The following is a 51,165-nucleotide window of genomic DNA, read 5'->3' on the forward strand; positions in this document are numbered from 1 at the left end:
CCGCTGCCGGCCCGGCCGGCACGCCGCCTTCTTCCTCCGATCCCGCCCGCGCGCAAGCGCCGTCCGCGCCTGGCGCGCAGCCCACCCCCGGCGTGCAGGTGAGTGCGTTTGCGGCACAGGTCGCGGCCGCGCAGGAGGCCGCCGACGCGGGGCCGCCGCCGGTCACGCCGGCGGCCGAACAGGGCGCACAGGGGGCATCGGGCGGCGCGGCGCCGGGAACCGGCAAGCCGGGCGCTCCGCCGCCCGGCTTCGGCGCGCAGCCCGATTTCGACACGCCGCGGCCGCCGCCCGCGCCCGCGCACGCGCCGGCGCCCGCGTATCTGAAGCAGAGCGACACGCCCTGGTCGGTATTCGGCCGGATCATCGCGGCGCGCGCGCGCCGCCTGTTCGACCGGGCCGGGCAGCGCATCACGCAGCGCACGCTGCGCATCGGCGTGTCGGCGCGCATCTTCCATCCAGAACCGGGCGCGCCGGGGCTGCGCGGCAAGACGCTGCAATATCTGGAGGAGTCGATCGCGCACTGGGTGATGTCGCGCGACGTGCTGGTGTTCATGATTCCGACGGTCGGCCATCAGGGCATGCTGCACCCGAGCAACATTCGCTTGCGCGACTACGCGAAGCATCTCGACGGCCTGCTGCTGCAAGGCGGCGCGGACGTGTCGCCGCAGACCTACGCGGCGTCGGACGCGCGGCCGGAATGGCCGGGCGACCGCGTGCGCGACATGTACGAGCTGGAGCTGCTGCACGAGTTCGTCGAATCCGGCAAGCCGGTGCTCGGCGTGTGCCGGGGCTGCCAGCTGATCAACGTCGCGTTCGGCGGCTCGCTGTATCAGGATATCGCGACCGACGTGCCGACCGCGCACGCGCACGTGAGCGAGCATTACGACCAGCATCGCCACGCGGTCCGCTTCCCCGAAGGCTCGACACTCGCAGGCATGTTCCCCGGGCGGCACGAGGCGATCGTCAACTCGATCCACCATCAGGCGATCCGCGACCTCGGCCGCGACCTGAGCATCGAGGCCGTGTCTTCCGCGGACGGGATCATCGAGGGGATTCGCTACCGGCGCGCGCCTTTTGTCGTGGGCGTGCAATGGCACCCGGAGTTCCACCGCGCCGGCGGTCCGGAACTGCTCGACTGCACGCCGCTGCTCGACACGTTTCTGCGCGCGGCGCGAGAGACGCGGCTATAGCGCGGGCGCGCGCCGTCAGGTGTCGCCGCATCGCGATTGAAATCAAGATGCGGCGAAAGCGTTTTCGACGATAATCGTTTGTTACCGATTCGATCGCCGGAGTCAGACGTTGGCCTTCCGAACCCTATCCCTCTCGGCCCGCCGCGCAATGTGCGCGGTCGCCGTCGCGGCATGTACGCATGCCGGCGCCGTGTGGTGCGCCGATGAGACCGCCCCTGTAGCCGGCACGCGTCCGGCCGTGACCAGTTTGAGCGGCGACGCCGCGCCCGCCCCGAATGACCCGAACGGCGACACGCAAGGCAATGTCGCCGAGCTGACGCAGATGCTGCGCGACGGCAAGATCGTCGAAATGCGGACGACCTACAACGGCAGCTACGGTTCGAGCCTGATGTTCTATCCGCAGGAAATGACGTACTACGTCACGCTGTTCCAGGACAGGCACCTGTGGCGCGTGATCAAGTCGCAGGACAAGGCCCGAGCGGAAATGGTATATGCGAACTTCGCACAGCAGACCGTTCAGCTGTCCGACATCGAGATCCGCCGCACCGAGCTGCAAGCGCAAAAGGCGTTTCTCGAGCGCGTGATTGCGCTGTCGGCCGAACGCGCGCAGCGGCTGCAGGCGGACCTGAACATCGCCCGCACGCAGCGGGCCGAGGTCGACGCGCGGCAGAAGGCGGAGCAGGCTCAGGCGCAGGCGCTGCAGGTGGAGAAGCGCGCGGCGCAGGCGCAGTTGCGCGCGTTGCAGGAGCAGGTGCAGCAGCTGCAGCGTCAGACGGAGATGGGGTTGCCCGCGCACAAGTAGCGATGCGCGGCATCGCGTTCTGTCGAGAAGCCCGGCGATTGACGTGAACTACGCCCCAAAGGTTGGATCTGGGTCCAGCTTTTGGGAGGAAGTTCAGACGTTCGCCGGGCTTTTTTGTGACGTGGCGCTCAACGCGCGAAGGCGTCCGGCGCGTCGGTGAGGCGCCGGTGGGTCAGCCTGGCCGACCAATCGGCATCCGTGCCGGACGACGGTGCGGCGCGCGTGAGCGCGGGACGCTCGGCACGCAATGCGTCGGCCATCGCGATCAACGTGCGCGGATCGTCGAGCGCACCGTCGTGGGCAGGCGGCTCGGCAGGGATCGCGGCGCGGACCGCGGGTGGCGCCGGCCGTGGCCGCGTGGCGACGCGCTCGGCTTCGCCAGCCGGCGGGGCGGCCGGGGAGGCGACACGCCGCGTCGGCGCTGGCTGACGCTCCGCCGCCGGCGGGTGTGGCGGCGGCTCGGCGCGCGGCTTCGCGTTGCGTGCCGGTGCGGTGTCGTACCTGTCGGCGTCGGCCGGCAGATGGGCGTTGACAGGCGGTGCCGGCGTGGCATCTTGCGATGGTGTGGGGGCGATCGTTGCGGCTCTGATGCGTCCTGTCACGGTGTGTTGCTCCACCGGCTGCGTGGTACGGGCTGGTATCGCGAACGGCAAGCGCGCGGCATCCGGCGCCGCGCTGGCGGCCGATTGCGCTTCCCGGACCGGCGCGACCAGCCTGGCCGGCGGTTCATGTGCGACGATGAGCCAGCCGATGAGCGTGAGCGCGCCAACCGTCCAGCAGGTGGCGTACGTGCCGCGATGCGCGCGCGCCTCGAATGGGCGTGGCGCTGCCGCGCGCAGTGCCGTGGCTGGCGGTGTCGCCGCTGCGGCGGCCGGCGAATCGAGCGGCATCCAGCGACACGCGCGATGCGGCGCCTTGACGTCGATGCACGATGTCACCAGTTCGGCGAGATAGGCTTTGCCGGATCGCGCGCCGGGCACGCTGCGAAACGTCCACTCGCGGCCGAATGGAACGCCCTTGAGCGGCATGAGCCTCGGGCGGGCAAGCTCGCCTTCGACAGGAACGAATGACGATGGATTCATGGAGAAGCGCCGGGCGGTCGTGACCGTTGGTCGTGCGCGCCAACGACGTCGATATTAACGACAGCATTTTGACCGGCGGGGTATCTCACGTCGATCAGACTGGTCCGAAAGTTCGTGAGCGTCCCCGGTCGGCCGTCACGCCGCGGCGCGCCTTGCCCGGCGGCCGTGTCATGAAGCGTGGGGCGCGCGCCATCATCGGCGGACGATGCCGGCGACGCGCGTCGCCGGCCGCACGCATGGGCCGCTCACGCGCCGCGCAACGCGTCGGCGATCGCGTTCACGACGGCCTCCCATTGCCCCGGCGCGGGCTGCCGCACGAGCCGCGCCTGCGGATACCACGGAGATTCCGGCCCGGTGAACCATCGCCAGTCGGCCGCGAACGGCAGCATCAGCCACAGCGGCTTGCCGAGCGCGCCTGCGAGGTGCGCGACCGCGGTATCGACCGCGACGACGCCGTCGAGCCGTTCGATCAGTGCCGCCGTCTCGGCGAAATCGGTGAGCCTGCCGTCGAGGTGGTGCAGGCGCGGATGCGCGGCGAACCGCGCGCGATCGGCGTCGTCGACGGACGGCTGCAGCACGATCCAGTCGATGTCCGGCAGCGCGAGCAGCGGGTCGAGCGCCGCGAGCGGCATCGAGCGGTTGTCCCGGGCCTGCCGCCGGCCGGACCAGACGATGCCGAACTTGCGTTTCGCGTGCCCGCCGAGCGAGCCGCGAAAACGTCGGCGCGTCGCGTCGGGCGCGCCGACGTAACGCGTGTCGGGCGGGATGTCGCGTGCGCCCAGCCCGAGCGCGAACGGCAGGCTCAACAACGTGCATGCGACATCCGCGGCGGGCGGCTTTGCGTCGCCCTGCGCGACGAGCGACACCCGCCAGCGGGCGGCGGCCGGCGCGAGCAGCGCGACGAGCTCGGGTTGCACCTCGAGGACGACGTGCGCGCATCGCGCGCGGGCGAGCGGCACGAAGCGGACGAACTGCAGCGTGTCGCCGAAGCCCTGCTCCGCGCGGATCAGCAGCGTGTGCGACGGGATCGGTTCGCCATGCCAGCGCGGCAGGCCGCCGAGCTGCGTTGCGCCGGGCGTCTCGTGACGCGCCTCGTAGGCCGGCAGGCCGCGCGCGAAGTCGCGCAACGTCAGCAGCGTGACCGCGCGGTGCAGCTGCGCGAGCTTCAGGTCCGGCGCGACGCGCAGCGCCTGGTCGAACGCGCGCAACGCCATCTCGTGCGCGCCGAGCGCGTGATGCGCGGTGCCCAGATTGAGCCAGGCGAGGCCGAACGCCGGATCGAGGCCGACCGCGCGCTCGTAGCAGAGCAGAGCGTCGCGGTGCCGATCCTGTGCGCAGAGCGCGTTCGCGAGGCCGAACAGCGCGAGCGGAAAGGGCGGGTGCAGCGCGAGTGCGGCCTCGAACGCCGCGGCCGCTTCCGCGTGACGGCCGATCGCGTCCAGTGTGTTGCCGAGATTGAAGTGCGCGGCGACGAAGCGCGGCTGCGCGTCGATCGCCGCGCGAAAATGCGCGACGGCTTCGTCCGCGCGGCCCATCGCGCTCAACGCCATCGCGAGATTGTTATGCGCGCCCGCGTGGCCCGGCCGCAGTTCGAGCGCGCGATGGAACGCGGCCAGCGCGTCGTCGTGGCGGCCGATCGCGTTCAGCGCGTTGCCGAGATTGTTGTGGATCGATGCGTCGTCGGGCGTGAGCCGCAGCGCGCGCTCGAACGCGGCGGCCGCGTCGTGGTGGCGCTGCAGCGCCGCATACGCGTTGCCGAGGTTGTAATGGGCGGGCGGAAACTCGGGCGCGAGCGTGAGCGCGTTGCGAAAACGCTCGATCGCCTCGTCCAGGCGGCCGAGCGCCCGCAGCGCGTTGCCGAGATTCAGTTGCAGCGCGGCATCGTCCGGACGCAGCGCGACCGCGCGGCCGACGAGGTCGGCCGCTTCGGCATGCTGCCCTTGCTGATGCCGCAGCACGCCGAACAGATGCAGCGCGTCGGCGTCGGCGGGATTGGCGGCGAGCGCGGCGCGGTAGCCGTGCTCGGCGTCGGCGTGGCGGCCGGCGCGGTGCGCGGCGTACGCTCGGTCGAAAGCGGAATCCATGACGCGAAAACAAACGGGAAAGCCGTATTTTCCCATACCCGCGGACGATATCGGATCGGCCGTCCGTCCGGCATATGGCCCCCTCACGCGGAGCGGCGTAGACTTGCATCGTCGCCTGTCATCGAGGTGCTCATGGTCGACGAACTGCCCGCCATCCCGCCCGTGCTGATCGTCGGCGCGGGGCCGACCGGCCTCGCGGCCGCGATGAGCCTTGCGCGCGCGCACGTGCCGCTGCGCATCATCGACATGGCCGAGCGCCCCGCGCCCTGTTCGCGGGCGATCGGCATCCAGGCGCGCACGCTCGAGTTGCTGGAGCAGCACCGCGCCGTCGAGCCGTTTCTCGCGCGCGGGCACCGCGCGCATGCGGCGAGCCTGCACGCGGACGGCCGCGTGATCGCGCGGCTCGATTTCGATCCGCTGCAAACGCGCTATCCGTATCTGCTGCTTCTCGATCAAAGCGTGACGGAAGGGTTGCTGGCCGAGCACCTCGCGGGGCTCGGCGTGACGGTCGAGCGCGGCGTGACGCTGACCGCGTGCAACGTCGACGGCAGCGTGCTGCTCGACGTGACGCTCCGCGACAGCCACGGCGCAGAGGAGAAACTCGCGCCGCCGTACCTGATCGCTGCCGACGGCGCGCACAGCGCGGTGCGTCACCTGCTCGGCGTCGGCTTCGTGGGCCGGCCGTTCGAGCAGACGTTCCTGCTCGCCGATCTCGCGGCGACGCCCGACTGGCCGGACGACGAGATCCATCTGTTCTCGACGGCCGACGGCATCGCCGGCCTGTTTCCGATGGGCGGCGGGCGCTACCGGCTGGTGGCGGACCGGCCGCCCGACAACGGCGTGCTGCCGGGCGAGCATGGCCCGTCGCTCGCGCAATGCAGGGAGATCGTGCGTGCGCGCCTGAGGGCGGAGGTCGATCTGAGCGACCTCACGTGGTCGTCCTATTTCCATCTGCACAGCCGCATGGTGGAGCACCTGCGGCACGGCCGGGTGTTCTTCGCGGGAGATGCCGCGCATGTCCACAGCCCGGCGGGCGCGCAGGGGATGAACACCGGCATTCAGGAAGCGTTCAATCTCGGCTGGAAGCTCGCGCGGGTGCTCGGCGCACACGCGCCGGAGCGCCTGCTCGATACGTACCATGTCGAGCGTCACCCGATCGAGCGCGACGTGCTGCGACAGGCGAGCGTCCTGACGCAGATCGTCGAAGCGGATCGCGGGCCGCTGAAGCTGCTGCGCGATCACGTCGTGCCGTTGCTCGCGTCGTTCGGGCCGATGCGTGATGCGATGCGCCGGAGCGTCAGCGAACTGGCGGTCCAGTACCGCAAGAGCCCGCTGACCCTCGAGCGCGTGCTCGACGGCGGCCCGCGCGCGGGCGAACGCGCACCCGATGCGCTCGTTCACGTTGTCGACGGTCCGCTCGGCAAGGCGCCCGGCGTCGCGCGGCTGTTCGACCTGCACGAGCCGGCGAGCTTCACGCTGCTGCTGCTGGAAGAACCGGCGCCGGACGACGCGCCGCCGCCCGGCACGGCGGACGCGCAAGCGCTCGCGCAGGCGCTCGAACGGATCATGCCGGGCGCCGTGCGGGTGTGGCGCATCACCGATACCGATGGCAACGGCGCGCCCGGGCTCGCGGACACCTACGGCCGTTCGCGCCCGTCGTTCTATCTGCTGCGGCCCGACGGCTACGTCGCCGCGCGCGGTCGACCGGCGTCCGACGCGAATGCGTTGCTGCGGCACTGCGAGACGTGGCTTTCCGGGCCGCCGCCGGCCGCGTAGCGGGGCGCGATCAGGCGGGCGAGTCTGCCGGCGCGAGCGTGTCGCGGTAGGCCGCGATCGCCTCGCGGACGATCGGCGACGCGCGTTGCGCCGCGTCGCCGGCCGGATCCGCGAGCGCCGCGAGCAGCGCGCGGCGCATGCGCGGCTCCCAGAAACGCCGGATATGGTCGGCGATGCCGGCGAGCGCTTCGTCGTGGTCGGGCATCGACGCGAAGAACGCGCCGATCTGGTTGGCCATGTCGATCAGGTGTTCGGCGTTCATCGCGACCTCACTTGCCGGTCGCCGGCGCGCTTGCCCGGCGCTGCAGCAGATCGAGCTGCTCCGCGTTGAAGCGGGCGTACGCGCGCTGCCAGTCCGACGGTTGCGCGACCGGCATCACCTGCACCGCCGTCACCTTGTACTCGGGGCAGTTGGTCGCCCAGTCGGAGCTGTCGGTCGTGATCACGTTCGCACCTGATTCGGGGAAGTGGAACGTCGTATACACGACGCCCGGCTGCATCCGCCCGGTCACGAGCGCGCGCATCACCGTGTGCCCGGCGCGCGACTCGATGCCGACCCAGTCGTCGTGGCGGATGCCGCGTTCCTGCGCGTCGTGCGGATGGATTTCCAGACGGTCCTCCTGATGCCACTGAACGTTGTCGGTGCGGCGCGTCTGCGCGCCGACGTTGTATTGCGACAGGATGCGCCCCGTCGTCAGGATCAGCGGATAGCGCTGCGTGACCTTTTCCGGCGACGGGATGAACTGCGTGATCACGAACTTGCCCTTGCCGCGCACGAACCCGTCCGTGTGCATGGTCGGCGTGCCTTCCGGCGCGTGTGCATTGCACGGCCACTGGATGCTGCCGAGCGCCTCGAGCTTCGCATACGACACGCCCGAGAAGGTGGGCGTGAGCCGCGCGATCTCGTCCATGATCTCGGACGGATGCGCGTAATGCATCTCGTAGCCGAGCGCGCGGGCGAGCATCAGCGTCACCTCCCAGTCGGCGTAGCCGGCGAGCGGCGGCATCACCTTGCGCACGCGCGAGATGCGGCGCTCGGCGTTCGTGAACGTGCCGTCCTTCTCCAGGAACGACGCGCCCGGCAGGAACACGTGCGCGTACTTGGCCGTCTCGTTCAGGAAGATGTCCTGCACGACGATGCATTCCATCGCCGACAGCGCCGCCGCGACGTGCTGCGTGTTCGGGTCGGACTGGACGATGTCTTCGCCCTGGCAGTAGAGCCCCTTGAAGCTGCCGTCGAGCGCGGCGTCGAACATGTTGGGGATGCGCAGGCCGGGTTCCGGCTGGAGCTTCGCCGACCATGCCGCTTCGAACAGCGCGCGCACGCTCGCGTCGCCGATGTGGCGGTAGCCGGGCAGCTCGTGCGGGAACGAGCCCATGTCGCACGAGCCCTGCACGTTGTTCTGGCCGCGCAGCGGATTGACGCCGACGCCTTCGCGGCCGATGTTGCCGGTCGCCATCGCGAGGTTCGCGATGCCCATCACCGTCGTCGAGCCCTGCGCGTGCTCGGTCACGCCGAGCCCGTAGTAAATCGCCGCGCGCCCCCTGGACGTTCCGGCGGGATGGCCGCCTGTCGCGTACAGGCGCGCCGCCGCGCGCACCGTCTCGGCGCTCACGCCAGTCATGGCGGCGGTTGCTTCCGGCGAATTCTCGGCGCGCGAGACGAACGCGCGCCACTGCTCGAACGCGCGCGTCTCGCAGCGCTCGGCGACGAACGCGTCGTCGACGAGCCCTTCGGTGACGATCACATGCGCGAGCGCGTTGACGATCGCGACATTGGTGCCAGGGCGCAGCTGCAGGTGATGCACGGCTTTCACGTGCGGGCCGTCGACCAGGTCGATGCGGCGCGGGTCGATGACGATCAGCTTCGCGCCTTCGCGCACGCGGCGCTTCAGGCGCGATGCGAACACCGGGTGGCCGTCGGTGGGGTTCGCGCCGATCACGACGATCACGTCGGCCTGGCCGATCGACGCGAAGGTCTGCGTGCCCGCCGATTCGCCGAGCGTCGTCTTGAGCCCGTAGCCGGTCGGCGAATGGCATACGCGCGCGCAGGTGTCGACGTTGTTGTTGCCGAACGCCGCGCGCACGAGCTTCTGCACGAGATAGGTCTCTTCGTTCGTGCAGCGCGACGACGTGATGCCGCCGATCGAGTCGCGGCCGTACTGCGCCTGCAGGCGGCGGAATTGCGCGGCGGCGTAGGCGATCGCCTCGTCCCAGCCGACCTCGCGCCACGGATCGGTGATCCGCTCGCGGATCATCGGCTTCGTGATGCGGTCCTTGTGCGTCGCATAGCCCCACGCGAAGCGCCCCTTCACGCACGCGTGGCCCTCGTTCGCCTGTCCGTTCCGGTGCGGCGTCATGCGCACGACCTGCGTGCCTTTCATCTCCGCCTTCAGCGAGCAGCCGACGCCGCAGTACGCGCAGGTCGTCACGACCGCATGCTCCGGCTGGCCGAGCCGTACGACCGACTTCTCCTGAAGCGTCGCGGTCGGGCAGGCCGCGACGCAGGCGCCGCACGACACGCACTCGGATGCCATGAACGGCTCGCTTTCGCCGGCGGCGACGCGCGACGCGAAGCCGCGCGACGCGATTGTCAGCGCGAACGTGCCTTGCGTTTCCTCGCACGCGCGCACGCAGCGGTTGCAGACGATGCATTTCGACGGGTCGTACGTGAAATACGGATTCGACGCGTCCGGCGCGTCGTGCAGATGATTCGCGCCGTCGAAGCCGTAACGCACCTCGCGCAGGCCGACGACGCCCGCCATGTCCTGCAGCTCGCAGTCGCCGTTGGCGGGGCAGGTCAGGCAGTCGAGCGGATGATCGGAGATGTACAGCTCCATTACGTTGCGGCGCAGCGACTGCAGCCGGTCGGATTGCGTGCGCACCTTCATGCCCGCTTCGGCGGGCGTCGTGCACGACGCCGGATAGCCGCGCCGGCCCTCGATCTCGACCAGGCACAGCCGGCACGATCCGAACGGTTCGAGCGAATCGGTCGCGCAGAGCTTCGGCACGTTGACGCCGGCCTCGATCGCCGCACGCATCACCGACGTGCCGGCCGGCACCGTCACCGGGCGGCCGTCGATCTCGAGCGTGACGTCGACGTCGGCGTGACTCGGCGGCGTGCCGTAATCCGTGTCGTCGAACGGATCGCGCCGGCTGGCCGACGCGGCTTGTTTGCACGCGCATTGGCCCGAGCCGCAGCCGCCTTGGGGGGAATTCGACTTACCGAGGGACATGCAAGGCTCCTTCGTGGTCAGGCAGCTGCCTGAGCCGGGCTGGACGCGGCGCGCTGGCCGTCGGCGAGCCCGAAATCTTCGGGAAAGTGTTCGAGCGCGGACAGCACCGGGTAGGGCGTCATGCCACCCATCGCGCAGAGCGAGCCGGCGACCATCGTGTCGCACAGATCGCGCAACAGTGTGACCTGTCGTTCGGACGTGTCGCCGTGGCGGATGCGCGCGATGGTCTCGACGCCGCGCGTCGAGCCGATCCGGCACGGCGTGCACTTGCCGCACGATTCGAGCGCGCAGAACTTCATCGCGTATTCGGCGAGCTCGGCGAGGTTCGACGTATCGTCGTGCAGCACGATGCCGCCGTGGCCCACCACGGCGCCGATCGCCGCATAGGCCTCGTAGTCGAGCGGCACGTCCCATTGATGCTCGGGCAGGTAGGTGCCGAGCGGGCCGCCGACCTGCGCGGCGCGCGCCGGGCGCCCGCTCGCGGTGCCGCCGCCGAAGTCGAACAGCAGTTCGCGCAGCGTGACGCCGAACGCCAGTTCGACGAGACCGCCGTGCCGGATGTTGCCGGCGAGCTGGAACGGCAGCGTGCCGCGCGAGCGGCCCATGCCGAAGTCGCGGTAGAACGCTGCGCCGCGCGCGAAGATCACCGGCGCGGTCGCGAGCGTGATCGCGTTGTTGACGACGGTCGGCTGGCCGAACAGGCCCGCGAGCGCGGGCAGCGGCGGCTTCGCGCGCACGATGCCGCGCTTGCCTTCGAGCGATTCGAGCAGCGCGGTTTCCTCGCCGCAGACGTACGAGCCCGCGCCCTTCGCGACGTGCAGCTCGAACGCGTGCGCGGAGCCGAGCACGTGTTCGCCGAGCCAGCCAGCGTCGCGTGCCCGCGCGATCGCCGCTTCGAGCGTCGCGATCGCGTGCGGGTATTCGCTGCGCACGTAAATGTGTCCAATCGTTGCGCCGGTCGCGATTCCGGCGATGATCATCCCTTCGATCAGGCAGTAGGGATCGCCTTCCATCAACAGGCGGTCGGAGAACGTGCCGGAATCGCCTTCGTCCGCATTGCAGACGACGTATTTCTGCGCGGCGCGCGCGTTCCGCACCGTGCGCCACTTGATCCCGGCCGGGAATGCGGCGCCGCCGCGGCCGCGCAGGCCGGATTCGATCAGCGTCTCGCAGGCGGCATCGCCGCCGAGCGCGAGCGCGTTCTTCAGCCCGGCGAGACCGCCGTACCGCAGGTAGTCGTCGATCGACAGCGGATCGGTCAGCCCGATCCGCGCGAACGTCAGCCGCTGCTGGCGTGCGAGATAAGGCAGCGCGTCGACGAGGCCGACGCCGCTCGAGTGCGCGCCGCCGTCGAGCCAGCCGGCGTCGAACAGTGCCGGTACGTCGGCCGCCGACAGGTTCGCGTAGCCGACGCGGCCGGCCGCGGTGCCGATTTCGACGAGCGGTTCGAGCCAGAGCAGGCCGCGCGAGCCGTTGCGGACCAGCTCGATCGCGATGCCGCGCCGCCCGGCCTCGGCGGCGATCGCGGCCGCGAGCGCGTCGGCGCCGAGCGCCAGCGCGGACGAATCGCGCGGGACGTAGATGCGGGTCGTCATGCGGGCTCCTTCGCGTGGGCGACGGCATCGGCGACGAGCGCGTCGAACTTCTCGGGCGTGACCTTCGCGTGCAGCACGCCGTTGATCATCATCGACGGGGATTGCGCGCACAGCCCGAGACAGTAGACCGATTCGAGCGCGACCTCGGGTGGTGCGCCGCCGTCCGGCACTTCGCCGTGCGCGGCGTCGAACGTGCAGCCGGTGCGGGCCTCGGCGTGCGCGGCGAGCGCTTCGCAGCCCATGCTGCGGCATGCCTCGGCGCGGCACATCTGGACTGTCACGCGCGCCGGCGGCGCGGTGCGGAAGTGGTGGTAGTAGGTGAGCACGCCGTGGACTTCGGCGCGTGACAGGTTGAGCGCCTTCGCGAGCAGCGCGACGCAGCCGGGCGGCACGTAGCCGGCGTCGTCCTGAATCGCGTGCAGGATCGCGACGAGCGACCTGTCCGCGCGCGCGTGGCGCTCGACGAGGACGTCGGGCGCGACGGAAATCGGGGACATCTGTTATGCTCCTCCAAAGTCCCATATGCGCTTGCGTTTCATATAGTGCGCACGTCGGCTTTGTATTGATTGATTTCTGTCAACGATAAGCGGATCGTTTTGTCACCGCAATAGGAATCGGAAGTGCATAAATGATTCGGGTCGAATGCGACGCCTATCTGACCGTGCGCGACAGCGACGGGCGTTCGGCCAGCGTCACGGACGTCGCGCCGCTGCTCGAGCTCGTCGCCGAGACCGGCAGCATCGCGCAGGCGGCGCAGGTGAGAGGGCTGTCGTACCGGCACGCGTGGGGGCTGCTGCGCGCGCTGGAGGCATGCGTGGGCGGCGCGCTGATCGAGACCGCGCGGGGCAAGGGCTCGGCGCTGTCCGAGCTGGGGCGCGCGGTGATCGATGCGCAGGGCCTCGCCCGCAGCCGCCTCGACGCGAACCTGCGCGCGCTCGCCGCCGAAATCGGCAGCGACCTGAACCGGCGGCTCGCGCGCCATGACGGCGCGGTGAGGATTCACGCGTCGCATGGCTATGCGGTCGCGGCGCTCGTGTCGTCGCTCGTCGACGCGCATGCGGCGGTCGACATCAAATACCGCGAGAGCGTCGAGGCGATGCAGGCGCTTGCGCGGGGCGAGTGCGAACTGGCGGGCTTTCACTTGCCGCGCGGCGCGTTTCGCGCGCAATGCGCGCAGATCTACCGGCCGTGGCTCGACGATGCGCGTCACGTGCTGGTTCACCTGACGCGGCGCAAGCAGGGATTGTTTGTGGCGCGCGGCAATCCCAAGCGTGTCGACGGGCTGTCCGACCTGGCGCGCGACGATATCCGCTTCGTCAACCGCCAGCCCGGCTCGGGAACGCGCATGCTGCTCGACCTTGCGCTGCGCGAGGTCGGGGTCGATCCGGAGCGCATCAATGGCTATGCGTCGGCCGAGCTGACCCATTCCGCGATTGCCGCGTTCGTCGCGAGCGGCATGGCGGACCTGGGTTTCGGCGTGGAGCCGGCCGCGCATCACTTCGGGCTCGATTTCATTCCGGTCGTCGACGAGGATTACTACTTTGCGTGCGAGCGCGCCCGGCTCGACGACGCGCCGCTCGCCCAGGTGCTGGCGCTGCTGCGCGATGCGCGCTACCACGCGAGCGTCGCGTGTCTCGACGGCTACGATCCGGCCGCATGCGGCACGCTGACCGACGTGGCGGCGGGGCTCTCGGGCGACGGCGAGCCGGCGTCGCGCAATGCGCGGTAACGAAGGTTCCGGCGCGTGCCGCTGCAACGGCGGGTGATTTGCGCTACGCTTGCCGCTTGATCAACGTCCCAACAAGCACGCCGGCCAGGCGTCGTTCCGTCATGAAGCTATGTGTTCCTCTTTCCGCGGCAGCGTTGGCCGCGGGACTTCTCGTCGCCGTTTCGCCGCTCGCGTTCGCGCAGAATTCGCCGGGCGTGCCGGGCGGTATCCTGAGCGACGAGTTTCGCCTGAATGAGCACCCGCAGATGCCGTTTGCGGCGTCCGCGCCGTCGAACAAATACCAACCCACCAAGAAAAGCGCGCTGCGCCGCAAGGGCGACAATGGCGATCCGAACGGTTGCAACCTGAAGTGCCCGCTGGACGGCGAGTGACCCCCGGCTCCGTGCCCGTGGCGTGACCTGGCGGGTTGCGCGCTCGTGCGCGGCAGAAATGCGTGTTGCCGCGCCGGGAAGGCGCGGCCACGGTCATCCCCTGCGCGCCTGCGCCGCCGCAACTTGCCGCGTCCGGCGGCAGCGCTTCATCGCAAGCCCCGCGCGGCGATCCGCTTCGCGGGGCTTGTGCATTTCCTGCGCATGCGGCGCGTAACAGGCGCGATTTCACGCGAAATCCATGTTTCGGCCGGAGCGATGCGGCTCCGCCCGTTCGCGCTGACCGGTGCGGCGGTTGCGCTCGGGTAGCGCTGGTTATAGTGGTTTACCCGCACTCGGAAACAGTATCTTCCCGAAAGCTGCCTTATTCTTAAGCACCTGCTTCCATACACTTCAGTCATCAGCTTCGAACAACATGTTCGTTGCATGAATAAACAAATCCTGGAGGTAGGTCATCATGAAGTCGCTCGTTCAAATCGCCGTCGTAGCCGCTGTACTCGTCGCACCTGTCGTGTCGTTCGCCCAGTCGAACGCGCCGGTGACCCGCGCGCAAGTGCGCGCCGAGCTAATCCAGCTCGAAAAGGCCGGCTACAACCCCGCACGTGGTGAGGATCCGTACTATCCGGCGTCGATTCAGGCTGCCCAGGCCCGTGTCGCGCAGCAGAACGCGGTCGCGCAGCAAGGTAACGATGCGAGCGGCTACGGTGCGCAAGCGCAGGGCGCGTCGGCTTCCGGCTCGCGCGCGGCGGGTGTGCGTCCGGCCACTGCCGAAGACATGAAGTCGCTGTATCGCGGCAGCTAAGCCGCCACCTGGGCGGATGCGGCAGGGACGACGACCGGTCGCCCCGAGTGCCGCGAGGTCGAATGGAAGAGGCCGGGCCGGGATCGCACGTCGAGCGATCCCGGCCCGGCCTCGTTTGCATGTGCGGGATGGCGCCGAGACGCGGCGACGGATGACGCGCGCGGGGAGGGAGGCGCGTCGACGTGCGACAGATGGTCGCGCCATCTTAATCTCGGAGGGTGACTCGCTTAATATTAACAGACCGACCGGACGGTTAATTAATTAGGGCGCTGCGGCGACCGGTCGGTGATCCGCGCAGCGCATGCCCATTCAGGAGGAAGACACGTGAGTCATTACGAAAAGATTGCGCACACCATGGAGTTCCCGCCGGCTACGCCGCAGCCCAATGTCTACCCGCTCAGCTGGCATGCCGGCACCGCGAAGCTCGAGGAAGTGTGGGATGCGTCGCAACGCGAGTACTGGGACGTCAAGAAGCTGCCGTGGAACACCTTCGACCCGGCGCGCTACACGTGGGAAGAGCGTGAGGCGATCGCATACTGGTGGACGCTGCTTTCCGTGTTCGACGCTTCGGCGCCGCCCGTTTTCGCCGAGGCGTTCATCAAGACTTACGAGGTCCACGAGGAGGACGCGGTGCGCCGCTGCTTCTTCTCGGTCACGCGCGACGAGCAGAACCACGAGCAGATGTGCGGCGAGGCGATCACGCGCCTGCTCGATCATCCCGATCCGATCACGTACGTGCCGAAGACCGAACTCGGCAAGCGCCTGCAGAAGAACGCGAAGTGGCTCTACTTCAATGGCGGCCGCTACTGGGACGGCTACAAGGCAGCCGTGCCGAAGTATCCGCTCGCCGTGCTGTTCAGCTCGTTCCTGATGGGCGAGATCGCCGCCGCGACGATCTTCCACCAGATGGCAGCAGGCTGCACCGAGCCGGTCTTCAAGGAAGGCTTCCGCAATATCGGCCGGGATGAGGGCCGCCACATGGCGATCTGCATGGCGCTGATGGAGCGCGACTACCCGAAGATGGAGCTCGACAACAAGGAACTCATCACGAAGCAGGTTCGCGCCGGCTATCTGTTCCTGTCGGCGGTGCTGTTCGAGCCGCCGATGGACTTCTGGGATCTGCCGTCCGACTTCATCGAGAACCAGCGCGAAGGCGAAGCCGCGGCGCGCCGCGCGGGCTTCATGATTCCCGAGTACGAGACGAAGAAGGAGAACTGGCGTAACGCGATGCTCAACCTCAAGGGCGTGCTCGACCGCTACGGCATCGCGTTCCCCGCGATTCCGGAGGTCGGCATCAGCGGTAAGGAAATCCTTGACATCGACATGAAGGACATCATTCCGGTGTTCTAGGCGCATCTTCGGTCACGCGCAACTCCATACGGCCGCGCACCACGCGCGGCAGTTTATTTTGTCGTACTGATTTGGAGCGAATAATCGAATGAGCGAGATCCGCTTGATGCCTTCGGGCAAAACGGTCGACTGCCTGCCGGGCGACACCGTCCTGCAGGCGCTGGAGCGCAAGGGCTATGCGCTGCCGAACAACTGCCGTGCGGGCGCATGCGGCGAATGCAAGGTAAAGGTGCTGTCTGGCGAGTTCGACCAGGGGATGGTGCTCGACATGGCGTTGTCGAAGGCGGAGCGCAGCGACGGCTACGGGCTGATGTGCATGGCCAAGCCGCTTTCCGACGTGCTCGAAATCGAATGGGGCAGCGACGACGCCATGCCGAAGCTGTTCCCGCCGTCCGATGGCATGCCGTACGTGCTGGTCGACCGGATCGAGCGCACGGCGCGGATCGTCGAGCTGAGGCTGCGTCCGCTCGGTACGCCGATGCGCTTCTGGCCGGGCCAGTACGTGACGCTCGGCGACGCGCCGTGCGGCATTCCGGCCCGCTGTTACTCGCTCGCGAACGCACCGAGGCCCGACGGCGAGATCGTTCTTCAGGTGACGCGCGCGGAAGCGGGCGTGACGTCCGTGTGGATTCACGACCGGCTCAAATCCGGCGACATCGTGCGCGTGTCGGGGCCTTACGGCACGTTCGTCGGCGATCCGTCGGCCGAGACGCCGGTGCTGTGCCTCGCCGCCGGCTCGGGCCTCGCGCCGATCCTGTCGCTGACCGACGCGGCGTTGCGGCGAGGCTTTCGTCATCCGGTGACACTGCTGTTCTCGGCGAAGACCGCCAGCGACATCTACGATGCGGGACTGCTCGCGTACTGGCAGAGCGTGTACCGCAATTTCCGTTTCGTGCCGACGCTCACGCAGGCGCGCGCGCCCGGAATGCGGCATGGGCGCATCCCGGCGCTGCTGCCCGAGATGTACCCGGATCTGAGCGCCTACAGCGTGTTCATCGCGGGCTCGCCGGAGTTTGCCGATGCGTGTGTCGAGGCCGTCCGCGAACGGGGCGCGCGCGATGGCTTCATTCACGTCGAGGGCTACGTGTCGCAGAACGTCGTCTGCGAATGATTTCCGGGAAGCGGGGGCTTGAGGGGGGGCGCGTGCCGGCGATGCGTGCCGGCGCGTACACCCTCCGGCAGCGCGTCTGCCCGTTCATTCGATACCCGGTGGCCGTCCTGCCATAAATCGCCGCCCACCCGGCGCGCGCGGGTGGGCGGCGACAGTCGTCGCGACCGGTGCTGCCGGCCGGCCTACTGCGGCACGCGGCGGAAGCCGCCGTTCAGATAGACCAGCGCGTCGCCGTCGCTGCGCTCGCGCGTCGCAAGCACTTCGCACAGGAACGCATGGTGGGTGCTTTCGTCGAACACCTTGATCACCCGGCAGTCGAAGCATGCCAGTGCGCCAGCGAGCGCCGGCGCGCCGGTCGCCAGCGCCTGCCAGTCGCCGAAGCCGAAACGCGCGTCGCCCTGTATCCCCGGCAGCATGCCGGCGAAGGCCTTCGCGATTTCCTCCTGGTCGCCGGCAAGCACGTTGACGCACAGCGCGCCACTGTTCAGCACGACCGGGCTCGCCACGACGTTCTTGTTGACGAACACCACCAGCCTGGGCGGGTCGGTGGTCACCGAGCAGACCGCCGTCGCGGTCAGGCCGGCCCGCGACGCCTCGTGGCGGGCCGAAATGATCGAGACGCCGGCCGCGAAGCGGCGCATGCCGATGCGATGATCGTCGGCGCTGACCGTCGGCAGCGCCGCCAGTTCGTCATTGGCGCGCCACTCCAGAAGCTGATTGATGTGCTGACTCATGGCCGCGCCCTCGCTCACTGGACCTTGACGCCGAACGGATTGGCGGCCGGCAGCGGATTGCCGAGCAATTGACCGCCGAGCAGATCGCCGATGTTGTCCTGGTTCTGCGTGATGTGATTGGCGCCCACCAGAATGTCGCGCAACTGGCGCTGCATCGGGTTGCTCAGCCAGACGCCGCGGGTCGACGTCTTCTTGAAGATCATGTGCGCGGCCTCGAAGCATTCGCCGCCGGTGAACTGGTTGGTCGCGAAATGGCGCACGCGCAACTCGAGCGGAACCAGCTCGCCCCGTGATGCGTGGCTCCACGCTTCGTCGGTGTTCTGCAGCACGCGCGAGGTCGCGCCGAGAATCTTCGCATAGGCTTCGCCGAGCTTCGCCTTGATGAACGGATCCTGGACGGCGGCGCCAACCGCCTGATTGATGTTCTGGCGCGGCACCATGTGCTCGATGTACATGTCGACCATGCCGCGCGCCATGCCGATGATGACCGACGACACTGCCGCATAGAACACGTAGAAGAACGGCATCTTGTACAGGTTGTCGACGTGACCGTGCGTCTCCTCGCCGTAGGCCGCAATGACGTGGCTGCGGTAGGCGGGGACGAACACGTCCTTGAGCGTGAGTTTCTTGCTGCCGGTCCCGGCCAGGCCGACCACGAACCAGTCGTCGACGATGTCGAAGTCGCCGCGCTGGATCCAGAACGAGCGGAATGCCTGCTCGCCGTTGGCTTCGGTCACGCGCCCGCCGACGAAGGCCCCTCCGGCGGCATGATCGCAACCGCTGGAGGTGAGCCATTCGCCGTTCAGCAGATAGCCGCCTTCGACCGCCTTGACGGTGCCGAACGGCGCGTAGGACGAGGAGACCAGGCGGGTATCGTCCTGCCCCCACAGCTCGTCGCCGCAGCGCGAGTCGAGCAGGCCGACCTCGAACGGGTGCACGCCCAGGACCATGACGTTCCAGGCGCTGGACGGGCAGCCCCGGCCCAGTTCCATCAGCACCTTGTTCAGCACGTTCGGGTTCATTTCATAACCGCCCCAGCGCTTCGGCTGGAGAATCCTGAAGAAACCGGCGTCCTTGAACGCCTGGATAGTGTCCTTCGGCACCTGGCGCGCCTTTTCGACGGCATCGGCCTTCTCGCGCAACATCGGGATCAAGGCCCGGGCGCGGGCGACGAGTTCTTCTTCGGTCGGAATGAGGTGATCGCGGTTCATGTCGTTCAATCTCCGTGGAATGGTTGTGTGTCGCTCTGATGGATGGGCACTGCAATGTGTCGGGCAGCGTCAGGCCGGCTCGGCGCTGAGCACGCCGTAGCCGGCGATCCATGCGTTGATCGGGCGGTAGTAGTCATGGCGCGCGCGGTAGGCGCCGGTGGCCGCAAGCGCCTCGAAGGCGGCCACCCAGGTGCGGATCTCGTGCGTCGAGCGGCCGGCCTGCCGGGAAATGTCGTCGATGTCGAAATCGTCGATTTCGTCCAGACGGGCGTTGACCAGCAAATCGATGAACGCCAGATCCCATTCGGCGTTGAGGGGCGTCAAGCGGCTGCCGGCCGTGCCGTAGATCTTGCCGGCGGCAAGCGTGTTGGCCTGCCGGACGGCGCGCGCTTCCGGCGTCGGATTGCGTCCGGCGATCAGGAAGTTGGCTATCGCTTCCGGCGCGCCGTCCAGCAGCGGCACCGGCGGTTCATGCGAGAGGCCACCCGTGCCGAGGATCAGCACGCGCTTGTTCAGTCCTGCCAGGAACCGGCCCACGGCCTGGCCCAGCTTGCGAATGCGTCGATACGGGCCGAACGGCGGCGCCACCGAATTGATGATGATCGGAATGACGGGGTAGCGCGTCAGACTGCCGGTCATTTCTTCGAGCGCCTGGGTGCAGCCGTGGTCGACCTGCAGGCGGTGCGAAATGGCGATATCCAGATCGCTGTCGAGAATGAAGCGCGCCATGTCCATCGCCAGGTCCCGATCGACCGACAACGGGCCCGGCAGCGTCAGGTAATCGGCCACCGACTCCGCCGCGGTCGCGATCACGAACGGCGGCATCAGGTCATAGAACAGGCCGTTGTAATGATCCGGCGCGAAAACGACGATCAACTCGGGATCGAATGCCTCGACCTCGGCGCGGGCGCTGGCGAGAATGGCATCGACCTCCTGCTCCACGTCGCCGCCCGCATCGTTCAGGCCACGCAAAGGCGTGTGGGAAAGGCACTTAACTTTGATATTCATCAGTATTCCTTATCAAAAAATTCAGACAAACCGATCCCGTCTGTCGACACTCGTGATTGTTGCGTCAGGGGCTGGGGTTCGCGTGAATCGCGGCGTACAAGAACGCGCTGGCGTTGGCGCTAGGCCGGGTGAGATTCGATCATCGTTGTCTCCGTGTTCTGTCGTTCTGTTTTCCCGGCCATTCTAGGGAGATGTGCCGGACAGGGAAAACGAATCTGCGGTATGTGCACTCTTTGAACCGCATTGACCCAAATCAAGTTTCGCGACGGAAGGCGCGATCTCGGGACGTTCGTCACACGAAGTGCAGCGGCGCGAAAACCTGATTGGCCACGATCCCGATCTCGCCGCCTCCGATCGCGATCTTGCCGCCATCTATCAGCAGGCGAAGGAGGCCGCCGTGGACAAAACCGCGTTCAACGAGCGTGTTCGCAAGCAAGGGAATTTCCGCGAGAAGAATTGCCGGGACAACGCGTGCCCGGTGTCGTGGTCGCGTACCAGAAGCGTGTCCTGACGAAGATCGCGCAGACGGGCGACGTCACGGCGCAGGATGACTGACGTGAGCCTGCCCGACCGCGTGTCGCATCCGACGCTCAATGCAACGTCGCCGCTAACCCGCAGCACTTCTTGAACTTCTTGCCGCTGCCACAGGGGCAAGGATCGTTGCGACCGACTTTCGGTGCAGCCCGCTGGATGGTCGTGGCAAGCTGCCGCTCGTGGGCGGCTTCCCGGAAGGGGAGCCAGAAGCGATGGATGGCGGCGATGCTTGACGGGATTTGCCTTGTCAATGCCTCGCGCTGAGCGGGCCAGCGGGTGAGATCCTCTTCCTCGGGCGTAACGTCGTCGGCGCCGAGCAGATGGAGCGGGCGCAGCCATGCTTGACCCTGGAGATCATCGAAGAGTGGCTGCCAGTCCTGCCGGCACAGTGATACGCCTTGCATGAAGCCCAGCGCCCACGGCTCACCTTCGATGTATTCGTGCGGGTCGTCGGGGTAGGTGACGGTATCCCATACCGGTTCGAATGCATCGGCATCGTCCTGCAGACTCCAGATGATCCCGTTGTAGTGCCGCAAAATGAGATCGAAGACGTATTGGGCCTGATCCATCGTCTCGAAATGAGGCGTGTCCTCCTCTTCGGGTCCCCACACACCAGGCAACCAGTCGCTGGGGAGCAAGGTCGTTGGCCCGATTGCGATCGCGGTCAGATACCCGTCCAGCATGTCGAGCGTCATCGTTTCGTCCGATGTGGCATCCGACAGCAGAAACTGATCGAGCTCATCCTGCTCCTCGTCGGACAGGGAGGTCATCATTCGGCGGTCGTTGGACGACAATTTCGACATGGTTGCTGCTTCCGGAACATAACGGCGTTATTTTACCTGCCGGCGATGTCATCCCGACGGCCCCCATGACGGACATTCCGTCATCTCGTTGTCCATCGGTCATGCGGTACGAAGAACGGGCGGCGCGTTGACAGCGCCGTCAGATAGAATGGTTCGCTTTGCCCGTTCAGACTTCCATGTGGTTCAAAAATCTTCAGATTCATCGTCTTCCGGCCCCCTGGCCCGTTACCGCCGAGCAGATGGAGCAATGGTTGGCGCCGCATGCGTTTCAGCCGGGCAGCAGCGTCGAAATGCAGCGCCACGGATGGGCATCGCCACGTGACGACGGCGCGCTCGTTTATTCGACCCACCGGCAGATGCTGCTTGTGTTTCGATCTGAAAAGAAGCTTCTGCCTGCCTCGGTCGTCAATCAAGTGACGAAGGCACGCGCGCAGGAAGTCGAGGAGCAGCAAGGCTTCAAGCCGGGCCGCAAACAGCTGCGCGAACTGAAGGAACAGGTGACCGATGAACTGTTGCCGCGCGCGTTCAGCATTCGGCGCGATACTCGCGTGTGGATCGATACCGTGAACGGCTGGCTTGTGATCGATGCGGCTGCGCAGGCAGTTGCCGACGACGTGCGTTCGCTGCTCATCAAATCGATCGATCACTTGCCGCTTGCCAGCGTGCGCGTGGTGGAATCACCCGTTGCCGCGATGACTGGCTGGCTGATTTCAGGCGAAGCGCCAGCCGGCTTCACGCTCGATCAGGATACGGAGTTGCGTTCGAGCGGGGAGGGCAACGCCACGGTGCGATATGTTGGGCACGCATTGGACGCGGATGATATGCGGCGTCACATCGAGGCAGGCAAACAATGCATGCGGCTGGCGATGACCTGGAGCGACCGGGTTTCCTTCGTGCTGACACCATCGCTGATCGTCAAGCGCGTCAAGCCGCTCGACGTCATCAAGGAAGCGGCGGATCCTGCTGCGCAAAATGATGACGAGCGCTTTGAGTCGGATGTGACGCTGATGACGGGCGATTTGGGCCGAATGCTGGCCGACCTCGTCGAGGCGCTGGGCGGCGAGCAGGGCGAGTCGATACACCAGGCGGCTTGATGTTACGGCGTCGGTAGCGCTCCCGAGGGGACGGGCGTTTCTGCAACGCCCGTCCGCGTCTTGTTGCTCGGACGCCGGAGATACGCCATCCGAGCGGTACCGTGCTGCCTGCTTCCGGTGGCACTTCTGAAATTCGACGACCATCAGCGTCGTCTGCCCGGCATAGCGGGAAATGGGCGAAAAAAAACCAACCGATAACGGTTGGTTTTTGGAATTGTGGTGGAGGCGGCGGGAGGCTCACCGGCTCCACCAACAATTTAGTAGGTCATTGATTCTTCGGCATTGCCGGATCGGGCTGTGTCCGGATTGATGCCCCGGTTGGGACACTTGGACGGGGCAGTCTAGCATGGGCGGCGGACGCCGATACCGATTTGGTTCCCCGCGTCGGAATCGAACCCGCGTCCGGGTGTCTGTAGACAGCTTTGATGGAAACAGGTTGGCGTTGCGTGATATGGCTCAGCATGTTTATGATCGTTCCCCTTTATAATTGCAATCGCACGTGATTTGACATTGTTCCAATCGAGTGCTCAAAAATGAGTGGGGCATAGAGTCCTCACGCTCCTTCATGACAGCCGGTAACTAGAAAAATGAGCAAAAAGGCAACGGGGAAATGCTGTCCAAAGTGCGGGGCTGACCAATTCAAGAAGGCATCCCTGATTCACGCAGAGGGTGTTGGGGTGCGGCTGCTGCCGGAGCGGTTGCTGCTGCGGCTCGTATGGCAATGGCCAGCTCGCGCTTGTGTTGTCTCTGCTGCTGCTCGATCTCACGGCGAAGTTTGGTTTCGGCTTCGTCTTGCCTCTCAATCCGATCGAGCAACCGATGGCGCTCCTTTGCGTGCTTGAGCGTGGCCTGTAGTGCGGCGGGGTCGATGACGGGCAGAACCGGCGGCGTTTTTTCGTGTTCGGACATCGGGCGAGTATCGATGGCGCTGAAAGCGCATCTAAGGGCGTTGTGGAGGCTCTGAGCGAGCGGAACGGCTTCCCGGACGCTGGCGGTGCCCAGGCTGCGATAAAGCTCGCTGACGCCGATGTATGGCCGATATTCTCGTGGAATCGTCAGGCGGAAGTAAAGTATTCCGTGCCGGTTGCGGTGCAGATGTGCAGGGAGTTTGTATGCCATTCGCGGTTCGGTTTGGGACACCGAATCGGGACACTTGCCCAAAACCGGACGCGAAAATGACGAATACTTCTTTTCCCTCAAGGACTTGAGGGAGGGAGTGGTGGAGGCGGCGGGAATCGAACCCGCGTCCAGAAGAGGTCCACGACCAGTTCTACATGTTTAGTTCTGTCGTTTGATTTAACCGCAGCGACGCGGACGAACACGCTGCGCTACGGCGATTCGCTAGATTTTCGACCTTGGCGTCGCGACGCCGCCAAGGCTTAACTGACGTATATGACCTCTGGCGGTATTGCTACCGGTCTTGCGACACTAGCCCGTCAGTGAACTAGGCAGAGGACGGCGGCCCTTAGGCTGCCAGTGCGAACGTTTCGTCGTTTGCAGTTACGTTTTTCCCATTGATTAACGAGGTGACGGGTCCTCGACATGCCCTAGCCGCTTCGCAACCCCTGTCGAAACCAGGTCGCCCCCACGGATCAGATCAACTATTATAGCCCAACATCGCGCAACAGCTCGCGCAATTCGTCCGTCGTCACGACGAGATGCTGGGCCTGCCAGTCCGCCGGCGCGACGCCGTCTCCGCAGTAGCCGTACGCGGCCGCGACCGTCGCCATGCCCGCGGCGCTGCCCGCCTGGATGTCGCGCAGGTCGTCGCCGACGTAGACGATGCGCGACGGCGCGAGCGTCAGTTGCCCGGCCGCGTGCAGCAGCGGGGCCGGATGCGGTTTCGGATGGGGCGTCGTGTCGCCCCCGACCACGCATGCCGCGCGCGCGCCGAGGCCGAGCAGGTCGACGAGCGGCGCGGTGAGCTGCATCGCCTTGTTCGTGACGATGCCCCAGCGTACGCCGCGCGTGTCGAGTTCGTCGAGCAGCGCGCAGATGCCTGGAAAGAGGGTCGTATGAACGCACAGATCGGTCGCGTAGTTCGCGAGGAACTCGTCGCGCATCGCGTCATAGCCGGGCGCGTGCGGCGCAATGCCGAACGCGCCGCCGAGCAGGCCCCGCGCGCCGGCCGACGCGAGCGGGCGCAGCACGTCGAGCGGCGTTTCGCGCAGGCCGCGCGCACGCTGCATCTTGTTGACGGCGGCGGCGAGATCCGGCGCGGTGTCGGCGAGGGTGCCGTCGAGGTCGAACAGCACGGCGTCGCAGTCAGGCAGGCGCGGTTCGCCGGGCGCGGAGGGGAGCGATGTCGTCATACCGGATGAATCGTCGTCATGCGCCGCGGCGGCACGCGACCAGATAATTGATGTCGGTGTCGTTCGACAGCGCGAAGCGCTTGCCGATCGGGTGATATGTAATGCCCTTGATTTCGGCGACGTTCAGGTCGGTTGCGCGCACGAAGCTCGCGAGTTCCGACGGGCGGATGAAACGCGCGTAGTCGTGCGTGCCCTTCGGCAGCATCTGCGCGATGTACTCGGCGCCGATCACGGCGAACAGGTACGCCTTCAGGTTGCGGTTCAGCGTCGAGAAGAATACCCAGCCGCCCGGCTTGACGAGCGTCGCGCACGCGGCGACGATGGCGGCCGGCGACGGCACGTGCTCGAGCATTTCCATGCAGGTGACGACGTCGTACGTACCGGGCTCGCGCGCGGCGAGGTCTTCGGCCGCGATCAGCTCGTAATCGACCGTCACGCCGCTTTCGAGGCTGTGCAGGTCCGCCACGCCAAGCGCTTCGGTGGACAGGTCGATGCCCTTCACTTGCGCGCCGAGGCTCGCCATCGATTCGGACAGGATGCCGCCGCCGCAGCCTATGTCGAGCACCCGCTTGCCGGCGAGGTGCGCATGCGCGTCGATCCAGCCGAGCCGGACCGGGTTGAGGTCATGCAGCGGCTTGAATTCGGCGTTCGGGTCCCACCAGCGGTGCGCGAGGTCGCTGAATTTCTGTAGCTCGTGAGGATCGGCGTTCGTCATGACGGCAGGCTGCGAAAGAGAATGGGGCGGGTGTTCCGCCAAGGTGGAAAGTATATAAGCGCGCGAGGTGGGCTGCCAGACGCGCGGTGTCGCCCGTTGGGGCCAGGACAAAAAAAAGCCCCGCGAGGGCGGGGCTTTCGGTGCTGCAGCAATACGCGACGGTATTACTGAGCCTTTTGTTGCTGCGTGCCAACCACTTCGACTTCCACGCGGCGATCCGGTGCGAGGCACGAAATGAGTTGCTTGCGGTTCTTCTGGTTGCAGCCAGTCGTGACCGGGTTGCGCTTGCCCTTGCCTTCCGTGTACACCTTGTTCGCCGGGATGCCCTTGCTGACCAGGTAAGCCTTGACAGCTTGCGCACGGCGAAGCGACAGACGGTCGTTGTACTTGTCCGAACCGACGCGGTCGGTGTAGCCCGTTGCCACGACGACTTCGGTGTTCATGCCTTCGATCTTCGCTGCCAGATCGTCCAGCTTCTGCTTGCCCAGCGGCTTGAGCGTTGCCTTGTCAAAGTCGAACAGCGCATCGGCTTGATACGTGATCTTCTGGCTCGAGATGGCCGGTGCAACTGCCGGTGCAACCGGTGCCGGTGCCGGTGCCTGGGCGACCAGTGCGCCGTCGCACTTTGCGTTTGCCGTCGCCGGCGTCCAGAACGCATCGCGCCAGCAAAGCTCGTTCGTGCCGTTCATCCACACGTATTCGCCGGTACCATTCACCCAGTTGTCGTTCACGGCTTGTCGCGACGCCGGCACCGACTGTGCCGAAGCGGATGCAGCCATTACTGCGGTAGCTGCAATGAACGCGAGCTTTGAAAGTTTATTCATATTTCTCCTCTCGAAATTGAGATTACCGCAGGTTTACTGCGAGCCTGTTGACGATGACAAGTCATACATTGCTCGAAGTATAACATTGGTGCGGCACAAAAAAACGCGGCGCCGCTCTGTGTAGACTTCGAGCAGCGTCTAACCATCAGTGCGTTGGCATTTTGCCATATCGTTCCCTTCCTACGAAAAAAAATCCTCCCCACCCCAAGATCGCCGACCCGATTGTGGTGCATGCGCAACACCGGCCTGCCTCAACTTTTTGAGATTGTCAAGTGTGCGGGTGCGCGATCTTGCATTCCGTGCAAACGTCGCCGGCATGCGCGGGTACGTCTGACGAATCCGCGCATGCCGGGCCACGTGGGGTCGCGCCGATTTTTGCCATATATATATAGAGGGGGTGGCGAACGGGCGGGTATACGGCCCATGTTAGAATCGCGTGTTGCGTTGCGAATGCAGCGCCCACGCGAAAGGCTTTCCCGTCTTCGCTCCGAAACGATACGGATACATGGATCAATTCGCCAAAGAGACCCTGCCCACCTCCCTCGAGGAGGAAATGCGCCGTTCGTATCTCGATTACGCGATGAGCGTGATCGTCGGACGTGCCCTCCCGGATGTCCGCGATGGCCTGAAACCCGTGCACCGGCGCGTGCTGTTCGCGATGCACGAACTGAACAACGACTGGAACCGCGCGTACAAGAAATCGGCGCGTATCGTCGGCGACGTGATCGGTAAGTACCATCCGCACGGCGACACCGCGGTCTACGACACGATCGTGCGGATGGCGCAGGACTTCTCGCTGCGTTACATGCTGGTCGACGGGCAGGGCAACTTCGGCTCGATCGACGGCGACAATGCGGCCGCGATGCGCTACACCGAAATTCGCATGGCGAAGATCGGCCACGAGCTGCTCGCCGACATCGACAAGGAAACCGTCGACTTCGGGCCCAACTACGACGGCAGCGAGACCCAGCCGCTGATCCTGCCGTCGCGCATCCCGAACCTGCTGATCAACGGCTCGTCGGGCATCGCGGTCGGCATGGCGACCAACATCCCGCCGCACAACCTGAACGAAGTCGTCGATGCGTGCCAGCATCTGCTGAACAATCCGGACGCGACGATCGACGAGCTGATCGAGATCGTCCCCGCGCCGGACTTCCCGACGGCCGGCATCATCTATGGCGTCGCCGGCGTGCGCGACGGCTATCGCACCGGCCGCGGGCGGGTCGTGATGCGCGCGGCCACGCACTTCGAGGAAATCGACCGCGGCCAGCGCACCGCGATCATCGTCGACGAGCTGCCGTACCAGGTCAACAAGCGCTCGCTGCTCGAGCGCATTGCCGAGCTCGTCAACGAGAAGAAGCTCGAGGGCATCTCCGACATCCGCGACGAGTCCGACAAGAGCGGCATGCGCGTCGTGATCGAGCTGAAGCGCGGCGAAGTGCCGGAAGTGGTGCTGAACAACCTGTACAAGGCGACCCAGCTGCAGGACACGTTCGGCATGAACATGGTCGCGCTCGTCGACGGCCAGCCGAAGCTGCTGAACCTGAAGGAAATCCTGCAGTGCTTCCTCGCGCACCGCCGCGAAGTGCTGACGCGCCGGACGATCTACGAGCTGCGCAAGGCGCGCGAGCGCGGCCACGTGCTCGAAGGTCTCGCGGTCGCACTGGCGAACATCGACGAATTCATCGCGATCATCAAGGCTGCGCCGACGCCGCCGATCGCGAAGCAGGAACTGATGGCGAAGGCGTGGGATTCGTCGCTCGTGCGCGAGATGCTCACCCGCGCCGAGAGCGAGAACGCGGCGGCCGGCGGGCGCGACGCGTACCGTCCGGAAGGTCTGAGCCCCGCGTTCGGCATGCAGGGCGACGGGCTCTACAGGCTGTCCGACACGCAGGCGCAGGAAATCCTGCAGATGCGCCTGCAGCGCCTGACGGGCCTCGAGCAGGACAAGATCATCGGTGAATACCGCGACGTGATGGCGCAGATCGCCGATCTGCTCGACATTCTTGCGCGCCCGGAACGGGTCACCGCGATCATCCGCGAGGAACTGACGGCCGTGAAGGCCGAGTTCGGCGACGCACGCCGCTCGAAGATCGAGCTGAACGCGACCGAGCTGAACACCGAAGACCTGATCACGCCGCAGGACATGGTGGTCACGATGTCGCATGCGGGCTACGTGAAGTCGCAGCCGCTGTCCGAATACCGCGCGCAAAAGCGCGGCGGCCGCGGCAAGCAGGCGACGCAGATGAAGGAAGACGACTGGATCGAGACGCTGTTCATCGCGAACACGCACGATTACATGCTGTGCTTCTCGAACCGCGGCCGCGTCTACTGGGTCAAGGTCTACGAGGTGCCGCAGGGCTCGCGCAACTCGCGCGGCCGGCCGATCGTCAACATGTTCCCGCTGCAGGAAGGCGAGAAGATCAACGTCGTGCTGCCGGTCAAGGAATTCTCGGCCGACAAGTACGTGTTCATGGCGACGTCGCTCGGTACCGTCAAGAAGACGCCGCTCGAAGCGTTCAGCCGCCCGATGAAGAAGGGCATCATCGCGGTCGGCCTCGACGACGGCGATTACCTGATCGGCGCGTCGATCACCGACGGCGCGCACGACGTGATGCTGTTCTCCGATGCCGGCAAGGCGGTGCGCTTCGACGAGAACGACGTGCGGCCGATGGGCCGCGAGGCGCGCGGCGTGCGCGGCATGCAGCTCGAGGACGGCCAGCAGGTCATCGCGATGCTGGTCGCGGGCAGCGAGGAGCAGTCGGTGCTCACCGCGACCGAGAACGGCTTCGGCAAGCGCACCCCGATCATCGAGTACACGCGCCATGGCCGCGGCACGAAGGGCATGATCGCGATCCAGACGTCGGAGCGCAACGGCAAGGTGGTTGCCGCAACGCTCGTCGACACGGAAGACCAGATCATGTTGATTACGACGGCGGGCGTGCTGATCCGCACGCGAGTTTCCGAGGTCCGTGAAATGGGGCGCGCTACGCAAGGTGTTACACTCATCAGTCTCGATGAGGGCACCAAGCTTTCCGGCCTGCAGCAGATCGCGGAAGCGGATGCGGAAGGCGACGGCGAGGCCGACGAGGCGCCGGAAGACGGCGCCTGATCAGATTGTGACTCTTGAGCCGCCACGTGCGCGGCGCGCGAAGGCGACTGAGCGCGGCGCGACGCTGGCGGCGAGAAACCCGTTCATATTTCCACGAGGGAGTGATGATGCAAAAACAATTCAAGCGACTGGTCCTGCTGGCTGCAATGGTGCCGACTTTCGCGATGGCGCAAGCGCTGTCGAACTCCGCGCCGGCACCGGCGGCAGCTGCGCCGATCGACGCTGACAAGAAGGCGGCGATCAAGGATCTGCTCGACGCGATCGACGCGCCGAAGCTCGTCGCGGCAATCGGCAACAGCGCCGAAATGCAGGCGAAGCAACTGGTTCCGGCGATCCTGTCGGACGCGCTTTCGGAAAACAAGACGCTGAGCGACAAGCAAAAGCAGGCATCGGTCCCGACGCTGCAGAAGAACGCGGTGCCGAAGCTGGTCGAGAACGCAGGCAAGGTGTTCGGCACGCCGGCGTTCAGCAATGACGCGATGTCGGCGCAGTACGACGCATACGCGAAGTACTACAGCACGTCGGAAATCAAGGATCTGACGACGTTCTACAAGAGCCCGACGGGCCGCAAGTTCATCCAGGTGCAGGATCAGGTCGGCCGCGACGTGGTCAACGGCCTGATGCAGAAGTACATGCCGCAAGCGATCCAGGCGACGCGTGCCCAGGCCGACAAGGAAGTCTCGGCAGTCAAGCCGGGCAAGTAAGCCGGTCGTCCTGTCCGCCCCCGGCCGCCGGCCGGGTTTGGCGGGAGCCTGACGACAGTGCGATAATGGCCGTTTGCGCGCAAGCGCAAGCGGCCATGTCTTTTCTGGCGCGGTATTTGCCGGCGGCGAGCCGGCCGCGTCCCTCCCGAGGTTTTCACGATGCGCGTCTTTAATTTCTCCGCCGGTCCCGCGGCGATGCCGGAAGAAGTGCTGCAGCAAGCCGCCGACGAAATGCTCGACTGGCACGGCAGCGGCATGAGCGTGATGGAAATGAGCCATCGCGGCAAGGAGTTCATGTCGATCCACGAGCAGGCGCTTGCCGACCTGCGCGAGCTGCTCGACGTGCCCGCGAGCCACCGGATTCTGTTCCTGCAGGGCGGGGGCATCGCCGAGAACGCGATCGTGCCGATGAATCTGCTCGGCGCGCGCCAGACGGCCGATTTCGTCGTGACCGGCTCGTGGTCGCAGAAGTCGTTCAGCGAGGCGAAGAAATACTGCACGCCGAACCTCGCCGCGAGCGGCAAGACCGCGGACGGCTTCACGCGGGTGCCGCCGCGCGCCGAGTGGACGCTGTCGGACGATCCGGCCTACGTGCACCTGTGCACCAACGAGACGATCGACGGCGTCGAGACCTTCGAGATTCCCGATCTGGGCGACGTCCCGCTCGTCGCGGACGTGTCGTCGCACATCCTGTCGCGCCCGCTCGACGTCGCAAAGTACGGCGTGCTGTTCGGCGGCGCGCAGAAGAACATCGGCATGGCCGGCGTGACGCTCGTGATCGTTCGCGAGGACCTGCTCGACCGCGCGCTGTCGATCTGCCCGTCGGCGTTCGAGTGGAAGACCATCGCCGCGAACAACTCGCTCTACAACACGCCGCCGACCTATGCGATCTACATCGCCGGGCTCGTGTTCCAGTGGCTCAAGCGCCAGGGCGGCCTGACCGCGATCGAGGCGCGCAACATCGAAAAGGCAAAGCTGCTCTACGACACGATCGACGCGAGCGGCTTCTATCTGAACAAGGTCGACCCGGCGGCGCGTTCGCGGATGAACGTGCCCTTTTTTCTGGCCGACGAATCGCGCAACGAAGACTTCCTCGCCGGCGCAAAGGCGCGCGGGCTGCTGCAGCTGAAGGGCCACAAGTCCGTCGGCGGCATGCGGGCGTCGATCTACAACGCGGTGCCGCTCGAGGGCGTGAAGGCGCTCGTCGAGTACATGAAGGATTTCGAGCAGCACCACGCCTGACGGCGGTGGTGCCGGTCATCAGCACGGCAATTACGCATGGACGACGAACTCAATTCCCGCTTGAAACCGCTGCGCGATCGCATCGACGCCATCGACGCGCAGCTGATCGCGCTCCTGAACCAGCGCGCCGCGGTCGCGCTGGAAGTCGGCGAGGTCAAGAAGCATTTCAACGCGCCGGTGTTCCGGCCCGAGCGCGAGCTGCAGGTGATCAACCGCCTGCAGGAGATGAGCGCCGGACCGCTCGCGGGGGAGCACATCAGTGCGATCTGGCGCGAGATCATGGCCGCGAGCCGCGCACTCGAACAGACGATCCACGTCGCGTTCCTCGGGCCGGCAGGCACGTACACCGAACAGGCGATGTTCGAGTATTTCGGCCAGTCGATCGAGGGGCTGCCTTGCCCGTCGATCGACGAGGTGTTCCGTTCGGTCGAGGCGGGTGCCGCGCTGTTCGGCGTCGCGCCGGTCGAGAACTCGACCGAGGGCGCCGTGTCCCGCACGCTGGATCTGCTGCTGCAGACCCGGCTGTTCATCAGCGGCGAGCTGGCGCTGCCGATCCACCATAACCTGCTGACGCAAAGCGGCACGCTCGATGGCGTGAAGCGTATCTGCGCGCATGCGCAGGCGCTTGCCCAGTGCCAGCAGTGGCTCACGGCGAACGCGCCGCAGATCGAGCGTCAGGCCGTGGCGAGCAACGCCGAGGCGGCACGCCTCGCGGCGGCGGATCCCGGCGTGGCCGCGATCGCCGGCGACCGCGCGGCAGCGCATTACGGCCTGCAGGTCGTGTATGCGCAGATCCAGGACGATCCGCACAACCGTACCCGTTTCGTGATCGTCGGCAAGCAGCCGGCGGGGCCGAGCGGCTACGATCAGACCTCGCTGATCGTCTCGGTGAAGAACGAGCCGGGCGCGGTGTTCAAGCTGCTCGAACCGCTCGCTCGGCACGGCGTGTCGATGACGCGCTTCGAGTCGCGCCCGGCGCGGGTCGGGACGTGGGAGTATTACTTCTACATCGATATCGAAGGGCATCGGGACGATGCGTCGGTTGCGGCCGCGCTCGCGGAGCTGGGCCAGAAGGCCGCGTTCCTGAAGATTCTCGGCTCGTATCCACGCGCGCGCTGACGCGGCGCGAGGGGGCCGGCGTCGTGCGACGCCGGTTGGGCCCGGCTGCCGGGCCAGCGGGAGGCCGGTGCGCGCGTCGCACCGGGAAGCGCAGGCAGCCCGGTCGGCGCTGTCGAGGGAGGGTGCGGGAGGTGTCCGGCGCGCGTCGTGCGGCCGGCCGCCGGTCAGGCACCCGGGATTGGGATTTTCAGCGTGGCGCGGCATGGCGCCGGCCCGCGTAACTTGGCTCTTGTCGTGTCAGGCTTTGCATTCAACAAACTGGTCATCTTCGGCGTCGGCCTGATCGGCGGCTCGCTGGCCCGCGCGCTGCGCGAACGCTCGCCGGGCGGGGCGGGCGAGGTCGTCGGCGTCGGCCGTTCGGCGGCGTCGGTCGCGCGCGCACAGGCGCTCGGCGTGATCGATCGCGCGGCGTCGCTCGACGACGACGCCCAGTTGCGCGATGCGCTCGCGGGCGCCGATCTCGTGCTGCTCGCCGCCCCCGTCGCGCAGACGGGCCCGTTGCTCGAGCGGATCGCGCCGTGGCTCGACGCCGCGACGATCGTCACGGACGCCGGCAGCACCAAGTCGGACGCCGTCGCCGCCGCGCGCGACGCGCTCGGTGCGCGGCTCGCGCAATTCGTGCCGGGACACCCGATTGCCGGGCGCGAGTCGAGCGGCGTCGAAGCGGCGCTGCCGGATCTGTACGTCGGCCGCAACGTCGTGCTGTGCCCGCTGCCCGAGAACCGTGACGCGTCTGTCGCGCGGGTCGAGGCGATGTGGCGCGCGACGGGCGCCGACGTGCGCACGATGAGCGCGGCGCAGCACGACCGCGTGTTTGCGTCGGTCAGCCATTTGCCGCACGTGCTGTCGTTCGCGCTCGTCGAGCAGATCCTCGGCGAGCCGGACGCGGAACTGAAATTCTCGTACGCGGCGGGCGGCTTTCGCGACTTCACGCGCATCGCGGCGTCGAGTCCGGAAATGTGGCGCGATGTCTGCATCGCGAACCGCGCCGCGCTGCTCGACGAGCTGGATGGCTACACGCGCGTGCTCGCGCGGCTGCGCGCCGCGATCGACGCGGGCGACGGCGCGGCGCTCGAGGCCGTCTTCGCGCGTTCGCGCGAGGCGCGCTCGGCGTGGCGCGAACGCGGCGGCAAGCCCGCTTCGGACGCAGCCGCCCCGGGAGCATCGGCCACCGGAGTTCTGGCCGCCGGAGTGCCGGCCACCGGGATGCCGGCCACCGAAACGTCGATCGCCGGAGCATCGGCCGCCGGAACGCCGGCCGCCGGGGCGCCGGCCGCCCAAACCGTCAGGAAATATCAGGAAGCATCCATGGACTATCTCGATCTCGGCCCGTACGCCAGCGCGTCGGGCACCGTACGTCTGCCCGGCTCGAAGAGCATCTCGAATCGCGTGCTGTTGCTGGCGGCGCTGTCCGAAGGCGACACGACGATCACCAACCTGCTCGATTCCGACGACACGCGCGTGATGCTCGACGGGCTCGACAAGCTCGGCGTGAAACTCTCGCGCGACGGCGACACCTGCGTGGTGACCGGCACGCGCGGCGCGTTTACCGCGCGGAAGGCCGACCTGTTCCTCGGCAACGCCGGGACGGCGGTGCGGTCGCTGACCGCGGTGCTCGCGGTCAACGGCGGCGACTATCGCGTGCACGGCGTGCCGCGCATGCACGAGCGGCCGATCGGCGACCTCGTCGACGGGCTGCGCCAGATCGGCGCGCAGATCGACTACGAGCACAACGAAGGCTTTCCGCCGCTGCGGATCCGGCCGGCGACGATCTCCGTCGAAGAGCCGATCAAGGTGCGCGGCGACGTGTCGAGCCAGTTCCTGACGGCACTGCTGATGACGCTGCCGCTCGTGAAGACGGAAAGCGGCCAGATCGTCATCACCGTCGATGGCGAGCTGATCTCGAAGCCGTACATCGACATCACGATCAAGCTGATGGAGCGCTTCGGCGTGACCGTCGAGCGCAACGGCTGGCACCAATTCGTGCTGCCGGCGGGCGCCCGCTACCGCTCGCCGGGCCGGATCATGGTCGAGGGCGACGCGTCGTCGGCGTCGTATTTCCTGGCAGCCGGCGCGCTGGGCGGCGGTCCGCTGCGTGTCGAGGGCGTCGGGCGCGACAGCATCCAGGGCGACGTCGGTTTCGCGAACGCGCTGATGAAGATGGGCGCGAACGTGACGATGGGGGACGACTGGATCGAGGTGCGAGGCATCGGCCACGACCACGGCAAGCTCGATCCGATCGACATGGATTTCAACCTGATCCCCGACGCGGCGATGACGATCGCGATCGCGGCGCTGTTCGCCGACGGCACCAGCACGTTGCGCAACATCGGCAGCTGGCGCGTGAAGGAAACCGACCGCATCGCGGCGATGGCGACCGAGCTGCGCAAGCTCGGCGCGACCGTCACGGAAGGGCCGGACTACCTCGCCGTCAAGCCGCCGGCGCGCCTGACGCCGAACGCCGTGATCGACACCTACGACGATCACCGGATGGCGATGTGCTTCTCGCTCGTGAGCCTGGGCGGCGTGCCGGTGCGCATCAACGATCCGAAGTGCGTCGGCAAGACGTTCCCCGACTATTTCGACCGCTTCACCGCAGTCGCGAAAGCCTGACCCCGCATTCCCCAATGAAATCGACTCGACCCTTTCACCCGACCCCGGTCATCACGATCGACGGCCCGACGGCATCCGGCAAAGGCACCGTCGCAGCGCTGGTCGCCGCCCACCTGGGCTTTCACCTGCTCGACAGCGGCGCGCTGTATCGCCTCGCCGCGCTGGCGAGCATGCGCTACGAGATCGCGGCCGACGCGGCCGACGCGCTGGCGAGCCTCGTCGGCGATCTCCACATTACGTTCCGCGAGGGCTGCGCGCAGCTCGACGGGGTCGACGTGTCGGACGAGATCCGCGCCGAGGCGGTCGGCAACCGCGCGTCGGCGATCGCGGTGCATGCGCCGGTGCGGGCCGCACTGGTCGCCCGCCAGCGCGCGTTCCGCAAGACCCCCGGCCTCGTGGCCGACGGCCGCGACATGGGCACGGTGATCTTCCCGGACGCGGTGCTGAAGGTGTTCCTGACGGCCAGCGTCGAGGCGCGCGCGGCCAGACGACATAAGCAATTGATGCAAAAAGGTTTTTCTGCTAATATGGAAGACTTGCTTCGGGATCTTCGTGAACGCGACGCGCGCGACAGCAATCGCGCGGCCGCGCCGCTCAAGCCCGCGGCAGATGCCAGGCTGCTCGACACCTCGGCCCTGTCGATCGAACAATCGGTCGAACAGGTGCTCGGCTGGTACCGGGCGCCCGGCCAGCCCGCCTGAGAAGGCAGGCAGCAGTTGGTGCCCCGTGCCGCAAGCGCGGGGTGTGTATCAACCCTTTTACCCCGTGTGGCCTTCGCTCTGGCCCTTTTAGCCGACCATTCCGGCCGGCGCGGCACTGCGGAACCACGCATATTCCGATTCATATGTCCGACCTGCAAACCTCCAACCCGAATACCGAATCCTTTGCGGCTCTGTTCGAAGAGTCGCTGACCCGCCAAGACATGCGCGCCGGCGAAGTGATCTCCGCCGAAGTCGTGCGTGTCGACCACAATTTCGTGGTCGTCAACGCCGGCCTGAAGTCCGAGGCTTACATTCCCCTCGAGGAATTCCTGAACGATCAGGGCGAGGTTGAGGTTCAGGCGGGCGATTTCGTTTCCGTCGCGATCGACGCGCTGGAAAACGGCTACGGCGACACGATCCTGTCGCGCGACAAGGCGAAGCGCCTTGCATCGTGGCTGTCGCTGGAAAAGGCACTCGACAACAACGAACTCGTCACCGGCACGATCACCGGCAAGGTGAAGGGCGGCATGACCGTGATGGTCAACGGCATCCGCGCGTTCCTGCCGGGTTCGCTGGTCGACACGCGTCCGGTCAAGGACACGACCCCGTACGAAGGCAAGACGCTCGAATTCCGCGTCATCAAGCTCGACCGCAAGCGTAACAACGTCGTGCTGTCGCGCCGCGCAGTGATCGAGGCGACCCAGGGCGAAGAGCGCGCGAAGCTGCTCGAGACGCTCAAGGAAGGCGCGATCGTCAACGGCGTGGTCAAGAACATCACCGACTACGGCGCGTTCGTGGACCTCGGCGGCATCGACGGCCTGCTGCACATCACCGACATCGCATGGCGCCGCGTGCGTCACCCGAGCGAAGTCCTGTCGGTCGGCCAGGAAGTCACCGCGAAGATCCTCAAGTTCGACCAGGAAAAGAACCGCGTCTCGCTGGGCATCAAGCAACTGGGCGACGATCCGTGGGAAGGCATCTCGCGCCGCTACCCGTCGGGCACGCGCCTGTTCGGCAAGGTCACGAACATCACCGACTACGGCGCATTCGTCGAAGTGGAATCGGGCATCGAAGGCCTCGTCCACGTGTCGGAAATGGACTGGACGAACAAGAACGTCGCTCCGTCGAAGGTTGTCCAGCTCGGCGACGAAGTCGAAGTCATGGTCCTCGAGATCGACGAAGACCGTCGTCGTATCAGCCTCGGCATGAAGCAGTGCAAGCCGAATCCGTGGGATGACTTCAGCCGCAACTTCAAGAAGGGCGACAAGCTGACGGGCGCGATCAAGTCGATCACCGACTTCGGCGTGTTCATCGGTCTGCCGGGCGGCATCGACGGCCTGGTCCACCTGTCGGACCTGTCGTGGAGCGAAACGGGCGAAGAAGCAGTTCGCAAGTACAAGAAGGGCGACGAAGTCGAGGCAATCGTGCTCGGCATCGACGTCGAGAAGGAACGCATCTCGCTCGGCATCAAGCAGCTCGAAGGCGATCCGTTCAGCAACTACGTCGCGATGAACGACAAGGGCTCGATCGTCGACGGCATCGTGAAGTCGGTCGACGCGAAGGGTGCGGTCATCACGCTGACGGGCGACATCGAAGGCTACCTGCGCGCATCGGAAATCTCGCAGGATCGCGTCGAAGACGCACGCAACGTGCTGAAGGAAGGCGACAAGGTCAACGCGATGGTGATCAACATCGATCGCAAGTCGCGCGGCATCAACCTGTCGATCAAGGCGAAGGATTCGGCCGAGCAACAGGAAGCGATCCGCGGCCTGCAAGCCGACACCAGCTCTGCTGCAACCGGCACGACCAACCTCGGCGCGCTGCTGAAGGCGAAGCTCGACGGCCAGAACCAGTAAGCCTTACGAGGTCTGCTGAAGTATGACCAAATCCGAGTTGGTCGCACAGCTGGCATCGCGATTTCCGCAACTTGTCCTCAAGGATGCGGATTTCGCGGTGAAAACGATGCTCGATGCGATGTCCGATGCACTGTCCAAAGGGCATCGCATCGAAATTCGGGGTTTCGGCAGCTTCGGCCTCAACCGTCGCCCGGCGCGCGTCGGGCGCAACCCGAAGTCGGGGGAGAAAGTGCAGGTGCCAGAGAAGTACGTGCCGCACTTCAAGCCCGGCAAGGAATTGCGTGAACGCGTCGACGGCCGGGCCGGCGAGCCGTTGAAGGCTGAAGATCCGGATGGCGATCAGTAAGCGTCGTTCGGCACGCTCGGAATCCGTCCAGCACGGCTAAAGAAAAGCGCCCCTCGCGGGCGCTTTTTCATTTCCGGCCGCCGTGCGTGGCGGATGCGATCGCATCGGATGCGCTGACGCGGAAACGCATCCTTTACAATACGGGTCGATTCGGCGTGGCAACGTGGTGCCGCTCGCGCCGCAGGGAAATCTCAATCAACGAGAGGGCTTTATGAAGGTGATCGTCTGGCTGATCCGGGTATTGGTGTTCGTGCTGCTGCTGGTGCTTGCCCTGGCCAACACGCAAAGCGCGACGCTGAATTTCCTCGCGGGCTACGCGTGGCAAGCGCCGCTGATCCTGATCGGTCTCGCCTTCTTCGCGGTCGGCCTGATCGCCGGCCTGCTTTCCGCGCTGCCGTCATTCGTCCGCATGCGGCTCGAAAACGGGCGCCTGAAGCGCGACCTGCGCGCGGCGCGCGAAACCCCTGCCGTCATCGACCAACCGCCGATGCCGCCTGTCATTTGATGACTCACGGACCGCGCGCGCCGCGCGGTTCTTCGTTTCCGCTTCGATAATTCGCATGGATCTGGATTTTTGGTGGTTGCTCGCGATTCCGGTCGCATTCGCGCTGGGCTGGGCGGCGTCACGCTATGACCTGAAGAAGATGCTGTCGGAAAGCGCGACGCTGCCGCGCTCGTATTTCCGAGGCCTGAATTTTCTGCTGAACGAACAGCCTGACAAGGCGATCAACGCGTTCATCGAAGTTGCCAAGCTCGATCCGGAAACGGTCGAGCTGCATTTCGCGCTCGGCAACCTGTTCCGCCGCCGCGGCGAGACGGATCGCGCGATTCGCGTGCATCAGAACCTGCTGAGCCGTACCGACCTGCCGGTCAACGAGCGCGATCACGCACTCTACGAGCTCGGGCAGGATTTCCTGAAGGCGGGGCTGCTCGACCGCGCAGAAGAAACGTTCCACATGCTGGCCGACGGCGATTATGCGCTCGGCGCGCAGCGCTCGCTGCTGGCGATCTACGAGATCGAAAAGGACTGGAACAAGTCGATCGATACCGCGAAGCGCATCGAGTCGATGGGGGCGGGCTCGCTCGACACCGAAATCGCGCAGTTCCACTGCGAGCTGGCGCAGGACGCGCTGCAGCGCAAGCAGGCGGATGCGGCTGCGGACCAGTTGCGCCTCGCGCTGGTCGCGAATCCGCAGAACGTCCGCGCGACGATCCTGTCCGGCGACGCGGCTGCGGCGGGGGGCGATCACGCGGCGGCGATCGAGCACTGGAAGCGCGTGGAAGGGCAGAATGCCGCCTATCTGCCGCTCGTCGCCGACAAACTGATGAAGTCGTACGTCGCGCTCGATCGCGCGGCCGAAGGCGCCGCGCTGCTGATGGGCTACGTCGACCATTACCCGTCGAACGACCTGCTCGACGTCGCGTACCAGCACATCGCCGCGCTGCGAGGCCAGGACGACGCGCATCTGCTGGCGCGCACGCAGATGGAGAAATCGCCGAATCTGTCCGGCATGCTGCACTTGCTCGACGCGCAGATCGCGGCGGCCGACGACACGCGTCGCAAGGAGCTTGAAATGATGCGTGCGCTGATCAAGCAGCGCACCAAAAATCTGCCACGGTATACGTGCCAGAATTGCGGTTTCCGGGCACGGCTCTTTTACTGGCAATGCCCCGGGTGCAGCGGCTGGGAAACCTATGCGCCGCGCCGCGTCGAGCCGGCCGTGCCGAACTGATCCCGGTCGGCAGGGCGCGCCCGAAGCGGCGGCCGCCGGGTCTTGCCCGGCGGCCCAGTTAGTCAATCACCGGGAAGAATCACCGGAACATCTATGAAAATCACCATCATCGGCACGGGCTATGTGGGTCTCGTCACCGGCGCGTGCCTCGCTGAAATCGGTCATGACGTCTTCTGCCTGGACGTCGATCCGCGCAAGATCGACATCCTGAACAACGGCGGGATGCCGATCCACGAGCCCGGCCTGCAGGAGATCATCACGCGCAATTGCGCGGCGGGCCGGCTCAGGTTCTCGACCGACATCGAGGCGAGCGTCGCGCATGGCGAGATCCAGTTCATCGCGGTCGGCACGCCGCCGGACGAGGACGGCTCCGCCGACCTGCAATACGTGCTCGAGGCGGCGCGCAACATCGGCCGGCATATGACCGGCTTCAAGGTGATCGTAGACAAGTCGACCGTGCCGGTCGGCACCGCGCAGCGCGTGCAAGGTGTCGTCGAAGAGGCGCTGGCCGCGCGCGGGCTCGCGGGCAGTGTCGCGCATCGCTTCTCGGTCGTCTCGAATCCGGAGTTTCTCAAGGAAGGTGCCGCGGTCGACGACTTCATGCGGCCGGACCGGATCATCATCGGCGTCGAGAGCGACGAGACCGGCGCGATCGCGCGCGAGAAGATGAAGACGCTTTACGCGCCGTTCAACCGTAATCACGAGCGCACGATCTACATGGACGTGCGTTCGGCGGAATTCGCGAAGTACGCGGCAAATGCGATGCTCGCGACGCGCATCTCGTTCATGAACGAGATGTCGAACCTGGCCGACAAGGTCGGTGCCGACATCGAGGCGGTGCGGCGCGGAATCGGCTCGGATCCGCGCATCGGCTATCACTTCCTGTATGCGGGCGTCGGCTATGGCGGCTCGTGCTTCCCGAAGGACGTGCAGGCGCTGATCCGCACCGCGAGCGAGAACGGCCAGCCGCTGCGCATTCTCGAAGCGGTCGAGGAGGCCAACCACGCGCAGAAGAGCGTGCTGCTCGGCAAGATCGAGCGCTGCTTCGGCGCCGACCTGAGCGGCCGCGAATTCGCGGTCTGGGGCCTGGCGTTCAAGCCGAACACCGACGACATGCGCGAAGCGCCGAGCCGCCGCCTGATCGAGGCGCTGCTCGAGCGCGGCGCGGCCGTGCGCGCGTACGATCCGGTCGCGCTCGACGAGGCGCGGCGCGTGTTCGCGCTGGATCTGGGCGAGGGCTCGGACGCGCTGTCGCGCCTGCACTTCGTCGATACGAAGGACGCGGCGGTCATCGGCGCAGACGCGCTCGTGATCGTCACCGAGTGGAAGGAGTTCAAGAGCCCGGATTTCGCCCGTCTCAAGGCGGAACTGAAGGCGCCGACGATCTTCGACGGACGCAACCTGTACGAGCCGGACGAGATGGCCGAACTCGGCATCGACTACTATGCAATCGGACGTCCCCATGTCGATCCCCAGGCTTTCTCCCGTGGCTGAGCGCACGATGGCCGTGCCCGGCCAGCCCGGCCCGGTGCCGCGTGACCAGCTCGCGCGCGCGCGCGTGCTGGTCGTCGGCGACGTGATGCTCGATCGCTACTGGTTCGGCAACGTCGACCGCATCTCGCCGGAAGCGCCGGTGCCGGTCGTGCACGTGCAGCGCCAGGAAGAGCGTCTCGGCGGCGCGGCGAACGTCGCACGCAATGCGGTGACGCTCGGCGCGCAGGCCGGGCTGCTCTGTGTCGTCGGCTGCGACGAGCCGGGCGAGCGGATCGTCGAGCTGCTCGGCAGCAGCGGCGTCACGCCGTATCTCGAACGCGATCCCAAGCTGCCGACGACGATCAAGCTGCGGGTGCTCGCGCGCCAGCAGCAGCTGCTGCGCGTCGACTTCGAAGCAACGCCGACGCACGAAGTGCTGCTCGCGGGACTCGCGCGCTTCGACGCGCTGCTGCCGCAGCACGACGTGATCCTGATGTCGGACTACGCGAAAGGCGGCCTCACGCACGTGACGACGATGATCGCGAAGGCGCGCGCGGCGGGCAAGCCAGTGCTCGTCGATCCGAAGGGCGACGACTGGGAGCGCTATCGCGGCGCGTCGCTGATCACGCCGAATCGCGCGGAGCTGAGCGAGGTCGTCGGACACTGGAAGTCGGAGGACGATCTGCGCGAACGGGTCGCGAAGTTGCGTGCGGCGCTCGACATCGATGCACTGCTGCTCACGCGCTCGGAGGAGGGCATGACGCTGTTCTCCGGTGACGGCGAGCTGCATGCGCCGGCGCTTGCGCGCGAGGTGTACGACGTGTCCGGCGCGGGCGACACGGTGATCGCGACCGTCGCGACGATGCTCGGCGCGGGCGTGCCGCTCGTCGACGCGGTCGTGCTCGCGAATCGCGCGGCCGGGATCGTGGTCGGCAAGCTGGGCACCGCCACGGTGGACTACGACGAACTGTTTCATTGAGCGCGCGTGCGGCGCGGTTGCGCCGGGCGTGTGCCGCAACTTTCTTCAGGCAGGACGATCATGACTATCATCGTCACCGGCGCGGCCGGTTTCATCGGCGCGAATCTCGTGAAGGCGCTCAACGAGCGCGGCGAGACGCGCATCATCGCGGTCGACAACCTGACGCGCGCGGACAAGTTCCGGAATCTCGTCGATTGCGAGATCGACGACTATCTCGACAAGACCGAATTCGTCGAGCGCTTCGCGCGCGGCGAGTTCGGCAAGGTGCGCGCGGTGTTCCACGAAGGCGCCTGCTCGGACACGATGGAAACCGACGGCCGCTACATGATGGACAACAACTTCCGCTACAGCCGCGCGGTGCTCGATGCCTGCCTCGCGCAGGGCGCGCAGTTCCTCTATGCGTCGTCGGCGGCGGTTTACGGCGGCTCGACGCGTTTCGTCGAGGAGCGCGAGGTCGAGGCGCCGCTCAACGTCTACGGCTACTCGAAGTTCCTGTTCGACCAGGTGATCCGCCGTGTGCTGCCGAGCGCGAAGAGCCAGATCGCGGGCTTTCGCTATTTCAACGTGTACGGTCCGCGCGAGACGCACAAGGGCCGCATGGCGTCGGTCGCGTTCCACAACTTCAACCAGTTCCGCGCGGAAGGCAAGGTCAAGCTGTTCGGCGAATACAACGGCTACGGCCCGGGCGAGCAGACGCGCGACTTCGTGTCGGTGGAGGACGTCGCGAAGGTCAACCTGTTCTTCTTCGATCATCCGGAGAAGTCGGGCATCTTCAATCTCGGCACCGGGCGCGCGCAGCCGTTCAACGACATCGCGACGAGCGTGGTCAACACGCTGCGCGCGCTCGACAACCTGCCGCCGCTGACGCTCGCGCAGCAGGTCGAGCAGGGCCTGATCGAGTACGTGCCGTTCCCGGACGCGCTGCGCGGCAAGTATCAGTGCTTCACGCAGGCGGACCAGTCGAAGCTGCGCGCGGCCGGCTACGACGCGCCGTTCCTGACGGTGCAGGAAGGCGTCGACCGCTACGTGCGCTGGCTGTTCGGCCAACTGTAAGCGCGTCGTTCGAATCCCTAGACTGGGTCTCACGGTCGGCGGCCGCCGACCGTTTTCACATGGAGATCCAGAACATGATCAGGAAATGGTTCGCCGCGGTGGCGATGGTGGGCGCGATGATGCCGGCGTGGGCCGCGGTCGACGTGAATACCGCGGGCGAGGATGCGCTCGTCGGCATCAAGGGCATCGGCCCGGCACGGGCGAAGGCCATTCTCGACGAGCGCACGGCGCACGGCCCGTTCAAGAGTGCGGAGGATCTGGCGTCGCGCGTGAAGGGCATGGGCGGCCACACCGTCGAACGCCTGCAGCGCGAGGGGCTGGCGATCGGTGCCGCGCCCGCCGCGCGCGCGCCCGCGGCCGTGCCGGTGACCGGGTCGGCGGCTCCGCCGAAACCCGCCGGCGCCCGCGCTGCGCAGAAATAGCGGGGGCGCTGCTCGCAGGAAAGGCTCCTTCAGCCGCCCTGATGCGGCGGTTTCCCGCGGCATGCCGCGGGTTTTTTGCGTGCGAGGGCGGTGCGGCCCGACGCCGCAACGGTATTTCATCGTCGCGAAGGGGGTAGCCGGCGCGGCCGCCGTCGCTGGTTTACAATCGATCGATTGATCGGCATCGCATTCACGGTACCTCCATGGCATACAAAACTATCGAAGACACGATCGGCAACACGCCGCTCGTGCAACTGGTCCGCCTGCCGGACGACGAGATTCGCGCGCGCAACAACGTGATTCTCGCGAAGCTGGAAGGCAACAATCCGGCCGGGTCCGTGAAGGATCGTCCGGCGCTGTCGATGATCCGCAAGGCGGAGGAGCGCGGGCGCATCAAGCCCGGCGACACGCTGATCGAGGCGACGAGCGGCAATACCGGCATCGCGCTGGCGATGGCCGCGGCGATCCGCGGCTACAAGATGGTGCTGATCATGCCGGAGGACCTGTCCGTCGAGCGCCGCCAGAGCATGGCGGCCTATGGCGCCGAGATCATCCTCACGCCGGTGAAGGGCGGCATGGAGCTCGCGCGCGATCTCGCCGACGAGATGCAGCGTGAAGGCAAGGGCGTGATCCTCGACCAGTTCGCGAACCTCGACAATCCGCTCGCGCACTACGAAGCGACGGGGCCGGAAATCTGGCGCGACACCGAAGGCCGCATCACGCACTTCGTGTCGGCGATGGGCACGACGGGCACGATCATGGGCGTGTCGCAGTATCTGAAGGAGCAGAGCCCGACAATCGAGATCGTCGGCGCGCAACCGGAGGAAGGCTCGCGCATTCCCGGCATCCGCAAGTGGCCCGAGGCCTACCTGCCGAAGATCTTCGACCGCAGCCGTATCGACCGCGTCGAAAACGTGAGCCAGGGCGCGTCCGAAGCGATGGCCCGCAAGCTCGCGGCCGTCGAGGGCATCTTCTGCGGCATCTCGTCGGGCGGCGCGTGCGAAGTCGCGATGCGCATCGCGCGTCAGGTCGAGAATGCGACGATCGTGTTCATCGTCTGCGATCGCGGCGACCGCTATCTGTCGACCGGCGTGTTCCCTGCATAAGTCAGCCTGCGGTATCAGACCGCCTGCGGCATCAAACGAAAAAAGCGCCACTCGGCGCTTTTTTTCGTTGTGGGGGCGGCGCGCTTATTGCGGCTGCGCGCTTGCGCTCGCCCGCGCGAGGCCGCCCGTCGCGTCCAGCTGCGCCTTCACGCTTTCGCCGAGCTGGTAGACCGCGAGCGCATAGAAGAAGCTGCGGTTGTAGCGGGTCAGCACGTAGAAATTGTTGAGGCCCAGCATGTATTCGGTCGCACGCCCCGGCGACGGCAGGTCGACGATCGTCACGGGCGTGCTCGCTTCGGACGCGACGTTCAGCGACGGTTCGTTGAGCGTGAGGCCCGCGCGCAGCAGTTGCGACAACGCCCAGTGCGGTTCCGGCTGACCGTCCGCGGCGGCCTGCGCGACGCCCTGGCTGCCCATGTCGGGCGCGATCTGCCAGACCACCGGCCGATCGGTTTCCCAGCCGTGCTGCTTCAGATAGTTGGCGACGCTGCCGATCGCGTCGGCCGGGCTGCTGCGCAGGTCGATATGGCCGTTGCCTTCGTAATCGACCGCGTAGTCGCGAATGCTGCTCGGCAGGAACTGCGGGATGCCGATCGCGCCGGTGTACGAACCGAGCACCGTGGTCGGGTCGAGCTGGCTGTCGCGCGTCCAGACGAGGAAGTCCTCGAGGTTCTTGCGGAACGTCGCCTGGCGGCTTTCGCGATTCGGCGTGTCCGGGTAGTCGAACGTGAGCGTCGTCAGCGCATCGAGCACGCGGAAATTGCCCATGTAGCGACCATAGATCGTCTCGACGCCGATGATGCCGACGATCACCTCGGGCGGCACGCCGAACTGTTCGGACGCGCGCTGCAACGTCGCCTGGTTCGCACGCCAGAACTTCACGCCCGCATTGATGCGAATCGGCTCGATGAAGCGCGAGCGGTACACGCGCCAGTTCTTGACCGTGGGCGACGGCGCGGGCATCACGAGCTTGACGGCCGTCGCCGAATAGCTCGTGCGTGCGAACAGCGCGTGCAGGCGGGCGGGATCGAAATCGTAGCGGCTCACCATCTCGCTGACGAACGCATCGATCTTCGGGTTGTTCGCGTAGCGCTGCGGCACGATCTCTTCTTCGAAGGTCTGGCCGGGCGTCGTCGGCTGCTGGGGCTGGCCCTGCGCGACGGTGAGCTTGCCGGCCGCGCGTGCCGGCGCCTGCGTTTGCGCGAACCCGGACGTCGCGAACAGGGCGGCGAGGGCGGCGGCAACGAGCGGGAGACGGGCACGGGAAAGAGAGGTGGCGGGCTTCTTGTAATTCATGGCGAACCGGAGCGGACAAGGCGAATGTGTTCGGCGCAGTATAACCGACGCGTTCGCTGCGCCGAGCCGAACCGGGCGTACGATGTGGTAAGTTAGCGGCGAATTCGCGCAAGACGATTTACAACATTGAGATGGGAGACCCGCAGCGCCCCGCGCGCTGCGTACGACGCTTATGGCAACCGCCTTTTATACCCACCCCGACTGCATGCTGCATGAGATGGGGGAGTGGCACCCGGAATGCCCGGCCCGCCTGTCGGCGATCCAGGATCAACTGATCGCGAGCCGGATCGACGATCTGATCGTGCACGAGACCGCGCCGTTCGCGAGCGAAGCCGCGCTCGCGCGCGTGCATACGCAAGCGCACATCGATTACATCCGCAGCAAGGTGCCGGCCGAGGGCTACGTCGAGATCGATCCGGATACGTCGATGAACCGCTATACGTGGCGGGCGGCGCTGCATGCGGCCGGCGCCGCGGTGGCCGCGACCGATGCGGTGATCGACGGGCGTTACAGCAATGCGTTCTGCAGCGTGAGGCCGCCCGGCCATCACGCGGAGCCTGCGCGCGCGATGGGCTTCTGCTTCTTCAACAACGTCGCGATCGCCGCGCGGCATGCGCTCGACGTGCACGGGCTCGAGCGCGTCGCGATCATCGATTTCGACGTGCATCACGGCAACGGCACCGAAGCGGCGTTCGCGAACGACGAGCGGGTGCTGATGTGCAGCTTCTTTCAGCATCCGCTGTATCCGTTCTCCGGCGCCGATCATCCGGCGCCGAACATGGTCAACCTGCCGATGCCGGCGCGCAGCAACGGTCTCGCGATCCGCGAGGCGGTCGACATGCTGTGGCTGCCGCGCCTCGACGCGTTCAAGCCGCAGATGCTGTTCGTGTCCGCGGGTTTCGATGCGCACCGGGAGGACGACGTCGGCAACCTCGGTCTCGTCGAGGCCGACTTCGAATGGCTGACCGCGCAGATCGTCGATATCGCGCGCCGTCACGCGCAAGGCCGCATCGTCAGCTGTCTCGAGGGCGGCTACAACCTGTCCGCACTCGGGCGCAGCGTCGTCGCGCATCTGCGCGTGCTGGCCGGCATCTGAATTCAGCGCGCGGGCGCGCGTGCGGTGATCCACGCGATCAGCGCGTCGATCACGCGCTCGCGCTCGAGGTCGTTCATGGTTTCGTGAAAGCCCTCGTCGTACAGCGTGAGCGTACGGTCGGGCGAGCCCGCGTGCGCGCCGAACGCGCGGCTGCCGTCCGGCTCGGTCAGCTTGTCGCGGGTGCCATGATAGACGAGCACCGGCACGCGCAGCACGCCGCGGCCGCGCTCGATGCGCGCCATCGCGTCGAGGATTTCCGCGCCGGTGCGTGCGGGCACCGGGCCGTGATGCACGAGCGGGTCGGCGAGGTTGGCCGCGACGACGGCCGGATCGCGCGACAGCAGCGCGGCGTCGATCCGGATCGCCGGGAAGGTCGGCCACACGCGGCTGATGAAGCGGCTCATCGCGAGCATCCAGCGCGGCACGTCGCGCCCCGGCGCCAGCGCCGGGCTCGACAGCACGAGGCCGGCCGGCGCGCGGCCGCGTGCCGGTGCGCGCTCGATCGCGTATAGCGCGGCGATCGCGCCGCCCATGCTGTGTCCCATCAGGAACAGCGGCGCGCCGTCGAGTTCCGCCGCCGACACGAGCGCGTCGGCGTCAGTCAGGTAGTCGTCGAAGCGCTCGACCCACGCGCGCTTGCCCGGCGAGCGGCCGTGACCGCGCAGGTCCACGGCGACGACGTCGATGCCGGCCGCGTTCAGGCGCGCGGCAAGCGCTTCGTATCGCCCGGCGTGCTCGGCGAGCCCGTGCAAGAGCGCGACCGTCGCGCGTGGCGGCGCGCCGTTGCGAGCCGGCCATTTGTAGCACGCCAGGGCCAGCCCGTCGGCGGTGCGCAGCCGCGCCGTGAGCGGCGGGTGCGCGGCGGCCGGGCTGGCGGGTGCGGTGGCCGAAGCGGCGGTGGCAGCGTTCATCTGGCATCTCCCGTGGGGCGGTGGGTGGGCGGGTTCCCGATCATAGACGCGGCGCGCACGGCACGAACCGGCATTGCCCTCTAATTTCGTGTGGTTATGAAAAGATCGGAATCGATTATTAAGTGGAATTAGCTGGTTGCGGTAAAATTGCCGGCTATTTCCAGGATGCATCGGCGGCCGACTGGCGGAGCCCGGGACGTTTGGCTCCTCAGCCGTCCGCCGTTTTGTTTACATGATCGAATTACGCAATCTGTCGCAGCGCTTCGCGGGCCCGCAGGGGTGGGTCGAGGCGCTGCACAACGTCAATCTGTCGATTCCGCAGGGCGAGGTGTTCGGCATCATCGGCCGAAGCGGCGCGGGCAAGAGCACGCTCGTGCGCACCATCAACCTGCTGACGCGGCCGACCGAGGGCAACGTGGTGGTTGGCGGGCACGACCTGACGATGTTGCCGGCACGCGAGCTGCGCGAGGCGCGTCGCGAGATCGGCATGATCTTCCAGCACTTCAACCTGCTGTCGTCGCGCACGGTGTACGAGAACGTCGCGCTGCCGCTCGAGCTGGCCGGCGCGAGCCGCGCCGAGATCGAGGCGGCGGTGCTGCCGCTGCTCGACCTCGTCGGGCTGTCCGCGCAGAAGGACCGCTATCCGGCGCAGATCAGCGGCGGCCAGAAGCAGCGCGTCGGCATTGCGCGCGCGCTCGCGAGCAAGCCGAAGGTGCTGCTGTCGGACGAGGCGACGTCGGCGCTCGACCCGGAAACGACGCGCGCGATTCTCGACCTGCTCAAGCGCATCAACCGCGAGCTGGGCCTCACGATCGTGCTGATCACGCACCAGATGGAAGTGATCAAGCAGGTGTGCGACCGCGTCGCGGTGCTTGATGCGGGGCGCGTCGTCGAGGAAGGCAAGGTGATCGACGTGTTCCTGCAGCCGCATCACGAGGTGACGCGCGCGCTGATCGGCGACGTGATCGCGCAGGAGCTGCCGCCCGCGATGAAGGCGCGCGTCGCCGAGCGCCTGAAGACGGGCCGCGGCCATCTGCTGCGCCTCGCGTTCACGGGCACGGGCGTCGATCAGCCGATCCTGTCGGAGACGATTCGCCGCTTCGCGCTCGATTTCAACATCCTGCATGGCCAGATCGACGAGATCCAGGGCCAGGCATTCGGTTCGCTCGCGGTGCTCGCGGGCGGCGAGCCGGGCAACGTCGGGCAGGCGCTCGCGTTCCTGCGCGAGCAAGGTGTGGTGGTGGAGGAGCTTTCGTATGTTGAGTGAGATGTTCGATATGTTCGTGCAGTCGTTCTGGGAGACGCTGATCATGGTCGGCATCTCCGGGGCGGTCGGCGCGCTCGTCGGCCTGCCGCTCGGTGTGCTGCTCTACCTGACCGACCGTCAGGGCGTGCTGCAGAATCTCGCGTTGAACCGCGTGCTCGGCGGCGTCGTGAACGCGGTGCGCTCGACGCCGTTCATCATCCTGCTGGTCGCGGTGATCCCGTTTACGCGGCTCATCACCGGCTCGTCGATCGGCACCGCCGCAGCCGTCGTGCCACTGACGCTCGCGGCCGCGCCGTTCGTCGCGCGGCTCGTCGAGACGGCGCTGCGCGAGGTCGATCGCGGGCTGATCGAAGCCGCGCAGTCGATGGGCGCGACGACGTCGCAGATCGTTTTCAAGGTGCTGCTGCCGGAATCGTTGCCGGGCATCATCGCCGGGCTGACGATCACGTTCGTGTCGCTCGTCGGCTATTCGGCGATGGCGGGTGCGATCGGCGGCGGCGGACTCGGCGATCTGGGCATCCGCTACGGTTACCAGCGCTACCTGCCGGAAGTGATGTGGACGGTCGTCGCGATCCTGATCGTGTTCGTTCAGCTCGTACAATCGTTCGGCGACTGGCTGGTGCGGCGGTTGAGCCATAAATAACGACAACGTATCCGGAGACATTCGATGCAACGACGAATCATGCTGAAGCTCGCGGCGGCGCTCGGCGCAGCCGCGCTGTTCGCGGGCGCGCAGGCCCATGCCGAGACCATCAAGGTCGGCGTGACGGGCGGCCCGCACGCGCAGGTGATGGAAGCGGTGAAGAAGGTGGCGGCGAAGCGCGGCCTCGACATCACGATCGTCGAATTCTCCGATTACGTGCAGCCGAACGCCGCGCTGGCCGCAGGCGATCTCGACGCAAACAGCTACCAGCACGATCCGTATCTGCAGGCGCAGGTGAAGGATCGCGGCTACAAGCTGATCAAGATCGCGGAGACCGTCACGTTTCCGATGGGCATCTACTCGAAGCGCGTGAAGTCGCTCGCGGAGCTGAAGCCGGGCGCGCGCGTCGCGATCCCGAACGATCCGACCAACGGCGGCCGCGCGCTGCTGCTGCTGCAGAAGCAGGGGCTCCTGAAGCTGCGTGCCGACGCCGGGCTGAAGGCGACGCGCCTCGACATCGTCGAGAACCCGAAAAAACTGAAGATCGTCGAACTGGACGCCGCGCAGATCCCGCGCTCGCTCGCCGACGTCGACGCCGCCGCGATCAACACCAACTTCGCGATGGAAGCAGGGTTGAAACCCAGGCAGGATGCGATCGCGATCGAGGATCCGAACGGACCGTACGCGAACATCATCGCGATCCGCGAGGCCGACAAGGGCAAGCCGTGGGTGGCGAAGCTCGTGGCGGCCTATCATTCGCCCGAGGTGAAGCAATTCATCGAGGGCAAGTTCGGCGGCGCCGTGATCGCGGCCTGGTAGTGCGTGGTGTGCGGATGCCGGTGATTAGAATCGATGATCGAAAACCCGGGCTATCCGTCCGGGTTTTTTCCCTCTTAAAATAGAACGACCGTTCGCTATTGCCGGGGCGCCGAAGAGGAGCGCTATCCTCGATAGCCATGATGGATTGGCCCGCCTGGTCGCGTAGTATCGAGGCCTCGCTATAAAATGGCCGCTGGTCGTATTCGTAACTTTGGAGCGTGTGCATGAAAATCCTGGTGCCTGTGAAAAGAGTGGTCGATTACAACGTGAAGGTCCGCGTGAAGTCGGACAATACGGGTGTCGACATTGCGAAC

At 66.6% G+C, this 51,165-nt stretch carries 44 protein-coding genes, 1 other RNA gene and 2 pseudogenes; 30 read left to right on the plus strand and 17 right to left on the minus strand.

Annotation, left to right across the window (positions count from 1 at the left end; genetic code table 11):
* Together LIG30_RS22530 and LIG30_RS22535 are read left to right on the plus strand one after the other, a co-directional pair.
* Window positions 1-1,190, plus strand: a 1,190-nt coding sequence (locus LIG30_RS22530; RefSeq protein ID WP_038715653.1) for a gamma-glutamyl-gamma-aminobutyrate hydrolase family protein, incomplete at its 5' end; no start/stop codon positions are given.
* Window positions 1,191-1,299: 109 nt separating this feature from the next.
* Window positions 1,300-1,992, plus strand: a complete 693-nt coding sequence (locus LIG30_RS22535) for a DUF2968 domain-containing protein (protein WP_038715654.1) — start codon at window positions 1,300-1,302, stop codon at window positions 1,990-1,992.
* 128 nt (window positions 1,993-2,120) lie between these two features.
* Here the strand turns inward: LIG30_RS22535 and LIG30_RS22540 are convergent, their stop codons facing one another.
* Together LIG30_RS22540 and LIG30_RS22545 are read right to left on the minus strand one after the other, a co-directional pair.
* The gene (locus LIG30_RS22540; protein ID WP_051995145.1) at window positions 2,121-3,020 is read right to left on the minus strand and encodes a hypothetical protein; all 900 of its coding nucleotides are present in this window, start codon (window positions 3,018-3,020) and stop codon (window positions 2,121-2,123) included.
* A 299-nt stretch (window positions 3,021-3,319) separates the two neighbouring features.
* Entirely contained in the window at window positions 3,320-5,158 is a 1,839-nt protein-coding gene (locus tag LIG30_RS22545; protein ID WP_038715657.1) for a tetratricopeptide repeat protein, read from the minus strand.
* A gap of 132 nt (window positions 5,159-5,290) precedes the next feature.
* Here LIG30_RS22545 and LIG30_RS22550 point away from each other — a divergent pair, with 132 nt between their 5' ends.
* On the plus strand, window positions 5,291-6,934 hold the full coding sequence (locus LIG30_RS22550; protein ID WP_038715711.1) for an FAD-dependent monooxygenase: 1,644 nt from the start codon (window positions 5,291-5,293) through the stop codon (window positions 6,932-6,934).
* 10 nt (window positions 6,935-6,944) lie between these two features.
* On the opposite strand, the gene LIG30_RS22555 is transcribed toward LIG30_RS22550, so the two are convergent.
* From LIG30_RS22555 to LIG30_RS22570, 4 genes are read right to left on the minus strand one after another with little or no spacing between them, the layout of a single operon-like run.
* Window positions 6,945-7,196: a formate dehydrogenase subunit delta gene (locus LIG30_RS22555; RefSeq protein WP_038715658.1), complete on the minus strand. Its 252-nt coding sequence runs from the start codon at window positions 7,194-7,196 to the stop codon at window positions 6,945-6,947.
* Between the two features lie 7 nt (window positions 7,197-7,203).
* The gene (gene fdhF, locus LIG30_RS22560) at window positions 7,204-10,170 is read right to left on the minus strand and encodes a formate dehydrogenase subunit alpha (protein WP_038715660.1); all 2,967 of its coding nucleotides are present in this window, start codon (window positions 10,168-10,170) and stop codon (window positions 7,204-7,206) included.
* Between the two features lie 17 nt (window positions 10,171-10,187).
* Complete coding sequence (locus LIG30_RS22565) at window positions 10,188-11,765, minus strand: formate dehydrogenase beta subunit (protein WP_038715661.1); 1,578 nt, start codon at window positions 11,763-11,765, stop codon at window positions 10,188-10,190.
* Window positions 11,762-12,262 carry an NAD(P)H-dependent oxidoreductase subunit E gene (locus LIG30_RS22570; RefSeq protein WP_038715662.1) on the minus strand — a complete coding sequence of 167 codons (501 nt, stop codon included), beginning with the start codon at window positions 12,260-12,262 and terminating at the stop codon, window positions 11,762-11,764. Before LIG30_RS22570 ends, LIG30_RS22565 begins: the two co-directional genes overlap by 4 nt.
* 131 nt (window positions 12,263-12,393) lie before the next feature.
* Here LIG30_RS22570 and LIG30_RS22575 point away from each other — a divergent pair, with 131 nt between their 5' ends.
* The 5 genes from LIG30_RS22575 (at window position 12,394) to LIG30_RS22600 (ending at window position 17,125) form a co-directional block, all read left to right on the plus strand.
* A complete protein-coding gene (locus LIG30_RS22575; protein WP_038715664.1) occupies window positions 12,394-13,494 on the plus strand; it encodes a substrate-binding domain-containing protein in 1,101 nt (366 codons plus the stop codon).
* A 101-nt stretch (window positions 13,495-13,595) separates the two neighbouring features.
* Window positions 13,596-13,865: a hypothetical protein gene (locus LIG30_RS22580; RefSeq protein ID WP_038715667.1), complete on the plus strand. Its 270-nt coding sequence runs from the start codon at window positions 13,596-13,598 to the stop codon at window positions 13,863-13,865.
* A gap of 454 nt (window positions 13,866-14,319) precedes the next feature.
* Window positions 14,320-14,664, plus strand: a complete 345-nt coding sequence (locus LIG30_RS22590) for a DUF4148 domain-containing protein (protein WP_038715669.1) — start codon at window positions 14,320-14,322, stop codon at window positions 14,662-14,664.
* Between the two features lie 324 nt (window positions 14,665-14,988).
* Entirely contained in the window at window positions 14,989-16,014 is a 1,026-nt protein-coding gene (locus LIG30_RS22595) for a hypothetical protein (protein WP_235510368.1), read from the plus strand.
* A gap of 106 nt (window positions 16,015-16,120) precedes the next feature.
* Complete coding sequence (locus LIG30_RS22600; protein ID WP_200929727.1) at window positions 16,121-17,125, plus strand: 2Fe-2S iron-sulfur cluster-binding protein; 1,005 nt, start codon at window positions 16,121-16,123, stop codon at window positions 17,123-17,125.
* Between the two features lie 182 nt (window positions 17,126-17,307).
* On the opposite strand, the gene LIG30_RS22605 is transcribed toward LIG30_RS22600, so the two are convergent.
* The 3 genes from LIG30_RS22605 to LIG30_RS22615 all read right to left on the minus strand — a co-directional run bounded on the left by LIG30_RS22605 (window position 17,308) and on the right by LIG30_RS22615 (window position 20,078).
* The gene (locus tag LIG30_RS22605; RefSeq protein ID WP_038715713.1) at window positions 17,308-17,859 is read right to left on the minus strand and encodes a flavin reductase; all 552 of its coding nucleotides are present in this window, start codon (window positions 17,857-17,859) and stop codon (window positions 17,308-17,310) included.
* A gap of 14 nt (window positions 17,860-17,873) precedes the next feature.
* Window positions 17,874-19,070 carry an acyl-CoA dehydrogenase family protein gene (locus LIG30_RS22610; protein ID WP_038715714.1) on the minus strand — a complete coding sequence of 399 codons (1,197 nt, stop codon included), beginning with the start codon at window positions 19,068-19,070 and terminating at the stop codon, window positions 17,874-17,876.
* Between the two features lie 69 nt (window positions 19,071-19,139).
* Window positions 19,140-20,078: a 3-carboxyethylcatechol 2,3-dioxygenase gene (locus LIG30_RS22615; protein ID WP_038715671.1), complete on the minus strand. Its 939-nt coding sequence runs from the start codon at window positions 20,076-20,078 to the stop codon at window positions 19,140-19,142.
* 313 nt (window positions 20,079-20,391) lie between these two features.
* Here LIG30_RS22615 and LIG30_RS25685 point away from each other — a divergent pair.
* Window positions 20,392-20,633: pseudogene (locus tag LIG30_RS25685) on the plus strand (lysozyme inhibitor LprI family protein); the annotation flags it as partial.
* A 35-nt stretch (window positions 20,634-20,668) separates the two neighbouring features.
* On the opposite strand, the gene LIG30_RS22620 reads toward LIG30_RS25685, so the two are convergent.
* Window positions 20,669-21,385: a UPF0149 family protein gene (locus tag LIG30_RS22620; RefSeq protein WP_200929729.1), complete on the minus strand. Its 717-nt coding sequence runs from the start codon at window positions 21,383-21,385 to the stop codon at window positions 20,669-20,671.
* Window positions 21,386-21,591: 206 nt separating this feature from the next.
* Between LIG30_RS22620 and LIG30_RS22625 the strand changes: the two genes are divergently transcribed.
* The gene (locus tag LIG30_RS22625) at window positions 21,592-22,509 is read left to right on the plus strand and encodes a recombination-associated protein RdgC (protein ID WP_038715673.1); all 918 of its coding nucleotides are present in this window, start codon (window positions 21,592-21,594) and stop codon (window positions 22,507-22,509) included.
* A gap of 639 nt (window positions 22,510-23,148) precedes the next feature.
* On the opposite strand, the gene LIG30_RS26660 is transcribed toward LIG30_RS22625, so the two are convergent.
* The 5 genes from LIG30_RS26660 to ompA all read right to left on the minus strand — a co-directional run bounded on the left by LIG30_RS26660 (window position 23,149) and on the right by ompA (window position 26,360).
* A complete protein-coding gene (locus LIG30_RS26660; protein ID WP_152986197.1) occupies window positions 23,149-23,628 on the minus strand; it encodes a DUF6538 domain-containing protein in 480 nt (159 codons plus the stop codon).
* Between the two features lie 98 nt (window positions 23,629-23,726).
* Window positions 23,727-24,096: a transfer-messenger RNA gene (ssrA, locus tag LIG30_RS25690) on the minus strand.
* A gap of 17 nt (window positions 24,097-24,113) precedes the next feature.
* Entirely contained in the window at window positions 24,114-24,821 is a 708-nt protein-coding gene (locus LIG30_RS22635) for an HAD-IA family hydrolase (RefSeq protein ID WP_038715676.1), read from the minus strand.
* A 16-nt stretch (window positions 24,822-24,837) separates the two neighbouring features.
* Window positions 24,838-25,536 carry a bifunctional 2-polyprenyl-6-hydroxyphenol methylase/3-demethylubiquinol 3-O-methyltransferase UbiG gene (ubiG, locus tag LIG30_RS22640; RefSeq protein WP_038715678.1) on the minus strand — a complete coding sequence of 233 codons (699 nt, stop codon included), beginning with the start codon at window positions 25,534-25,536 and terminating at the stop codon, window positions 24,838-24,840.
* Between the two features lie 164 nt (window positions 25,537-25,700).
* Window positions 25,701-26,360, minus strand: a complete 660-nt coding sequence (gene ompA / locus LIG30_RS22645; protein WP_038715679.1) for an outer membrane protein OmpA — start codon at window positions 26,358-26,360, stop codon at window positions 25,701-25,703.
* 505 nt (window positions 26,361-26,865) lie between these two features.
* On the opposite strand from ompA, the gene gyrA reads away from it, so the two are divergent.
* From gyrA to cysM, 15 genes are all read left to right on the plus strand, one after another.
* Entirely contained in the window at window positions 26,866-29,472 is a 2,607-nt protein-coding gene (gene gyrA, locus LIG30_RS22650; protein ID WP_038715681.1) for a DNA gyrase subunit A, read from the plus strand.
* A gap of 107 nt (window positions 29,473-29,579) precedes the next feature.
* A complete protein-coding gene (locus tag LIG30_RS22655) occupies window positions 29,580-30,176 on the plus strand; it encodes a DUF2059 domain-containing protein (protein ID WP_038715718.1) in 597 nt (198 codons plus the stop codon).
* A gap of 159 nt (window positions 30,177-30,335) precedes the next feature.
* Window positions 30,336-31,418, plus strand: a complete 1,083-nt coding sequence (gene serC / locus LIG30_RS22660; protein WP_038715682.1) for a 3-phosphoserine/phosphohydroxythreonine transaminase — start codon at window positions 30,336-30,338, stop codon at window positions 31,416-31,418.
* Window positions 31,419-31,454: 36 nt separating this feature from the next.
* The gene (gene pheA, locus LIG30_RS22665; RefSeq protein ID WP_038715683.1) at window positions 31,455-32,537 is read left to right on the plus strand and encodes a prephenate dehydratase; all 1,083 of its coding nucleotides are present in this window, start codon (window positions 31,455-31,457) and stop codon (window positions 32,535-32,537) included.
* A gap of 234 nt (window positions 32,538-32,771) precedes the next feature.
* The gene (gene aroA, locus LIG30_RS27375; RefSeq protein WP_235510369.1) at window positions 32,772-35,150 is read left to right on the plus strand and encodes a 3-phosphoshikimate 1-carboxyvinyltransferase; all 2,379 of its coding nucleotides are present in this window, start codon (window positions 32,772-32,774) and stop codon (window positions 35,148-35,150) included.
* Window positions 35,151-35,164: 14 nt separating this feature from the next.
* Complete coding sequence (cmk, locus tag LIG30_RS22675; protein ID WP_038715685.1) at window positions 35,165-35,851, plus strand: (d)CMP kinase; 687 nt, start codon at window positions 35,165-35,167, stop codon at window positions 35,849-35,851.
* A 143-nt stretch (window positions 35,852-35,994) separates the two neighbouring features.
* On the plus strand, window positions 35,995-37,707 hold the full coding sequence (gene rpsA, locus LIG30_RS22680; RefSeq protein WP_038715686.1) for a 30S ribosomal protein S1: 1,713 nt from the start codon (window positions 35,995-35,997) through the stop codon (window positions 37,705-37,707).
* 22 nt (window positions 37,708-37,729) lie between these two features.
* Window positions 37,730-38,053: an integration host factor subunit beta gene (locus LIG30_RS22685; RefSeq protein ID WP_038715688.1), complete on the plus strand. Its 324-nt coding sequence runs from the start codon at window positions 37,730-37,732 to the stop codon at window positions 38,051-38,053.
* A gap of 211 nt (window positions 38,054-38,264) precedes the next feature.
* Entirely contained in the window at window positions 38,265-38,558 is a 294-nt protein-coding gene (locus tag LIG30_RS22690; RefSeq protein WP_038715691.1) for a LapA family protein, read from the plus strand.
* Between the two features lie 55 nt (window positions 38,559-38,613).
* A complete protein-coding gene (gene lapB / locus LIG30_RS22695) occupies window positions 38,614-39,786 on the plus strand; it encodes a lipopolysaccharide assembly protein LapB (RefSeq protein WP_038715692.1) in 1,173 nt (390 codons plus the stop codon).
* A 93-nt stretch (window positions 39,787-39,879) separates the two neighbouring features.
* Window positions 39,880-41,280, plus strand: a complete 1,401-nt coding sequence (locus LIG30_RS22700) for a UDP-glucose dehydrogenase family protein (RefSeq protein ID WP_038715693.1) — start codon at window positions 39,880-39,882, stop codon at window positions 41,278-41,280.
* Window positions 41,249-42,238 carry a D-glycero-beta-D-manno-heptose-7-phosphate kinase gene (gene rfaE1 / locus LIG30_RS22705; RefSeq protein WP_083494144.1) on the plus strand — a complete coding sequence of 330 codons (990 nt, stop codon included), beginning with the start codon at window positions 41,249-41,251 and terminating at the stop codon, window positions 42,236-42,238. Before LIG30_RS22700 ends, rfaE1 begins: the two co-directional genes overlap by 32 nt.
* A gap of 60 nt (window positions 42,239-42,298) precedes the next feature.
* A complete protein-coding gene (rfaD, locus tag LIG30_RS22710) occupies window positions 42,299-43,291 on the plus strand; it encodes an ADP-glyceromanno-heptose 6-epimerase (protein WP_038715694.1) in 993 nt (330 codons plus the stop codon).
* 74 nt (window positions 43,292-43,365) lie between these two features.
* Entirely contained in the window at window positions 43,366-43,713 is a 348-nt protein-coding gene (locus LIG30_RS22715; protein WP_038715724.1) for a ComEA family DNA-binding protein, read from the plus strand.
* A 203-nt stretch (window positions 43,714-43,916) separates the two neighbouring features.
* The gene (gene cysM / locus LIG30_RS22720; RefSeq protein ID WP_038715696.1) at window positions 43,917-44,819 is read left to right on the plus strand and encodes a cysteine synthase CysM; all 903 of its coding nucleotides are present in this window, start codon (window positions 43,917-43,919) and stop codon (window positions 44,817-44,819) included.
* A gap of 84 nt (window positions 44,820-44,903) precedes the next feature.
* On the opposite strand, the gene mltB is transcribed toward cysM, so the two are convergent.
* Complete coding sequence (gene mltB / locus LIG30_RS22725) at window positions 44,904-46,115, minus strand: lytic murein transglycosylase B (RefSeq protein ID WP_038715698.1); 1,212 nt, start codon at window positions 46,113-46,115, stop codon at window positions 44,904-44,906.
* A 172-nt stretch (window positions 46,116-46,287) separates the two neighbouring features.
* Here mltB and LIG30_RS22730 point away from each other — a divergent pair, with 172 nt between their 5' ends.
* Window positions 46,288-47,211 (plus strand): histone deacetylase family protein, encoded by a 924-nt coding sequence (locus LIG30_RS22730; protein ID WP_038715701.1) that lies wholly within the window; start codon window positions 46,288-46,290, stop codon window positions 47,209-47,211.
* Window positions 47,212-47,213: 2 nt separating this feature from the next.
* On the opposite strand, the gene LIG30_RS22735 is transcribed toward LIG30_RS22730, so the two are convergent.
* Window positions 47,214-48,122 carry an alpha/beta hydrolase gene (locus LIG30_RS22735; protein WP_038715703.1) on the minus strand — a complete coding sequence of 303 codons (909 nt, stop codon included), beginning with the start codon at window positions 48,120-48,122 and terminating at the stop codon, window positions 47,214-47,216.
* A 232-nt stretch (window positions 48,123-48,354) separates the two neighbouring features.
* Here LIG30_RS22735 and LIG30_RS22740 point away from each other — a divergent pair, with 232 nt between their 5' ends.
* The 4 genes and pseudogenes from LIG30_RS22740 to LIG30_RS26670 form a co-directional block, all read left to right on the plus strand.
* On the plus strand, window positions 48,355-49,389 hold the full coding sequence (locus tag LIG30_RS22740) for a methionine ABC transporter ATP-binding protein (protein WP_038715705.1): 1,035 nt from the start codon (window positions 48,355-48,357) through the stop codon (window positions 49,387-49,389).
* Window positions 49,379-50,032, plus strand: a complete 654-nt coding sequence (locus LIG30_RS22745; protein WP_038715706.1) for a methionine ABC transporter permease — start codon at window positions 49,379-49,381, stop codon at window positions 50,030-50,032. Before LIG30_RS22740 ends, LIG30_RS22745 begins: the two co-directional genes overlap by 11 nt.
* Window positions 50,033-50,056: 24 nt before the next feature.
* On the plus strand, window positions 50,057-50,851 hold the full coding sequence (locus LIG30_RS22750; RefSeq protein ID WP_038715709.1) for a MetQ/NlpA family ABC transporter substrate-binding protein: 795 nt from the start codon (window positions 50,057-50,059) through the stop codon (window positions 50,849-50,851).
* A gap of 224 nt (window positions 50,852-51,075) precedes the next feature.
* Window positions 51,076-51,165 (plus strand): annotated as a pseudogene (locus LIG30_RS26670) (electron transfer flavoprotein subunit beta/FixA family protein); the annotation flags it as partial.

The sequence above is a fragment of the Burkholderia sp. lig30 genome (genome assembly GCF_000687455.2).
Taxonomy (GTDB): Bacteria; Pseudomonadota; Gammaproteobacteria; order Burkholderiales; family Burkholderiaceae; genus Burkholderia.

Coding starts and splice junctions, on each gene's coding strand:
- LIG30_RS22745 (WP_038715706.1), top strand. CDS start 49,379: ATGTTGAGTGAGATGTTCGATATGTTCGTGCAGTCGTTCTGGGAGACG.
- LIG30_RS22550 (WP_038715711.1), top strand. CDS start 5,291: ATGGTCGACGAACTGCCCGCCATCCCGCCCGTGCTGATCGTCGGCGCG.
- gyrA (WP_038715681.1), top strand. CDS start 26,866: ATGGATCAATTCGCCAAAGAGACCCTGCCCACCTCCCTCGAGGAGGAA.
- LIG30_RS22655 (WP_038715718.1), top strand. CDS start 29,580: ATGCAAAAACAATTCAAGCGACTGGTCCTGCTGGCTGCAATGGTGCCG.
- LIG30_RS22570 (WP_038715662.1), bottom strand. CDS start 12,262: ATGTCCCCGATTTCCGTCGCGCCCGACGTCCTCGTCGAGCGCCACGCG.
- LIG30_RS26660 (WP_152986197.1), bottom strand. CDS start 23,628: ATGGCATACAAACTCCCTGCACATCTGCACCGCAACCGGCACGGAATA.
- LIG30_RS22740 (WP_038715705.1), top strand. CDS start 48,355: ATGATCGAATTACGCAATCTGTCGCAGCGCTTCGCGGGCCCGCAGGGG.
- LIG30_RS22615 (WP_038715671.1), bottom strand. CDS start 20,078: ATGAATATCAAAGTTAAGTGCCTTTCCCACACGCCTTTGCGTGGCCTG.
- LIG30_RS22620 (WP_200929729.1), bottom strand. CDS start 21,385: ATGATGACCTCCCTGTCCGACGAGGAGCAGGATGAGCTCGATCAGTTT.
- serC (WP_038715682.1), top strand. CDS start 30,336: ATGCGCGTCTTTAATTTCTCCGCCGGTCCCGCGGCGATGCCGGAAGAA.
- LIG30_RS22610 (WP_038715714.1), bottom strand. CDS start 19,070: ATGAACCGCGATCACCTCATTCCGACCGAAGAAGAACTCGTCGCCCGC.
- LIG30_RS22700 (WP_038715693.1), top strand. CDS start 39,880: ATGAAAATCACCATCATCGGCACGGGCTATGTGGGTCTCGTCACCGGC.
- lapB (WP_038715692.1), top strand. CDS start 38,614: ATGGATCTGGATTTTTGGTGGTTGCTCGCGATTCCGGTCGCATTCGCG.
- LIG30_RS22690 (WP_038715691.1), top strand. CDS start 38,265: ATGAAGGTGATCGTCTGGCTGATCCGGGTATTGGTGTTCGTGCTGCTG.
- LIG30_RS22575 (WP_038715664.1), top strand. CDS start 12,394: ATGATTCGGGTCGAATGCGACGCCTATCTGACCGTGCGCGACAGCGAC.
- LIG30_RS22540 (WP_051995145.1), bottom strand. CDS start 3,020: ATGCCGCTCAAGGGCGTTCCATTCGGCCGCGAGTGGACGTTTCGCAGC.
- pheA (WP_038715683.1), top strand. CDS start 31,455: ATGGACGACGAACTCAATTCCCGCTTGAAACCGCTGCGCGATCGCATC.
- LIG30_RS22715 (WP_038715724.1), top strand. CDS start 43,366: ATGATCAGGAAATGGTTCGCCGCGGTGGCGATGGTGGGCGCGATGATG.
- LIG30_RS22605 (WP_038715713.1), bottom strand. CDS start 17,859: ATGAGTCAGCACATCAATCAGCTTCTGGAGTGGCGCGCCAATGACGAA.
- cysM (WP_038715696.1), top strand. CDS start 43,917: ATGGCATACAAAACTATCGAAGACACGATCGGCAACACGCCGCTCGTG.
- LIG30_RS22600 (WP_200929727.1), top strand. CDS start 16,121: ATGCCTTCGGGCAAAACGGTCGACTGCCTGCCGGGCGACACCGTCCTG.
- LIG30_RS22545 (WP_038715657.1), bottom strand. CDS start 5,158: ATGGATTCCGCTTTCGACCGAGCGTACGCCGCGCACCGCGCCGGCCGC.
- LIG30_RS22730 (WP_038715701.1), top strand. CDS start 46,288: ATGGCAACCGCCTTTTATACCCACCCCGACTGCATGCTGCATGAGATG.
- LIG30_RS22555 (WP_038715658.1), bottom strand. CDS start 7,196: ATGAACGCCGAACACCTGATCGACATGGCCAACCAGATCGGCGCGTTC.
- rpsA (WP_038715686.1), top strand. CDS start 35,995: ATGTCCGACCTGCAAACCTCCAACCCGAATACCGAATCCTTTGCGGCT.
- LIG30_RS22625 (WP_038715673.1), top strand. CDS start 21,592: ATGTGGTTCAAAAATCTTCAGATTCATCGTCTTCCGGCCCCCTGGCCC.
- mltB (WP_038715698.1), bottom strand. CDS start 46,115: ATGAATTACAAGAAGCCCGCCACCTCTCTTTCCCGTGCCCGTCTCCCG.
- LIG30_RS22590 (WP_038715669.1), top strand. CDS start 14,320: ATGAAGTCGCTCGTTCAAATCGCCGTCGTAGCCGCTGTACTCGTCGCA.
- LIG30_RS22735 (WP_038715703.1), bottom strand. CDS start 48,122: ATGAACGCTGCCACCGCCGCTTCGGCCACCGCACCCGCCAGCCCGGCC.
- ompA (WP_038715679.1), bottom strand. CDS start 26,360: ATGAATAAACTTTCAAAGCTCGCGTTCATTGCAGCTACCGCAGTAATG.
- rfaE1 (WP_083494144.1), top strand. CDS start 41,249: ATGTCGATCCCCAGGCTTTCTCCCGTGGCTGAGCGCACGATGGCCGTG.
- rfaD (WP_038715694.1), top strand. CDS start 42,299: ATGACTATCATCGTCACCGGCGCGGCCGGTTTCATCGGCGCGAATCTC.
- LIG30_RS22750 (WP_038715709.1), top strand. CDS start 50,057: ATGCAACGACGAATCATGCTGAAGCTCGCGGCGGCGCTCGGCGCAGCC.
- ubiG (WP_038715678.1), bottom strand. CDS start 25,536: ATGACGAACGCCGATCCTCACGAGCTACAGAAATTCAGCGACCTCGCG.
- LIG30_RS22565 (WP_038715661.1), bottom strand. CDS start 11,765: ATGACGACCCGCATCTACGTCCCGCGCGATTCGTCCGCGCTGGCGCTC.
- cmk (WP_038715685.1), top strand. CDS start 35,165: ATGAAATCGACTCGACCCTTTCACCCGACCCCGGTCATCACGATCGAC.
- LIG30_RS22635 (WP_038715676.1), bottom strand. CDS start 24,821: ATGACGACATCGCTCCCCTCCGCGCCCGGCGAACCGCGCCTGCCTGAC.
- LIG30_RS22580 (WP_038715667.1), top strand. CDS start 13,596: ATGAAGCTATGTGTTCCTCTTTCCGCGGCAGCGTTGGCCGCGGGACTT.
- fdhF (WP_038715660.1), bottom strand. CDS start 10,170: ATGTCCCTCGGTAAGTCGAATTCCCCCCAAGGCGGCTGCGGCTCGGGC.
- LIG30_RS22685 (WP_038715688.1), top strand. CDS start 37,730: ATGACCAAATCCGAGTTGGTCGCACAGCTGGCATCGCGATTTCCGCAA.